At 56.7% G+C, this 57671-nt stretch carries 50 protein-coding genes (2 of these 50 only partly in view); 40 read left to right on the top strand and 10 right to left on the bottom strand.

Annotation, left to right across the window (positions count from 1 at the left end; genetic code table 11):
• Both ABUK12_RS13060 and nirB read left to right on the top strand, forming a co-directional pair.
• Nucleotides 1–1087 carry the 3' portion of a nitrate- and nitrite sensing domain-containing protein gene (locus ABUK12_RS13060; RefSeq protein WP_410016635.1) on the top strand. 185 nt of this gene lie to the left of the window's left edge, so 1087 of the gene's 1272 nt are visible here — the last part of the coding sequence; the start codon falls outside the window, past its left edge; the stop codon is at nucleotides 1085–1087.
• A gap of 144 nt (nucleotides 1088–1231) precedes the next feature.
• Nucleotides 1232–4234 carry a nitrite reductase large subunit NirB gene (gene nirB, locus ABUK12_RS13055; protein ID WP_410012245.1) on the top strand — a complete coding sequence of 1001 codons (3003 nt, stop codon included), beginning with the start codon at nucleotides 1232–1234 and terminating at the stop codon, nucleotides 4232–4234.
• A 19-nt stretch (nucleotides 4235–4253) separates the two neighbouring features.
• Here the strand turns inward: nirB and ABUK12_RS13050 are convergent, their stop codons facing one another.
• The 4 genes from ABUK12_RS13050 to ABUK12_RS13035 all read right to left on the bottom strand — a co-directional run bounded on the left by ABUK12_RS13050 (nucleotide 4254) and on the right by ABUK12_RS13035 (nucleotide 13230).
• Nucleotides 4254–5657 (bottom strand): efflux transporter outer membrane subunit, encoded by a 1404-nt coding sequence (locus ABUK12_RS13050; protein ID WP_410012244.1) that lies wholly within the window; start codon nucleotides 5655–5657, stop codon nucleotides 4254–4256.
• Nucleotides 5658–5720: 63 nt separating this feature from the next.
• Nucleotides 5721–8825 carry an efflux RND transporter permease subunit gene (locus ABUK12_RS13045; protein WP_410012243.1) on the bottom strand — a complete coding sequence of 1035 codons (3105 nt, stop codon included), beginning with the start codon at nucleotides 8823–8825 and terminating at the stop codon, nucleotides 5721–5723.
• A complete protein-coding gene (locus ABUK12_RS13040; RefSeq protein WP_410012242.1) occupies nucleotides 8825–12022 on the bottom strand; it encodes an efflux RND transporter permease subunit in 3198 nt (1065 codons plus the stop codon). The genes ABUK12_RS13045 and ABUK12_RS13040 overlap by 1 nt, the downstream gene beginning before the upstream one ends.
• Nucleotides 12019–13230 (bottom strand): MdtA/MuxA family multidrug efflux RND transporter periplasmic adaptor subunit, encoded by a 1212-nt coding sequence (locus tag ABUK12_RS13035; RefSeq protein ID WP_410012241.1) that lies wholly within the window; start codon nucleotides 13228–13230, stop codon nucleotides 12019–12021. Before ABUK12_RS13035 ends, ABUK12_RS13040 begins: the two co-directional genes overlap by 4 nt.
• A gap of 1168 nt (nucleotides 13231–14398) precedes the next feature.
• Between ABUK12_RS13035 and ABUK12_RS13030 the strand changes: the two genes are divergently transcribed.
• The 29 genes from ABUK12_RS13030 to ABUK12_RS12890 all read left to right on the top strand — a co-directional run bounded on the left by ABUK12_RS13030 (nucleotide 14399) and on the right by ABUK12_RS12890 (nucleotide 42207).
• Entirely contained in the window at nucleotides 14399–16147 is a 1749-nt protein-coding gene (locus ABUK12_RS13030) for a winged helix-turn-helix domain-containing protein (RefSeq protein WP_410012240.1), read from the top strand.
• A gap of 5 nt (nucleotides 16148–16152) precedes the next feature.
• Nucleotides 16153–16629, top strand: a complete 477-nt coding sequence (gene iagB, locus ABUK12_RS13025; protein WP_410012239.1) for a type III secretion system invasion protein IagB — start codon at nucleotides 16153–16155, stop codon at nucleotides 16627–16629.
• A 154-nt stretch (nucleotides 16630–16783) separates the two neighbouring features.
• A complete protein-coding gene (locus ABUK12_RS13020) occupies nucleotides 16784–17593 on the top strand; it encodes a helix-turn-helix domain-containing protein (protein WP_410012238.1) in 810 nt (269 codons plus the stop codon).
• The gene (sctC, locus tag ABUK12_RS13015; RefSeq protein WP_410012237.1) at nucleotides 17590–19290 is read left to right on the top strand and encodes a type III secretion system outer membrane ring subunit SctC; all 1701 of its coding nucleotides are present in this window, start codon (nucleotides 17590–17592) and stop codon (nucleotides 19288–19290) included. Before ABUK12_RS13020 ends, sctC begins: the two co-directional genes overlap by 4 nt.
• Nucleotides 19281–20384 carry a type III secretion system gatekeeper subunit SctW gene (gene sctW, locus ABUK12_RS13010; protein WP_410012236.1) on the top strand — a complete coding sequence of 368 codons (1104 nt, stop codon included), beginning with the start codon at nucleotides 19281–19283 and terminating at the stop codon, nucleotides 20382–20384. Before sctC ends, sctW begins: the two co-directional genes overlap by 10 nt.
• Nucleotides 20385–20444: 60 nt before the next feature.
• The gene (locus tag ABUK12_RS13005; protein ID WP_410016634.1) at nucleotides 20445–22478 is read left to right on the top strand and encodes an EscV/YscV/HrcV family type III secretion system export apparatus protein; all 2034 of its coding nucleotides are present in this window, start codon (nucleotides 20445–20447) and stop codon (nucleotides 22476–22478) included.
• 19 nt (nucleotides 22479–22497) lie between these two features.
• Nucleotides 22498–22899 carry an SPI-1 type III secretion system chaperone SpaK gene (gene spaK, locus ABUK12_RS13000; RefSeq protein WP_410012235.1) on the top strand — a complete coding sequence of 134 codons (402 nt, stop codon included), beginning with the start codon at nucleotides 22498–22500 and terminating at the stop codon, nucleotides 22897–22899.
• The gene (sctN, locus tag ABUK12_RS12995; RefSeq protein ID WP_410012234.1) at nucleotides 22899–24194 is read left to right on the top strand and encodes a type III secretion system ATPase SctN; all 1296 of its coding nucleotides are present in this window, start codon (nucleotides 22899–22901) and stop codon (nucleotides 24192–24194) included. Before spaK ends, sctN begins: the two co-directional genes overlap by 1 nt.
• Nucleotides 24178–24630, top strand: a complete 453-nt coding sequence (locus ABUK12_RS12990; protein ID WP_410012233.1) for a hypothetical protein — start codon at nucleotides 24178–24180, stop codon at nucleotides 24628–24630. Before sctN ends, ABUK12_RS12990 begins: the two co-directional genes overlap by 17 nt.
• Nucleotides 24618–25583: a hypothetical protein gene (locus tag ABUK12_RS12985; protein WP_410012232.1), complete on the top strand. Its 966-nt coding sequence runs from the start codon at nucleotides 24618–24620 to the stop codon at nucleotides 25581–25583. Before ABUK12_RS12990 ends, ABUK12_RS12985 begins: the two co-directional genes overlap by 13 nt.
• Nucleotides 25580–26524 (top strand): type III secretion system cytoplasmic ring protein SctQ, encoded by a 945-nt coding sequence (sctQ, locus tag ABUK12_RS12980; protein WP_410012231.1) that lies wholly within the window; start codon nucleotides 25580–25582, stop codon nucleotides 26522–26524. The genes ABUK12_RS12985 and sctQ overlap by 4 nt, the downstream gene beginning before the upstream one ends.
• Nucleotides 26517–27176: an EscR/YscR/HrcR family type III secretion system export apparatus protein gene (locus ABUK12_RS12975; protein WP_410012230.1), complete on the top strand. Its 660-nt coding sequence runs from the start codon at nucleotides 26517–26519 to the stop codon at nucleotides 27174–27176. Before sctQ ends, ABUK12_RS12975 begins: the two co-directional genes overlap by 8 nt.
• Before the next feature lie 23 nt (nucleotides 27177–27199).
• Nucleotides 27200–27457, top strand: a complete 258-nt coding sequence (locus ABUK12_RS12970; protein WP_410012229.1) for an EscS/YscS/HrcS family type III secretion system export apparatus protein — start codon at nucleotides 27200–27202, stop codon at nucleotides 27455–27457.
• Nucleotides 27458–27460: 3 nt separating this feature from the next.
• Nucleotides 27461–28231 (top strand): type III secretion system export apparatus subunit SctT, encoded by a 771-nt coding sequence (gene sctT, locus ABUK12_RS12965; RefSeq protein ID WP_410012228.1) that lies wholly within the window; start codon nucleotides 27461–27463, stop codon nucleotides 28229–28231.
• A gap of 2 nt (nucleotides 28232–28233) precedes the next feature.
• Complete coding sequence (locus ABUK12_RS12960; protein ID WP_410012227.1) at nucleotides 28234–29394, top strand: EscU/YscU/HrcU family type III secretion system export apparatus switch protein; 1161 nt, start codon at nucleotides 28234–28236, stop codon at nucleotides 29392–29394.
• A 183-nt stretch (nucleotides 29395–29577) separates the two neighbouring features.
• Nucleotides 29578–30084, top strand: coding sequence for a type III secretion system translocator chaperone SicA (gene sicA / locus ABUK12_RS12955; protein WP_410012226.1), 507 nt, complete (start codon nucleotides 29578–29580; stop codon nucleotides 30082–30084).
• Nucleotides 30081–31865, top strand: a complete 1785-nt coding sequence (sctE, locus tag ABUK12_RS12950; protein WP_410012225.1) for a type III secretion system translocon subunit SctE — start codon at nucleotides 30081–30083, stop codon at nucleotides 31863–31865. Before sicA ends, sctE begins: the two co-directional genes overlap by 4 nt.
• Nucleotides 31866–31882: 17 nt before the next feature.
• Nucleotides 31883–32956 carry a hypothetical protein gene (locus ABUK12_RS12945; RefSeq protein ID WP_410012224.1) on the top strand — a complete coding sequence of 358 codons (1074 nt, stop codon included), beginning with the start codon at nucleotides 31883–31885 and terminating at the stop codon, nucleotides 32954–32956.
• A gap of 49 nt (nucleotides 32957–33005) precedes the next feature.
• A complete protein-coding gene (locus ABUK12_RS12940; protein ID WP_410012223.1) occupies nucleotides 33006–34043 on the top strand; it encodes an IpaD/SipD/SspD family type III secretion system needle tip protein in 1038 nt (345 codons plus the stop codon).
• A 19-nt stretch (nucleotides 34044–34062) separates the two neighbouring features.
• Nucleotides 34063–36255, top strand: coding sequence for a hypothetical protein (locus tag ABUK12_RS12935; protein WP_410012222.1), 2193 nt, complete (start codon nucleotides 34063–34065; stop codon nucleotides 36253–36255).
• Nucleotides 36245–36526, top strand: coding sequence for an acyl carrier protein (locus tag ABUK12_RS12930; RefSeq protein ID WP_410012221.1), 282 nt, complete (start codon nucleotides 36245–36247; stop codon nucleotides 36524–36526). The genes ABUK12_RS12935 and ABUK12_RS12930 overlap by 11 nt, the downstream gene beginning before the upstream one ends.
• 376 nt (nucleotides 36527–36902) lie before the next feature.
• A complete protein-coding gene (locus ABUK12_RS12925; protein WP_410012220.1) occupies nucleotides 36903–38105 on the top strand; it encodes a PrgH/EprH family type III secretion apparatus protein in 1203 nt (400 codons plus the stop codon).
• A 13-nt stretch (nucleotides 38106–38118) separates the two neighbouring features.
• Nucleotides 38119–38346, top strand: coding sequence for a hypothetical protein (locus ABUK12_RS12920; protein WP_410012219.1), 228 nt, complete (start codon nucleotides 38119–38121; stop codon nucleotides 38344–38346).
• 170 nt (nucleotides 38347–38516) lie between these two features.
• Nucleotides 38517–38801: a hypothetical protein gene (locus ABUK12_RS12915; protein ID WP_410012218.1), complete on the top strand. Its 285-nt coding sequence runs from the start codon at nucleotides 38517–38519 to the stop codon at nucleotides 38799–38801.
• The gene (locus tag ABUK12_RS12910; protein ID WP_410012217.1) at nucleotides 38798–39556 is read left to right on the top strand and encodes an EscJ/YscJ/HrcJ family type III secretion inner membrane ring protein; all 759 of its coding nucleotides are present in this window, start codon (nucleotides 38798–38800) and stop codon (nucleotides 39554–39556) included. The genes ABUK12_RS12915 and ABUK12_RS12910 overlap by 4 nt, the downstream gene beginning before the upstream one ends.
• Nucleotides 39534–40160 (top strand): type III secretion apparatus protein OrgA/MxiK, encoded by a 627-nt coding sequence (locus ABUK12_RS12905; protein WP_410012216.1) that lies wholly within the window; start codon nucleotides 39534–39536, stop codon nucleotides 40158–40160. Before ABUK12_RS12910 ends, ABUK12_RS12905 begins: the two co-directional genes overlap by 23 nt.
• Nucleotides 40102–40764: a hypothetical protein gene (locus ABUK12_RS12900; protein WP_410012215.1), complete on the top strand. Its 663-nt coding sequence runs from the start codon at nucleotides 40102–40104 to the stop codon at nucleotides 40762–40764. Before ABUK12_RS12905 ends, ABUK12_RS12900 begins: the two co-directional genes overlap by 59 nt.
• 81 nt (nucleotides 40765–40845) lie before the next feature.
• On the top strand, nucleotides 40846–41427 hold the full coding sequence (locus ABUK12_RS12895) for a hypothetical protein (RefSeq protein WP_410012214.1): 582 nt from the start codon (nucleotides 40846–40848) through the stop codon (nucleotides 41425–41427).
• A 93-nt stretch (nucleotides 41428–41520) separates the two neighbouring features.
• The gene (locus ABUK12_RS12890; protein ID WP_410012213.1) at nucleotides 41521–42207 is read left to right on the top strand and encodes a GntR family transcriptional regulator; all 687 of its coding nucleotides are present in this window, start codon (nucleotides 41521–41523) and stop codon (nucleotides 42205–42207) included.
• Between the two features lie 10 nt (nucleotides 42208–42217).
• Here the strand turns inward: ABUK12_RS12890 and yajD are convergent, their stop codons facing one another.
• The gene (yajD, locus tag ABUK12_RS12885) at nucleotides 42218–42559 is read right to left on the bottom strand and encodes an HNH nuclease YajD (RefSeq protein WP_410012212.1); all 342 of its coding nucleotides are present in this window, start codon (nucleotides 42557–42559) and stop codon (nucleotides 42218–42220) included.
• 212 nt (nucleotides 42560–42771) lie between these two features.
• Here yajD and ABUK12_RS12880 point away from each other — a divergent pair, with 212 nt between their 5' ends.
• Complete coding sequence (locus ABUK12_RS12880; RefSeq protein WP_410012211.1) at nucleotides 42772–43341, top strand: DedA family protein; 570 nt, start codon at nucleotides 42772–42774, stop codon at nucleotides 43339–43341.
• A 171-nt stretch (nucleotides 43342–43512) separates the two neighbouring features.
• Nucleotides 43513–44607 carry a lactonase family protein gene (locus tag ABUK12_RS12875; RefSeq protein ID WP_410012210.1) on the top strand — a complete coding sequence of 365 codons (1095 nt, stop codon included), beginning with the start codon at nucleotides 43513–43515 and terminating at the stop codon, nucleotides 44605–44607.
• Nucleotides 44608–44703: 96 nt separating this feature from the next.
• Here ABUK12_RS12875 and ABUK12_RS12870 read toward each other — a convergent pair whose 3' ends face one another.
• Nucleotides 44704–45342 carry a TetR/AcrR family transcriptional regulator gene (locus tag ABUK12_RS12870; RefSeq protein WP_410012209.1) on the bottom strand — a complete coding sequence of 213 codons (639 nt, stop codon included), beginning with the start codon at nucleotides 45340–45342 and terminating at the stop codon, nucleotides 44704–44706.
• A gap of 236 nt (nucleotides 45343–45578) precedes the next feature.
• Between ABUK12_RS12870 and ABUK12_RS12865 the strand changes: the two genes are divergently transcribed.
• Complete coding sequence (locus tag ABUK12_RS12865; RefSeq protein ID WP_410012208.1) at nucleotides 45579–46241, top strand: DUF3313 domain-containing protein; 663 nt, start codon at nucleotides 45579–45581, stop codon at nucleotides 46239–46241.
• A 217-nt stretch (nucleotides 46242–46458) separates the two neighbouring features.
• Here ABUK12_RS12865 and ABUK12_RS12860 read toward each other — a convergent pair whose 3' ends face one another.
• Nucleotides 46459–47667, bottom strand: a complete 1209-nt coding sequence (locus ABUK12_RS12860; protein WP_410012207.1) for a conjugal transfer protein TraF — start codon at nucleotides 47665–47667, stop codon at nucleotides 46459–46461.
• A gap of 475 nt (nucleotides 47668–48142) precedes the next feature.
• On the opposite strand from ABUK12_RS12860, the gene alkB reads away from it, so the two are divergent.
• From alkB to ABUK12_RS12835, 5 genes are all read left to right on the top strand, one after another.
• Nucleotides 48143–48790, top strand: coding sequence for a DNA oxidative demethylase AlkB (alkB, locus tag ABUK12_RS12855; protein ID WP_410012206.1), 648 nt, complete (start codon nucleotides 48143–48145; stop codon nucleotides 48788–48790).
• 274 nt (nucleotides 48791–49064) lie between these two features.
• Nucleotides 49065–50510: an MFS transporter gene (locus ABUK12_RS12850; RefSeq protein ID WP_410012205.1), complete on the top strand. Its 1446-nt coding sequence runs from the start codon at nucleotides 49065–49067 to the stop codon at nucleotides 50508–50510.
• A 342-nt stretch (nucleotides 50511–50852) separates the two neighbouring features.
• Nucleotides 50853–51272: a DUF2382 domain-containing protein gene (locus ABUK12_RS12845; RefSeq protein ID WP_410012204.1), complete on the top strand. Its 420-nt coding sequence runs from the start codon at nucleotides 50853–50855 to the stop codon at nucleotides 51270–51272.
• Between the two features lie 31 nt (nucleotides 51273–51303).
• Nucleotides 51304–52167, top strand: coding sequence for a YsnF/AvaK domain-containing protein (locus ABUK12_RS12840; protein ID WP_410012203.1), 864 nt, complete (start codon nucleotides 51304–51306; stop codon nucleotides 52165–52167).
• A 525-nt stretch (nucleotides 52168–52692) separates the two neighbouring features.
• On the top strand, nucleotides 52693–53715 hold the full coding sequence (locus tag ABUK12_RS12835) for a hypothetical protein (protein WP_410012202.1): 1023 nt from the start codon (nucleotides 52693–52695) through the stop codon (nucleotides 53713–53715).
• Nucleotides 53716–53921: 206 nt separating this feature from the next.
• Here ABUK12_RS12835 and ABUK12_RS12830 read toward each other — a convergent pair whose 3' ends face one another.
• The gene (locus ABUK12_RS12830) at nucleotides 53922–54665 is read right to left on the bottom strand and encodes an SDR family oxidoreductase (RefSeq protein WP_410012201.1); all 744 of its coding nucleotides are present in this window, start codon (nucleotides 54663–54665) and stop codon (nucleotides 53922–53924) included.
• A gap of 100 nt (nucleotides 54666–54765) precedes the next feature.
• On the opposite strand from ABUK12_RS12830, the gene ABUK12_RS12825 reads away from it, so the two are divergent.
• On the top strand, nucleotides 54766–55704 hold the full coding sequence (locus ABUK12_RS12825; RefSeq protein WP_410012200.1) for an AraC family transcriptional regulator: 939 nt from the start codon (nucleotides 54766–54768) through the stop codon (nucleotides 55702–55704).
• Here ABUK12_RS12825 and ABUK12_RS12820 read toward each other — a convergent pair.
• On the bottom strand, nucleotides 55654–56868 hold the full coding sequence (locus ABUK12_RS12820) for an MFS transporter (RefSeq protein ID WP_410012199.1): 1215 nt from the start codon (nucleotides 56866–56868) through the stop codon (nucleotides 55654–55656). The two genes, ABUK12_RS12825 and ABUK12_RS12820, sit on opposite strands and share 51 nt — an antisense overlap.
• 202 nt (nucleotides 56869–57070) lie before the next feature.
• On the bottom strand, nucleotides 57071–57671 hold the 3' portion of the coding sequence (locus ABUK12_RS12815) for an AraC family transcriptional regulator N-terminal domain-containing protein (RefSeq protein WP_410012198.1). It continues 302 nt past the right edge of the window; 601 of the gene's 903 nt are visible here — the last part of the coding sequence; its start codon lies off the right edge, out of view; its stop codon occupies nucleotides 57071–57073.

Here is a 57671-nt window from a genome sequence, read left to right as displayed (position 1 = left end):
GCTTGAAAAACCGGCGCGCGATGCCGTTATTGCCGAGCGTGCCGTATTGCGGCTATTGGGCCGGGAGGAAGGCGTCAATCGGCCGGCGTCCGACAGCCAAAGGCTGGGGCGAATTGCCGCGGTATGTTATGCGCTGGGACGTTTGCCAGCGTTACGCCGCCGCATCCGGCGGGCCGGGATCGATCAGGCGCAGGCGGCGGCGGTATTCAACGCGGTGATCCGCAGCCTGCTGGCGCTGGTATTCGAGGCGGCGGATACGGCGGCGGAGCCGGCTGTTTCCCGGGCGTTGATCGCCATGTTCAGCTTTATGCAGGGCAAAGAGCTGGCGGGGCAGGAACGGGCGCAGGGCGCGGCGGTGTTTGCCGCGCGCGCATTTAGCGCCGCCGCCCGCCAACAGTTGCTGGACCTGATTGAAGGCCAGGAGCGGTGTTTCGCCACCTTCGGCGAATTCAGCGATCCCCTTAACCTGCAGCGCTGGGGCGAGATGGCGCGTGACGGCGATTGCGATGTCGAGCGGCTGCGCCGCATCGTTCTCACGGGTAACATCGCCGCGGATCACAGCCTGCGTTGGTATGAGGCGACGACCCGCCGTATCGACCTGATGAAGGGGGTCGAGGACGGACTGGCGGCGGTATTGATGCAATTATGCCGGGCCGGCATCGACGCCGCGCAAGACGCCGCGGGCGACTGGCCGGGAGATGCCGCGCTGGAAGCCCTGCTGGCGCGTCAGATGGACCAACCGGTGGAGTATAGCGTATTCGTTGCCGCCGCCGGACCGGACGACGCCGCTGAGCCGCTGGGCAATAACGGCCTCAGCCCGCAGCTGGGACGATCGGTATTATCTCTCGTCGGGCAACAATCGCGCCGGCTGCGGGAACTGGCCGATGAGCTGGCGCAACTGCGCGCCACCCTTAATGACCGGCGGCAAGTCGAAGACGCCAAGCTGCTGCTGATGCGTCATCAGCGGTTAAGCGAGGAAGAGGCCTATAACGCCCTGCGGCGTATGGCAATGAACCAAAATAAAAAGCTGACGGAAGTGGCCGCGGCCATCCTGGCGGTGGAAGAGATATTGACCGGCCGGCCATAACGGCGGGCCGGGGGTAAGCGACATCAGGATATGACTTCGTGTTAAGCCAATGGCGGCGTAGCGCGGGTCAAGGATAAAGGCGTCCAAAAGCATGCAGTCATTGCATGTTTTTGGACGCCTTTTTTTTATGTAAGGACTTTTGTTATGAACAAACCCGTATTAGCTGTCATCGGCCACGGCATGGTGGGCCAGTATTTTCTGGAACAGCTGGTGGCGCGCGAGCTGCACCGGCGTTACCGCATCATCGTCTTCGGCGCCGAGCGCCGCCCCGCTTACGATAGAGTACATTTGTCGGCGTATTTTTCCGGGCGCAGCGCGGGATCGCTGTCGCTGGTGCCCGACGGTTTTTTTGCGTTGCATGACATCGAATTGCGCGGCGCCACCACCGTTACCGCCATCGATCGTCAGCGGCAATGCCTGACGGATAACCACGGCGGAACAACGCCCTACGATCGGCTGGTGCTGGCCACCGGATCCTATGCCTTTGTGCCGCCGATTCCCGGCTGCGATCTACCCGGCTGCCTGACGTACCGAACCCTGGACGATCTTGACGCCATCGCCGCGCGGGCGCGCCAGTCACGGCGCGGCGCGGTGATCGGCGGCGGCCTGCTGGGGCTGGAAGCCGCCAATGCCCTGCGGCAGCTGGGACTGGAAACCCATGTGATCGAGTTTGCCCCGCGGCTGATGGCGGTGCAGCTTGATGAAGGCGGCGCGGCCATGCTGCGGCGGAAAATCGACGCTTTGCAGGTAACCGTGCACACCGGCAAAAACACCCGCCGTATCACCCCTGCCGGCCAAGACGGCCTGCGGCTGGAATTTGCCGACGGCGGGTCGCTTGATACCGATCTTATCCTGTTTTCCGCCGGTATCCGTCCCATGGACCGGTTGGGCCATCAGTGCGGACTGACGCTCGGCGCGCACGGAGGACTGGCTATCGACGATCGGTGCGTGACCTCGGATGCCCATATTTTCGCTATCGGCGAATGCGCCGCGTGGCGCGACGCCTTGTTTGGGCTGGTGGCGCCCGGTTATCAGATGGCGCGCGCGCTGGCGTCATGTCTTGCCGGGGAGGAGGCGGTATTTAGCGGGGCGGATCTCAGTACCCGGCTGAAACTGCTGGGCGTCGAAGTCGGCTCGCTGGGGGACGCCCAGGGCGCCGCCCCGGGCTGCCAAAGCTATCTATGGACCGACGGCCCGCGGCAGATCTATAAAAAAATCGTGGTTTCCGGGGATAAAACCCGCCTGCTGGGCGCGGTGCTGGTGGGCGACAGCGCGGAGTTCAGTACCCTGCAGCAGATGATACTCAATGGCATGCCCCTGCCGGAACGACCGGAAAGCCTGATCCTGCCGGCCGGCTCGGGGGACGCGCCGAAGGCCGCGGGCGTGGCCTCCCTGCCTGACAGCGCCCAGGTTTGCTCCTGCCATAACGTCAGCAAAGGAGATATCCGCGCGGCGGTGGCGGCGGGGGCGCGCGATCTGGCGGCGGTGAAAACCTGCACCCGCGCCGGCACCGGCTGCGGCGGCTGCGTACCGCTGGTCAGGCAGGTCATGGAATATGAGCTGTCGCAACAGGGCGTGGTGGTGAAAAAAGACGTGTGCGAACACTTTGCCTATTCACGCCAGGAGTTGTATCACCTGATTCGCGTCAACCGTATCCGTACCTTCAGCCAACTGCTGGCACAATATGGCCATGGCCTGGGATGTGAAATCTGCAAACCGCTGGCCGGTTCCCTGCTGGCTTCCTGCTGGAACGACTTTCTATTGCAACCCGAACATCTGCCGTTGCAGGATACCAACGATCGTTTTTTCGCCAATATCCAGAAGGACGGTACCTATTCCGTCGTGCCGCGCATGCCCGCCGGGGAAGTCACCCCTGCGGGGCTGATTGCCGTGGGCCAGGTGGCTGCCCGTTATAATTTATACACCAAGGTGACCGGCGGCCAGCGCATCGCGCTGTTCGGCGCCAGGATGGAACAGCTGCCGGCCATTTGGCGGGAACTGGTGGCCGCCGGTTTTGAAACCGGGCATGCCTACGGTAAATCGCTGCGCACGGTAAAATCCTGCGTCGGCTCAACCTGGTGCCGCTTCGGCGTGCAGGATTCCACCGGGCTGGCCATCAGACTGGAAAACCGCTACAAGGGCCTGCGCGCGCCGCATAAATTCAAGCTGGGTGTTTCCGGTTGTACGCGTGAATGCGCGGAAGCGCAGGGCAAGGATATCGGCATTATCGCCACCGACAAAGGCTGGAACCTGTATATTTGCGGCAATGGCGGCATGAAACCGCGCCACGCGGATTTATTTGCCACCGATCTGGATGCCGACGGCCTTATCGTCATGATCGACCGCCTGCTGATGTTTTATATCCGCACTGCCGATCGGCTGCAGCGCACCAGCACCTGGCTGGATAATCTGGAAGGCGGCGTAAACTATCTGCAGCGGGTGATCGTCGATGACGCGCTCGGCATCTGCGCCGAGCTTGAACAGGAAATGCAGTCGGTAGTGGCGAGTTACCAGTGCGAATGGCAAACCACCCTGGCGGATGCCGGCCGGCTGGCGTTGTTCCGGGGATTTATCAACAGCGACCGGCCGGATGAAGCGGTGGTCATGATGGCGCAGCGATCCCAGATCCGGCCCGCACGGCCGGAAGAAAAATCGCGGGCGGGCGTAAGCGCGCCGCCCGAGGGCGATGCGTGCTATGAGGTGTCCATGGGGGCGTTGCCAGCCGCGGCAGGAAATGGCCCCGGGCCGTCGTCCGCCGTTGAGGAAACCGGCTGGCGACCGGTGTGCATGCTCGGTGATATCCCGGCCCATGCCGGCATCGCCGCGCGTTTAGGGCAACGGCAGATAGCCCTGTTTTACCTGCCGTCGGCCGCGGGCCCGGCCGGCGGGGAAGGCCGGGTATATGCTTTATCCAATCATGAGGCGGGCAGCGGCGCCAACGTGTTGGCGCGCGGCTTGGTGGGCGATGTCGCAGGCGAGCCGGTGGTGATTTCGCCGCTGTATAAAAAACATTTCCGCCTGCGCGACGGTTGCTGCCTGGAGGATGCAGGCCTATCGGTCAGCGCCTGGCCGGTGGAAATCCGCCAGGGGCGCGTCTGGGTGGCGGCCTGCGCATTGACGGCGCGCGCGCCGGCGCCGGCGGAATAAGGGCGACGTCCGTGACGGCCTACCGACGGTCTTCGTCATGCCAGCCGCCGCCGAGGGCGACGATCAGCTGAACGCTGGCCACCCATTGGGTGCTGCGCAGCGACAGCAGGTTTTGCTGCTGCGACAGGCTGGTATTTTGGGTGGTGGCGACATCCAGGTAATCAATCATCCCCGCCCGGTACTGGTTAAGCGTAACGCGGGCCGACTCCTGCGCGGACTCGGCGGCGCGCTGCTGCGCGGCGGTTTCCGCCTCCAGGGTCGACAGCTCCACCAAATAATTTTCCACTTCCTCAAACGCCGACAGCACGCTCTGGCGATAGCTGGCGACGCTGGCGTCGTAAGCGGCCCGCGCCTGCTCAACGGATGCCTTGGTGGCGCCGAAGTCCAGCAGCGTTCCGCTCAGTTCCGGTCCCAGCGACCATACCCGGTTCGGCATGGAAATCAGATTATGCAGCACCGAACTTTGGAAACCGCCGCTGGCGCTCAGGGTCAGGTCGGGGTAATAGGCGGCCTGCGCCACGCCGACGGCGGCGTTGGCCGCGGCGACGCTGCGCTCCGCATAGGCGATATCCGGCCGGCGTTGCAGCAGTTGTGACGGCAGCGCCACCGGGATAACGGGCAGGGTGGCGGTGAGCCTGGCGGCGGGCAGGCTGAACTGCGCCGGCGACCGGCCGATCAGCACCGCAATGGCGTGTTCAAGCTGCGCGCGCTGCCACTGTAAATCCAGCGCGGAAGCGCGGGCGCTCTCCAATTGGGTTTGCGCCTGCGCCAGGGTGCCGCGGGACTCGCTCCCGGCGCGGTATTTATTCTCGATAATGTTCAGGTAGCGCTGGTAGGCCTCGACGCTCTCCTGATACAGCGCTATCTGCTCATCCATGACCCGCAGCTGGAAATAATCCTGCGCCAGCTCTGATTGGGCGCTCAGGGTAATATTGGCCAGTTCGGCGGCGCTGGCCTGGGCATTGGCCTGGTTTTCCTCCACCGTGCGTCTGAGCTTACCCCACAGGTCCAGCTCCCAGCTGGCGCTGACCTGCGCCTCATGCGTCGTGGCGGCGGCGGTCCGGGTGCCGCTGCGCGTGGTGTCGGCGGTGCCGGTGACCGTCGGGTACAGATTGGCGCGCGAGGCGGCCGTCAGCGCCCGCGCCTGGCGGTACAGCGCTTCATACTGCGCCACGTTCTGGTTGGAAATCCGCACCTGGCCCAATAAGCCGGAAAGCGTCGGATCCCGGTACACCGCCCACCATTCCCCCTTGCCCGCCTCATCCCGCGGCGCGGCCTGCGTCCAGCCCTTCGCCTGTTTAAATTCAAGCGGCACCGTCATCGCCGGCCGCCGGTAGTCCGGGCCCACCATACAGCCGGCCAGGATCAACGCCAGCGCCAGGGGCAGCAGCTTCAGGGCGGGATGTGGGAATATCGTTATCATAAAGTCACTGTTGTCCGAAATCATAAGTAAGAAGGGTGAGGCGCCATCGTCGGGTTACCGGCTTCAGGCCGCGCCGGTTTTGCCAAAACGCCGCCAGGCCCGCTTGCCGGAACGGCTTAGCCGGTCCATATACAGATACACCACCGGGGTGGTGAACAGGGTCAGCAGTTGGCTCAGCGCCAGGCCGCCGGCAATCGCCATGCCCAGCGGGCTGCGCAAATCCGCATCCCCGCCGCTGCCCAGCGCCAGCGGCAGGGCGCCAAAAAAGGCCGCCAGCGTGGTCATCATAATCGGCCGGAAACGCATCAGGCAGGCTTGGGTAATCGCCTGCTGCGGGCTGAGCCCCTGGGTCCGTTCCGCCGCCAGGGCAAAATCGATCATCATAATGGCGTTTTTCTTAACGATGCCTATCAATAACAAAATGCCGATCAGGGCGATCACCGTGAGCTGGGTGCCGGTGATAATCAACAGCAACAGGGCGCCAAGCCCGGCGGAGGGCAGAGTGGACAGGATGGTCAACGGATGGATATAACTCTCGTACAGCATGCCCAACACGATGTAGACCGCCGCCAGCGCGGCGAGTATCAGCCAGGGCATGCTGGAGGCCAGCGCCGTAAAGGCCTTGGCGGTGCCCTGGAAGCCGCCCTGGATGGTGGACGGCAGGCCAATCTGCGCCATGGCCGTCTTGATAAGCTGCTGCGCCTGCTCGAGGGACACGCCGTCCGCCAGGTTAAACGCCACGGTGCTGGTGGCGGATTGCCCTTGATGCGCCACGGATAACGAGGCGTTGGCGCCGCTGAAACTGGCAAAGGCGGCAATAGGGATTTGCTGGCCCTGGCCATTGACCACCATCAGCTCGTTCAGGACCGCCGGATCGACGGTGAACGCGGCGTCCAGGGTCATCACCACATGGTACTGGTTAAGGGTTTTATAACGCGTGGCGATCTGCCGCTGGCTGAAGGCGTTATTGAGCAGGGTATCGAGCATCTGCACGTTCACGCCCAGCCGGGTGGCCTTATCCCGGTCGATATTCAGCATCACCTCCTGGCCGCCGGTCTGGGAATCGGCGTCCACCCCGGTAAGCTGCGGGATCTTTTCCAGCGCCGCCTTGACCTTCGGCGTCCAGAGCCGCAGGGTATCGAGGTCGTCGGCCTGCAGGCTGTACTGGTAAAGGGCGTTGGCGCTGCGGCCGCCGATATGCAAATCCTGCGCCGGCATCAGGAACAGCTGGACGCCGGGCTGGTTAAGACCTTTGGCGGTCAGGCGGTTGGCTACCTCGGCGGCGCTGGCGTCCCGCTGGCTGAAATCCTTCAGGTGCACGAAAAAGTTGGCGCTGTTGCGCGAGCCGAAGCCGCCGCTGCCCATGGAGGAGAGCACGCCGTCCACCGCCGGATCCTGCTGGATGATGCGCGAAAATTCCTGCAGCTTGGGTTTCATGGCCTGGAACGAGACGTTCTGGTCGGCGCGCAGCATGCCCATCAGCAGGCCGGTATCCTGGTTGGGGAAAAAGCCTTTCTGCACCACGGTATAGAGAAAAATATTCAGCATCACGGTCAGCACCAGGCTGAACAGCGTCAGGCGCTGGTGGCGCATGACCCAGGCCAGGGCAACGGCGTAGGCCGCCAGCAGCCGGGCCAGCCCGCGCTCGATCAGCACATAGAGCCGCGGCGGCTTGCGGGTCACCGGCGGCTTGCGCTTGAGCAGCCGGGAACACAGCATCGGGGTGAGGCTCAGCGAGACCACCATCGAAATCAGCAGCGAGACGGTGAGCGTTATCGCGAACTCGCGAAACAACCGGCCGACGATACTGCCCATCAGCAGGATGGGGATAAACACCGCCACCAGGGACAATGTCATCGCCAGCACGGTGAAACTGACCTCCTGCGCGCCGCGGATTGAAGCGCGCACCGGCCCCAGGCCCTGTTCGATATAACGGGTGATGTTCTCCAATACCACGATGGCGTCGTCCACCACGAACCCGGTGCAGATAATCAGCGCCATCAGCGACAGGTTGTCCAGGCTATAGCCCAGCAGGTACATGACCGCGCAGGTGCCGATCAGGGATACCGGCAGCGCCAGGGCCGGGATAATCACCGCCTGCAGGTTGCGCAGGAAGACAAACACCACCGCGATCACCAGTATGACGGCGATCAGCAGCGTTTCTTCGGTATCGCGCAGCGAGGAACGCACGTTAGGCGAGCGATCCACCACCATATGCAAACCGACGTCGCCGGGCAGGGTGGCGGACAGCGCCGGCAGCCGCGCCTTGATGGCGTCGATGGTTTCCAGCATATTGGCGCCCGCCTGGCGGGTCACGCCAATCATCACCGACGGGGTCTGGTTGTAGTATCCGACGTTGTATTTATCCTCCACCGAGTCGTAGACCGTGGCCACATCCCCCAGCCGCACGGCGGTGCCGTTTTGATAGCTGACGATAAGCGCCCGGTAATCGCGCGCCAGATCCAGCTGGCCGTTGCCGTCCACCACCCAGGATTGCCTGTCCCCCTGCAATATCCCCTTGGGTAAATTGCTGGTGCTGTTGGCGATGGCGCTGCGCACCGTATCCAGGGATAAGCCGAAGTGGGTGATCATCTGCGGGCTCAGCTCAATGCGTATCGCCGGCAGCGAGCTGCCCAACAGCGATACCTGGCCGACGCCCTCGACCTGGGCGATTTTTTGCTGGATTTCGCTGGAGGCCAGATCGTATAACTCCCCGCTGGTGCGGGTGGGGGAGGTCAGGGCCAGCACGACGATCGGCGCGTCGGACGGGTTGGCTTTGCGGTAGGTGGGCAGCGAGGGCATGCTGGAAGGCAGCAGGCTGCGCGCGGCATTGATCGCCGCCTGCACATCGCGCGCCGCGCCGTTGATATCCCGGTCCAGGTCAAACTGCAATATCACGTTGGTGGAGCCCTGCCCGCTGCTGGACGTCATTTCGCTGATGCCGGCGATTTGTCCCAGGGCGCGTTCCAGCGGCGTGGCCACCGTCGCGGCCATGGTTTCCGGACTGGCGCCGGGCAGGCTGGCGCTGACCATGATGGTCGGAAAATCCACCTGCGGCAGCGGCGCCACCGGCAGCAGCCGGTAGCCCAGCAGGCCGAGCAGCACAATGGCCAGCGTCAGCAACAGTGTCGCCACCGGGCGAAAAATAAACACGCGCGAGATATTCATCAGCGCTCCTGGCGGCCGTAACGGCGCCATGTCCGCTGCGCGCGCTGCGACAGGCCGTCAAACCACAGGTAGATCACCGGCGTGGAAAACAGCGTCAGCACCTGGCTGAATATCAGGCCGCCGACGATCACCAGCCCCAGCGGCCGGCGCAGCTCGGCGCCGGATCCGTGCGCCAGCATTAGCGGCAGCGCGCCCAGCAACGCCGCCATGGTGGTCATCAGAATCGGCCGGAAGCGCAGCAGACAGGCCTGGTGGATGGCCTCACGCGGCGTAAGATGCTGGTGGTGCTCCGCCTCCAGCGCAAAGTCGATCATCATGATGGCGTTTTTCTTGACGATACCGATCAGCAGGATGACGCCGATAAGCGCTATCAGGCTGAACTCAGTATCGGCGAACAGCAGCGTCAGCAGGGCGCCCACCGCCGCCGAGGGCAGGGTGGACAAAATCGTCACCGGATGGATAAAACTTTCGTACAGGATGCCCAGCACCACATACATGGTTATCAGCGCCGCCAGGATAAGCCACAGGGTGTTATCGGTGGCGCTCTGGAACGCCGAGGTTTCGCCCTGGTAGCGCAGGGTAATACTGGACGGCAGTTTCAGCTCATCGGTCACGTTGGTTATCGCCTGCTGCGCGTCTTCCAGCGAATAGCCGGGTTGCAGGTTAAAGGAGAGGGTGACCGCCGGGAACTGATTGAGCCTGGCGTACAGCAGCGACCCGGTACGCAGGTGGATTGCGGCGATAGCGGTGAGTTTCACCATGCCGGCTGGGGAACTGGTGGTGGAACCGCTCGATGCGCTTGATGTCGTCGTGGCGCCGGACGAACCCGAACTGCCCGAGGTGCTGGCCGTACTCGTGCCGTCGGTAAGATTGGTGGCCAGGTAGATATCGTCCAGCGACGCCGGCGACTGCTGGTACTTCGGCAGCACCTCGAGCACCACGCGATATTGATTGGACTGGGTAAAGATCGTCGACACCAGGCGCTGCCCGAAGGCGTTATATAATGCGGTATCCACATCGGCGGCGGTAATGCCGTAGCGCGCCGCCGCGTCGCGGTTCAGTTCCACGTAGGCCACCTGGCCCTGATCCTGTAGATTGCTCACCACCTCGCTGAACTCCGGCCGCCCCGCGAGCGCCGCCACCACTTTCGGCGTCCAGGCGACCAGGTTTTCGCTGTCCGCGTCGTCGAGGGTGAACTGGTACTGGCTGGGCGTGACCTGATCGTTAACCGTCAGGTCCTGCGCGGATTGCAGATACAGCTGGATGCCGGCGATATCCGCGACGGCCTGCTTAAGCTGCGTGATAATCGCATCGGCGCGCAGGTCGCGATCCGCGAAGGGCTTAAGGTTTATCTGCAGCCGGCCGCTGTTCAGGCTGGTATTGTTGCCGTCGATGCCGATGGTCGAGGACACGCTCGCCACCGACGGGTTTTTGAGAATGACATCCGCCAGCCTTTGCTGTCGCGCCGCCATCTCGCTAAACGACACATCCTGCGAGGCCACGGTTACCCCCTGGATAAGGCCGGTATCCTGCGGCGGGAAAAAGCCTTTCGGCACCACCAGATACAGCAGTGCCGTAAGGGCCAGGGTCAATAGCGCCACCAACAGCATCAGGCGCTGGTGATCCAGCACCACCGTCAGCCAGCGATCGTAGCCGGCCACCAGCTTGTCGAACAGCTGCCCGCCCTTGCGGTTGAACCGGCTCTGTTGTTCCGCCGGGATATGGCGCAACAGGTAGGCGCACAGCATCGGCGTCAGCGTCAGGGACACCACCATCGACACCAGGATCGCCACCGCCAGGGTAATGGCGAACTCGCGGAACAGGCGCCCGACCACATCGCCCATAAACAGCAGCGGGATCAGTACCGCAATCAGCGAAAAGGTCAGCGAAATAATGGTAAACCCAATCTGCGCCGAGCCGTTAAGCGCCGCCTGCATCGGGGTTTCGCCGTTTTCCAGGCGGCGCGAGATGTTTTCCACCACCACGATGGCGTCGTCGATAACAAAACCGGTGGCCACCGTCAGGGCCATCAGCGACAGGTTGTTCAGGCTGAATCCGGCCAGGTACATCACGCCGAAGGTGCCCACCAGCGACAGCGGCACGGCGATGCTGGGGATTAATGTCGCGGCCAGGTTGCGCAGGAACAGAAACGTCACCATCACCACCAGCGCAATGGACAGCAGCAGCTCGAACTGCACGTCGCTGATGGATGAGCGGATGGTCTGGGTCCGGTCCGATAAAATCGCGATCTTAACCCCGTCGGGCAGCGCCGCCTGCAGGGTCGGCAGCTGGGCCTTGATATTATCCACCACCGAGATCACGTTGGCGCCGGGCTGGCGCTGGACGCTGATGACGATGGCGGGCATGCGATTGGCCCAGGCGGACTGGAACGCGTTTTCCTCCGCTTCGTCGATTTGCGCGATATCGCGCAGGCGCAGCGCGGCGCCGTTCTGGTAGGTAATGATCAGGTTGCCGTACTCGGCCGCCGTGCGCAACTGGTCGTTGGCATCAATGGTAATGGAGTGGTATTTGCCGTCGAACCCGCCCTTGGAGCCGTTGACATTGCTGTTGCCAATCAGCGTATCGACATCGGCCAGCGTCAGGTTATGCGCCGCCAGGGCGCGGGGATCCATGCGCACCCGTATCGCCGGCTGATGGCCGCCGGCCAGCGTCACCATACCCACGCCGGAAATCTGCGACAGCTTCAGGGCGATGCGGGTATTGACCAAATCCTGCACCTTGATAAGCGGCAGGGTATCGGAGGTGGCGGCCAGGGTAATGACCGCCGTATCCGCCGGATTGACCTTTTTATAGGTCGGCGGGTTGGGCAGGTCGGTGGGCAGCAGGCTGTCGGCGGCGTTGATGGCCGCCTGCACTTCCTGCTCGGCCACATCCAGCGACAGCTCCAGCGAAAATTTCAGGGTGATAATCGACGCGCCGCCGGAGCTGGTGGAATACATCTGGCTCAGGCCGGCCATCTGTCCCAACTGGCGCTCAAGCGGGGCGGTGATGGACGACGCCATTACGCTTGGACTGGCGCCGGGATAAAGCGTCGTCACCTGGATGGTGGGATAATCCACCTGCGGCAGGGCGGAGGTGGACAGCATCCGATAGGCGAAAATGCCGGCGACCAGCACGCCGATCATCAGCAAAATCGTGGCGACCGGACGTTGGATAAACAGTCGTGAGGGATTCATTGCGCCGTCACGTCCTTGGTTTGCGCCGTATTCACCACCGTCACCTTACTGCCGGTATTGAGACGGTCTATGCCTTCGGTGACCACCTGGTCCCCCGGGGCGACGCCGGACAACACGGCCTGCAAATCGCTGCCGAACGCCGGCCCGGTTTTAACCGCTTTTCGCTCAACGGTGTTGTCGGCCTTGATCACATAAACAAAATCGCCGTCGCTGCTTAACTGCAGCGCCTGGGCGGGAATCACGGTCGCGCCGGCCAGCGTCCCGGTTTGCAGCCGGATGTTGACAAACTGGTTGGGGTAAAGGCTTTCGTCATCATTGGCAAAAATCGCCTTTAGCTTGATACTGCCTGTATCGCTATCGATTTCATTGCTGATAAAATTCAGCTTGCCCTGGCCGAGAGGGGTAATGCCGTCCTGATCGATGGCCGTGGCCGGCAGGGAATTGCCCTGGTGCAGCGATTTCAGCAGCGTGGGTAAATTAACCTGGGGCAGGCTGAAGGTCACCGCAATCGGCTGGGTCTGGGTAATAGTGACAATGCCGGTGGTATCGCTGCTGTGGACCATATTGCCGGGGTCCACCAGCCGCAGCCCCACCCGGCCGGACACCGGCGCGGTAATGCGCGCGTACTCCAGATCCAGCTTGGCGGCATTGATTTGCGCCTGATCGGCTTTGATCGTGCCCAGGTACTGGCCGACCGTGGCGGTTTGGGTTTCCAAATCCTGCCGCGACAGCGAGTCCTGCGCAAACAGGGTCTTGTAGCGCGCCAGGGTCAGCTGGGCGCTTTTCAGCAACGCCTGGTTTTGCGCCAGTTCGCCCTGATATTGCTCCAGGGTGGCCTGGTAGCTCCTGGGGTCGATTTGCGCCAGCAGCTGGCCTTTGGCCACTTTCTGGCCTTCGACGAAATAGACCTGCATCAACTGGCCGTCCACCCGGCTGGTCACCGTGACGCTGGCGTTGGCCACCACGGTGCCGAGCGCGGAAAGATATACTGGCACATCCGCCTGTTTCGCCGTCCCGCTGTGCACCGGCGTGGCCAGGCCGCCCATGCCGGCGCCCGCCCTTCCCGGCCCTCCCGCCCGGGGATCGGCATTCGTGCCGCCGCTATGCCTTGGCAGAAAATAGAACAGGGCGGCTGCAATTAACAGCACGACGATTAACAACAACAGAATATTGCGCCATTTGATTTTACGTTGTGAGCGGATTTTCATGCGATACGGGCGGCCATCAGTGGTCAGGGAATTATCATCGTACTAGGATAAAGTAATTCAGGCCGCGTTATTGTAAAAGTTTCGTCAAAAAGCATTTCACTTATACGGGGAAACAGGCATAACGATAAAGATTCTCCCCGCCATCAGCGCTGCTTTAACCACGCTTTTACCCGAGATAAAGACTCTGCTGAGCAGCACAATGAAGGATGAGAGTGATTGATTTAAAATAACATTAGGTAACCAGGTGCATTAAATATGCAGGCAAATGGCGCGTTGTCACCCCCGGTGTTTGTAAACTTGATAATATAATTGTCGGGTTTTTGCCCTGTTGGCCAATGATGCCGGTAACCGCTGGGAATCGCTGGCTTTTTAATCGCTGCTCACGGATTTTGCGGCATATTGACGGTTGTTTACCCCGGGCTATCATGTTTCACTCTGGTTAAAAATGTTAACGTTATGTTTTTAATGGTGGCGAATCCCCATTTTTATTCGCTATTTTGTACTGCAATTCACGTTTGTTATTGTTATTCCCTACCGCTTATGGAGATAACTTTACTTTTCCCCCGCCGGCTTATTTGACAGTAAGCGTGCTCACTATATAATCCGTTTTAATTTTACAGGGCGTCCCAGCAAAAAATAATTTATGCCTTGGGTGCATGATTGAATATATTCATTTTTTTAATACACAATATATGAAATGGAATTAATATTTTTTCGGCAACGATGCTCACTGTATTGTTAAAATAAAGAATAATTTATTAATTTTTTGATCTGCCCTGCAAATATGGATACCGTATCCTTGTAAGCTGGCGTTAAATGAACCGGGCCTTAATCCTCCAGCATAAATCGTGGTTTGCGGCAGACTTTAACGCTGGGTTGACGCTGGGTTTAAGCATAATCGCCCGGCGATGCATATATAACACCAAGGTGGATTAATGTAATTAACATAAACCCCATCTGGTTACATAAATAATAACTTCTCTCATTGTTAAAGTGGATCATTAATTTTTGTATAGTAGTTTTAATGTAAGGCTATTGTGGGCGGCAAAAGGCTATATGAATAAGAAATGATCGGTGTATTGATGAAATGTGCACAGGTCATGCCCTAGGCTTATCCAGGGGCGAACCGCCATTTTAATCCGTCGTCATTCTCGGGTAGGAAGAAAATATGAGTAATGTATTTAATCGACCGCGTGCCATGAATATTCCACCGACGCCTCTGCCGATCAAAGGGATCAGGAAAGAGGTGGTGAACCATTTTAAAGTCCAGTACAGCTTTGGTGATTTTATCCTTCACTCTACCCGCGTTCTGTTTCATAAAGATCGGAAAATCAGCGTGTCGCCAAAAGAGCTGGGGGTGCTTATCCTGCTGCTGGAATCCGCCGGCGAGGTGGTCAGCAAGGACCGGCTGATCAATGAAGTCTGGTCCGGCGGCAATGTCGGTGAAGAATCCCTGACGCGGTGTATCTATGTCCTGCGCCGTATTTTGCAGGAAGGCAAGCATAACCGGTTTATCGATACCGTTTATGGTAAAGGCTACCGTTTTACCCTGCCTGTTACCCGCGTCACGCCCCGTGAACGCATGACCACGGCCAGCTGCATTTTTGCGGTGCTGCCATTTCACCTGGACGCGCATCTGGATACGCTGGAACTGCATGATGCAATAGTGCAGGAAATGACCGGCTACGCGGCGGCCGGGCTGCACGTTCTGCCTTCGTCGCTGACGCTTGGCTGCACATCACTGCAAACGACCCTGGAATTGATGGAAAAGATCAAGCCGGATTATTACCTGACCGGCTACCAGCTGAGCCAGACAAGCGGGCCGCTGATGCGTGTTGAACTGATGCGCGCGCAGGATCATCTGGTGCTGCACCGGGAGGCGATAAACCTTGACGGCCGGCTGACGGTGGCGTGCATAAACCGCCGTATCAAGCCGCTGCTGTTGAAGCATATTCCCTGTCTGCGCGAGGACGGTCAAACCCTAAACCCGCCTTCGTCCACGCTTGATGCGCGGGCCGTTCACCGTGCGGGGCGCGACGCCTTCCTGGCCTACACGCCGGAAAGCCTGGGCAAGGCCCTGGACCTGCTGCAACAGGGGCGCCGGCAGGCCCCGGATGATATCGACCTGCAATACCATCTGGCGGAATGTTATTTCGCCCTCGGGCAAATGGGCATGATGGATTTTGATCATGCGTTGCGCGAATGCGGCGCGCTGATCGACGGCGTACTGGCGCGCACGGCGGATCACCCCGAGGCGCTGGCGTTAAGCGGGGTGCTGCAGGGATTGAATCGCGCTTTCAGCGAGGCGGCCGAACGGTTTAAACAAGCGCTGGCGATGTCCGGGGATAATCCTTCGGTTAATTATTATTATGCATGGCATCTGCTTATTGTCGGCGACACCGGCAGAGCGCTGTATTTCGCGCGCCAGGCCCGGAAAATGCTGCCCGAGATGATGGCTGTTCAGGTATTGATGATGTGGCTGGAATATTGCGACGGTAATGCGCAGGCGGCGCTGGATATCGCCGGGGGCCAATCACCGGAGGAGCGCGCTCATCCGGTGCTGCTCAGCATGCGGGCGGTCATCCTGTGCAGCGAGGGGCAACCCGGCCGGGCCGCGGAGCTGATCCCCCATCTGATGAACGGCAGCGAACAGGACGGCATTGTCTACCTGAACGCGCTTTATACACGCATGTTCTCGCAGTCGGCGGCGGTCAACGGCGAGCAGGTCGCCACGTTGATGCGGCGGGCCACGCATATGATGCCGTCGGCGCTGCTGCCGGTTATCCTCCAGTGCCAGGGATACCGGGCGGCAAAAAAATGGTATGACCAGCTTTCCAGCACCTCCTCTCCCTGCCTGATGTTATGGCGCAACGACCCCCGGGTTAAACCCCTGCGGGCCGAGGTCCCGGAGTGTTGAGCACCATGCCCGCAGGTAAATATTTCATCGCGCTCGGTTTGCTGTTAAGCGCCACCGCCGTGTCGGCGGACTGCTGGTCGCAGGCGGAACGTCATTTTTCCATCGAATCCAGGCTGCTGCAGGCCATTGCGCTGACGGAATCGAATATGAACCCGCGCGCCACGGGCAAAAACGCCAACGGCACCCGCGATATCGGCCTGATGCAGATCAACAGCCTCCATTTGCCCCGGCTGAGGACGTTGGGCATTGATGAGCAACGGCTGTATGAAGATAGCTGCGTCTCGGTAATGGTGGGCGCCTCGGTGCTCGCGGACATGATGAAGCGCTACGGTTATTCCTGGGAAGCGGTGGGTGCTTATAACGCGGGAACCGCCGCGGGCCGCAAACACCTGCGCATGCGTTATGCCCAACGCGTTTGGGAACACTATAAACGCCTGGATACGAGCAACGCGCCGGTGATGGCGCGACCGGCTGCATCCTGAATATGTGATTAAACAATATATGCAAATGTATATTAGTCCTGGTTATTAATGTTTTGTTTAACGACTTTCGCTCTGGGCGGTTTTATACATCATTAAATTTAACTCGATGAATCAGATTCCCATCATGATTTATGGAAGACACAAAGGCATTATCATGAGTATCAAGGTTAATCAAAAACGCATGGGGTTAATAATGAACAAAGAGAATATCATATTGCCCCACAGGCCGCTCGCGGAAAATTATAAACAGGATATAACCGAACCCACATGCTGGCTGATGCAAACCCATAATCAGGCGTGCCGCATCCATTTCCAGTCGGGCCAGGAATCCTCCACCCTGAATCTGTCGCAGGATTGGCACGGTATTCTGGTCATGAATAAAATCAACCTGGAAATTATTTCCGGTGCGCCCATCCAGCAGGAGCTGCCTTTATTTGCGCTGGTGAAATTACAGGTATTTATTGATGAATCACGCCGGGTGTCATTGAAATACGATCCCTTGCAGCCTTGGGACAGCATTAAACTTAACAGCGATCCGCTTATTGCCAACTGCGGCGATGTCGAGCGCTGGCTGTTGACGCAAAGCAACCTGCTGCCCACCGAAATGGGCATGCTGGCATCTTTTCTGCGCCGGACGGAATGGTATTGGCTCATCCGCTTTTTATTAAATGAATCGGTCAGCCACGGCAAAATACATGAGCTGGGCGCGCGTTATGGTTTGTCCTATTCGCATTTCCGGCGGTTATGCCGTAATGCCTTGGGCAATTCAGCTAAAAACGAGCTGCGCGGCTGGCGTATCGCCAGGGCCTTGCTCGATGTGGTCGAAGAGGGGCAAAGCCTGACGGAGGTGGCGATGCGGTACGGTTACGCGTCCTCATCCCATTTATCCAATGATATCAGGGATGCTTTTGGCGTTTCCCCCCGGGGATTGTGGAACATCATCAACAAGAAACTGGAAAAATGAAAGCGCAAAAATTTATACAGCAAAGCCTGATATGTTGGTGCCTGATCGGCGGAATGGTTCCCCTGCTGGCGCAGGCCAATCCACTCACCGGGGGAGCTATCGCCGCCGAAGGTTATGTCGCCAATAAAGACGGCTTAAAAATGTTTTTCGACGCGCTGTCGTCGCGTCTGGGCAAGCCGGTCATTGTCAGCAAGCTGGCGGCGCGCAAGCAAATCAGCGGCGAGTTTGACTTCAGCAATCCCCAGGATCTGCTGGAGAAAATTTCCCAGCAGCTGGGCCTGATTTGGTATCACGACGGCCAGGCGATTTACGTTTACGACGCCAGTGAAATGCGTAATTCGATGATGTCGCTGAATAATACGTCCTTTACGGCGCTGGACAACTTCCTGCGCAAATCCAAGCTGCTCGACAGCCGCTATCCGCTGCGCGGCGATGACAGCAGCGGCACGTTTTATATTTCCGGGCCGCCGTTCTATGTCGATCTGGTGATGAATACCGCCAAAAATATGGACGAGCAGTCCGCCACCGGCATCGGATCCGGTGATGAGAAAACGGCGGTTATCCATCTCAGCAATACCTTCGTCACCGATCGGGTCTATGAGCAGCGCGGAGAAAAAATTACCATCCCCGGCGTGGCCACGGTGATTAACGAACTGCTGAAGGGCGGCACGAAAACGGCCGGCACGGCGGTGCACTCGCTGATGCCGGACGCCATGCCGGCGCCGAAAATGCCCGAGTTCAATCTTGAGGCGCTGGGTGCCGGGACCACGGTCTACCAGCCCCGGTCGAGCCTGGCGGAAGCGCTGCGCGTCGAATCCGCCGCCAGTCCGATCAACGTGATTGCCAATCCCAATACCAACAGCCTGCTGGTCAAGGGTACCGCCAAACAGGTGCAGCTGATCACCAATCTGGTGGCGGCGCTGGATACGACAAAGCGGCATGTCGAGCTCTCCTTATGGATTGTCGACATACAACGGGACGATCTGGATCAGCTTGGCGTCAATTGGCAGGGGAGCGTGAATATCGGCAACCAGTTAGGCGTGTCCTTTAACGGCGGTTCCTATTCCACCCTCGACGGCGCGCGTTTTGTCGCCTCCATCCAGGCGCTGTCGCAGAAAAACCGCGCCAATATCGTCTCGCGTCCGGTGGTGCTGACCCAGGAAAATATCCCGGCGATCTTTGACAATAACCGCACTTTTTATACCCAGCTTATCGGCGAGCGTAACGTCGAGCTGCAGCATGTTACTTACGGCACCATGGTGAACGTCCTGCCGCGCTTTACCGCCGACGGGCAAATTGAAATGGTGCTCAATATCGAGGACGGCAACGAACTCAATGAGACCACGGTATCCGCCGGCAATATTCTTCCCAAGGTCGGGCGCACCAATATCAGCACCGTGGCCCGGGTGCCCCAGGGAAAAAGCCTGCTGATCGGCGGTTATACCCGTGATGAAATCTCCGGGCGTGAGGGCAGGATCCCGGGGTTGGGCAGCATCCCCCTTATCGGCGGCCTGTTTAACTATAAGCAGAATACCCAGTCCAATATGGTGCGTATTTTCCTCATAGAGCCGCGGGAAATCACCGAGCCCCTGCAATCCGACGCCAGCAACGTGGCGGACAGCCTGATTGCAGGCCGCCGATCCGCCCCCTTGCCGGACTGGTCGCGCAACCTGCTGGATAGCCAGAAATGGCGATAAACGCCACCGGCGGCATCGGCAACGCCGGCGCGTTCAGCCTGCCTGACGCCAGGTTGACCGGCCGGCAGCCCGGGCAGGATGTCGCCACCAAGGTTAAGGTAAAACGCAGCGCCGCCAGCCTGGTCAAACTGGCGGAACAATCCGGCAAAAGCGCGTCGTCGGCGGCGGCCCAATTCGCCAGCAGGCGGCAGTACGAGAAATACGCGCGGGATACGGAGATGAATTTCGCCCGTATCCTGGAAAACGATGCCATCCCCAAGGTGGATCAGCTGCTGCGTATGCTTAACAGCGGCAATCTGTTCCAGAAGAACGCGTTTTTGCTTTTTGCCCGCTCCCTGTTTCCTGATGATAGTGATTTGGTGGTGGTGCTGCGCGAACTGCTGCGGCGCCGTAAGCTGAACGAAACGGTGGGAAAAGAACTTGCGCAACTACTGGACGAGGTGGAGGCGCAGGCCGACCCCCGGCTTGTCAACGCCGGCATTAACTGTGCGCTCAAGGCCAGGTTATTCGGGCAGGCCCATCTGGAACTGAATCCGGCGATGTTGCGGGGAAGCTACCGGCTGTTTTTACAACAGGAACGCCGGGCGCTGGAGGAGTACCAGGACTGGATCGCCTGTTATGGACACCAGTATCGCAACGTGATACTGGCGTTTATCGAGGCCGCCCTGATGGCCGATGTGTATGCGGTAACGCCCAGCTCGGCATCGGTATACGGCGATTTTATCGGTAAATTGGGCCAGCTCAGGTTGATACGCTCCGGGGATGATCTGTTTATGAAACAGCTATTATCAAATAAAGTGATTAATGGTTTAAATAAAAGTGAAACGGATTGGCTGATATTTTTATTCTCGCTATTGCAGTTCCCTGAAGATATAGATGATCATCTTCATTATTTAATTGGGGAAACGTTTTTATTGCGCCGCCATGACGAACGCTCCGCTATTTTGCAGCCTCTGTTTCGTGCATGTAAATTATTGCCACATGAATTATTTGTCTGCAATGAATCTGCGCAGCGTATGTTTATTGAGTTCGAATATCTTGCCGGCCTGGCGTATAAGCGCGAAGTCATTGAAAACAGATTAAATCGAAAATGACGGTGAAAGTTCATCGTCTTTGCATGGGATAACGACGTGTTGACAAAATTTCTGCATAATATGCATTCCCGCCCGGAGCTGCTTATCCTGGCGCTGGTGATCATGATCATCAGTATGTTGATTATTCCTTTGCCGACATACTTATTGGATTTTCTTATCGGGCTGAATATCGTTATCGCCGTGCTGGTGTTCATGGGCGCGTTTTACATTGATCGCATCCTGAGCTTTTCCACTTTTCCCTCCGTGCTGCTGATCACCACGTTGTTCCGGCTGGCCTTGACCATCAGCACCGCCCGTCTGATCCTGACCGACGCCGACGCCGGTGACATCATCGCCTCCTTCGGCCAGTTTGTTATCGGCGATAACCTGGTGGTGGGCTTTGTCATCTTCGCCATCGTCACGGTAGTGCAGTTTATTGTCATCACCAAGGGGTCGGAACGCGTGGCGGAGGTCGCGGCCCGTTTCTCACTTGACGGCATGCCCGGCAAGCAGATGAGCATCGACGCCGATCTGAAGGCCGGCACGATCGACGCGGACGGCGCGCGCGAACGGCGCAGCGTGCTGGAGCGGGAAAGCCAGCTGTACGGCTCGTTCGACGGCGCCATGAAATTTATCAAGGGCGACGCCATCGCCAGCATCCTGGTGACGTTCGTCAATCTTATCGGCGGCATGGCCGTAGGCATAAGCCAGCATCAGATGGATATGTCCACGGCGCTGGATACCTACACCATGCTGACCATTGGCGACGGGCTGGTCGGCCAGATCCCCGCCTTGCTTATTTCCATCAGCGCCGGGCTTATCGTTACGCGCGTCAACGGCGACGGCGACAACATGGGCCGCACGATCATGGAACAAATCATGGGCAACCCGTTTGCACTGATGATTACCGCGTTCCTGGCCCTATCGATCGGCCTGCTGCCGGGGTTCCCCTTGCCGGTGTTTATCCTGCTGGCCGGCGCGCTGGCGGCCGTGTTCTATTTCCGCCATCGCAGGCAGCGCAGGGCGCAGGCGGCCGACGTGGATGGCCGTGCCGGAACACTCCCTCACCAGGATGCGCAAGGCGAGAGCGGCATGGACACCCGGCTGAACATTATCGACGATCTTGACAAGGTGGCCGCCGAGACCGTGGCGCTGATACTGGTGGTATCGCGCGCCAATTTTGCCTTATTGCAACAGGAGCGGCTGTGCGAACGCCTGCGCAGCCAGTTTTTTGTCGATTTCGGCGTAAAACTGCCGGAACCGATTCTGCGCGCCGCCGAAAATGTCGATGAATCCACCGTCATGGTCTTGATCAACGAAATTCGCGCCGACGCCTTCACCATTCATTTCGATATGCTGCGCGTGGTCAATGCCTCCGATGAGATTCAACATCTCGATATCGACATGCGCGTCGACAAAGATTGTATCTGGGTGGCGCGCGAGGCCAGGGAAACCCTGCTGCAGCTGGGCTTCCAGCTGCGTCCCGCCGTGGATGAGGTATACCATTGCTTTGCGGTATTGATGTCCCATCACGTCAGCGAGTTCCTCGGCGTACAGGAAACCAAACATATGCTGGACCTGATGGAGAATAAATATCCGGACTTATTGAAGGAGGTGCTGCGCCATGCCACGGTGCAACGTATTGCCGAGGTGTTGCAGCGCTTATTAATGGAGCGCATATCTACCCGCAATATGAAATTGATCATGGAGTCGCTGGCGCTGTGGGCGCCCAGGGAGAAAGACGTCATTACCCTGGTGGAGCATGTCAGGGGCGCGCTGGCGCGTTATATATGCCATAAATTCGCTATTAATAATGAGCTAAGAGTAATTATTCTGTCGGCGGAGGTGGAGGAAACGATCCGCGGCGGTATCAGAAATACGTCGTCCGGGGCATTTTTACACCTGGACCCGTCGGTCTCGGATGAATTAATGGATTTGTTTACCGTAGGTTTAGAAAGCATATTGATTGCTCAAAAAGATATGGTTTTATTAACCTCGGTGGATATCAGACGCTTCGTCAAAAAACTCATCGAGTCGCGTTTTCGCGATCTCGAGGTCATGTCTTTTGGGGAATTAACTGAAGCTGTAAATGTTAATGTTATTAAAAGTATCTAATTAACCTGGAGTATAATACATGTATGTTGATATTGCCGCTTTAGTGCGCGAAGCCTTATTGGGAAATGGTTGTGATCCCAAACTGTTGGCTAATTTTGATAGCCATTCAACTATTGCGCTCGATTTTCATGATTTGCCAAGTATCTACATCAGCAGCCAGGATGAGGATATCTGGTTTTGGTCGCGCATTGCCGAATACGATGAGGCGGCCTTGCAAAAATGCGGATATTCCTTATTGAAGGAACATATGGAAGGCGAAGCGTTTATCCGCAGCCAGCAGTTTCAGTTCGCCCAGAATGAAGGCTATCTGGAATTTAAAGCATTATTACATCCGGACTCTCTGCAAAGCGCGGAAAACTTTAGCAAGGCGTTGGAAGGTTATTTTGAGCGTCTGGAACGTATCATCGAGGTTATGCATTAATGACCGCCCGGATGAGGCTGCTGCGGCGCCAGGCCCAGCCTCTGCGTTTAGCGGGGCCGATTATCGAGGCGGAGCTGCCGGGCGTCGCGGTGGGCGAGATGTGCGAAGTGCGCCGCGACTGGCGCACGGCGGAGATTGTCGCTCGCGCCCAGGTACTGGGCTTTCAGGGCAATCGCACGGTGCTGAGCCTGATAGGCCATGGCCGTGGTTTATGCCGGGATGTGGTTTTGCATCCCACCGGCGCCCAGTTGGGCATTACCGTCGGCATGGACCTGCTGGGCACGGTCATTGATCCCATGGGGAATGTGGTCGAACGGCTGCATTCCCCGGCGCCCGGCCCGCAGCCGGAAATCCGCCCCATCGATATCGACGCGCCCCCGTATCTGGATCGCGCCGTTATCGACACGCCCTTTATTTCCGGGATCCGCGCCATCGACGGCCTGCTGACCTGCGGCACCGGGCAGCGGGTCGGCATATTCGCCTCGGCGGGATGCGGCAAGACGGTGTTGATGCATATGCTGATCGACCGGTCCGAGGCGGATGTATTTGTTATCGGACTGATAGGCGAACGCGGGCGGGAAGTGACTGAATTCACCGAATCCCTGCGCCGCTCAGGCCGGCAGGATAAATGCGTGCTGGTGTACGCCACCTCGGATTTCTCCTCCCTGGATCGCTGTAATGCGGCCAGGGTGGCCACCACGGTGGCGGAGTATTTCCGCGATCGCGGGAAAAAAGTGGTGCTGTTTTTAGATTCCATTACCCGCTATGCGCGCGCGTTGCGGGATGTGGCGCTGGCCTCGGGAGAACCCCCGGCCAGACGCGGCTACCCGGCCTCGGTGTTCGACGCCATGCCGCGTATTCTCGAGCGGCCCGGGAACACCCGTCACGGCAGTATTACCGCGTTTTATACCATCTTGCTGGAAAGCGACGACGAGCCGGACCCGATTGCCGACGAAATACGCTCCATTCTGGACGGACATTTTTACCTGAGCCGCAAGCTGGCGGCGCAAAATCATTATCCCGCCATCGATATATTGCGCAGCATCAGCCGGGTCGCCGGCCAGGTGACCGATGGGCAGCACCAATCCCTGGCGGGCGAAGTGCGCCGCCTGATGGCCCGGCTTGAGGAATTACAGATATTCCTGGATATGGGCGAGTACCGCCCCGGCGAGAACGCTGAAAACGATCGCGCCATGAATAAGCAGCAGGCACTCATGGCCTTGCTGCGTCAGTCCACGCAGGAAAGCACCGACTTCGCCACCACGCTGCGGATGATGCATGCCGTCGTTGCGTAATATCAAAGTCCTCATCGGCCGCTGCGACGCCGGCCTGCGGCGCTGTGATATGCGGCGCATCGCCGCCGAGCGCCAATTGCGGGAGAACGAGGCGCAAGCCGATGCGCTGGGCCAACAAAAAAGCGGCTTGCGGCAATTGATTGAGCAGGAGCGCCCCAGCGGCAGGCTGGACAAAGCCCGGATTTTTTTGTGTCAGCACCGTATCGCGGTATTCCGGCAAAAAATTAAAGAGCTGGAAGCACAGGAACACACATTGCTGCATAAGCGCGAGGAATTCACGCGGCAGCTCTCCGACCTCAAGGCGGAAAAGCAGCATTGGCAGCGTAAACATGAAAAGTACCTGACATGGGCCGAAAAGCAGAAAAAAGCGCTCAGGCTTGCCGGCTTACGTCAGGATGAAAATGAAACGCAGGAGATTATTACATGGTCGCCGTAACTAACTTCGGCCGCGGGCATAATTACCCGGTCAAATTCGTGCAGGATATCAAGGATATTGCCCGCCAGCGGCAAAGCGATGTGAATGAGCGCCAGCGTCTTAAGAAACCATTCTCGCCAACTGAGCACCAGCACCCCGCCGGCGCCTTCATCGCGCAGATGATAGCGCGCGAAGACGGTGTCTTTTCCAGCCTGGGCGCATTATCGGCGGTGGAAACAATGATGGGCATGCATTCGGCCCTGGTGTCTGATCAAGCCCATGCCGAGGGGGCGAATGCCGGCGCGGCCAGTGCCCGCCCGGCCCACGTCTCTGCGTTTCTGGCGCAGCGGAATCTGGGTTCGGCGCCATCAAACCTCATCGCCGGCGGCAGCGAATTACTGCCAGGCCAGGTGGAAGAACCTGGCGCCGCGCCTGCGGGCGATGTGAATAACAGCGCTCAGCCCGGAAAGGGGACGCGCGCCCTGGCTGCACACACGCCGGCGGTGTTAGCGGAGGGGAATAAAATAATTGCGCCTGACGCGCACGTCGCAGGCAACCTTGCACCGACCGATGGCACCTTGGGCGAAGCCGCCGATGCGCGCCTGTTAGCCGATTTGCTATCAAGCGCGGCCGCGGGCGCGACAATCCCGGCGAATAATCATGCCGCCGAGGTTAGGGCCGGCCAGCCGGCCGTGGATCGGCCGGCGAACCACGGCCACGAGGCAACGATGCCTCAGCCAAACCAGGCTGCCAACACCGACCGCACCCTGATCTATGCCTTCAGTTCGGTGCCGGGCCATCATCACGTACAGGTATCGGCCGGTCAGAACATCACGCTGTTGCCGTCGAGTCAGGAAGTGATTAAGCAAATGGCTACTCATCCTATGCCGGAAAATTACCAGCTGTTGCCCGTGCGGGATGAGCAACACGGGCAACAGCCGAACCAGGATCCGGAGCAGGAGGAGGACGAGTGAGTACACTTTCGCTGCGCAAGCTGCCAAAGGCGCAGGCGTCCTGGCACCCGGCTCTGGCGGGATGGCGGGCGGGCGGCGTCGCTGTCGCTCTGGCATTACCTCCGGCGGCGGGACCACTGATGATGGTCATCGCCGACGATGGCGAGTGGCGGGCGCTGCTGGATCCCCGTGAATGGCTGGCGCAGACCGCGCCGGCGCTGGCCGCCATGGCTGTCGCCGCCTGCGACGACCGGCAAATCATGGCGTTGTTTAACGCCATGCCCCGGCCGCTGACATTTGCCGACGGCGCGCTGGACTACCGACATATACAGGCGTGGGAGCCTGCTGCGTCTAGCCAGGGCCGCGACCTGGCATTGCCCCGGCTCAGCGCCCGGGAATGCCCGGTCTGGGTGACGGCGCTGGATCGCAGCCGGATCAGGCTGCCGGATCCATCTTGCCACGGCCTGCAGGACCTGCCGCTGGCGGTGGAATTTATTCTTGGCGCCAGCCGGCTGCCGGCGGCAATAGCGCGCGATGTGGCGGTTGGCGATGTGGTATTGATTGCCGCGCTTTCGCGCTATGTGAAATGCCAGGGACGGCGGATAGGACATTTTTGCCAACGAGAGGACATGATAATGATCGATGAAAGCCAAGATGGAATGTATGAAGAATATCCTTTGACGGAGAGTGACCCTGCGCCCTCATTGGATAACACGGCCTTGCCCGGCGTACTGACCGAACTGCCGCTGAATGTGGAGTTTATTTTGCAGCGGCGCTTCCTGTCGATAGGCGAGGTCAACGCGCTGTTTGCCGGCAAAATTCTGGAGTTAGACCCGGCGTGCGAGCACAGGATCGAGCTGCGAAGCAACGGCCATTTGCTGGCGCGGGGCGAATTAGTGCAATTGGACGATCGCCTGGGGGTCGAAATAATGCAACTTTACCCGGATGATCCCCATGCCTAATGAAATCGGGATAATTGCCTCACTGGCGTTTTTATCATTATTGCCGTTTTTGATTGCCGCCGGTACCTGTTACGTTAAGTTTTCCATTGTATTCGTCATCGTGCGTAATGCCTTGGGGCTGCAACAGGTGCCTTCGAATATGACCTTAAACGGGGTGGCGCTGATATTGGCCATGTTTGTGATGTCCCCGGTGGCGCGGGATGCTTATAACGCTTTTACTGAAGAAAAAGTCCAGTTCAACAGCGTGGAGACGGTGGTCGACTTTGTCGAAAACGGCATGAGCGGCTATAAAGCCTATTTGCAGAAATATGCCGATCCCGACCTGGCGCAATTTTTTGAAAAAGCGCAGTCCCGGCAGGGCAGAGACGACCCCTCCTATGAAGATGAGGAAACAACGCCTTCAATGCTGGCTTTGCTGCCGGCCTACGCGTTAAGTGAAATCAAAAATGCCTTCAAAATCGGCTTTTATCTGTATCTGCCGTTTGTGGTGGTGGACTTGCTGATTTCCAGTATTTTGCTCTCATTGGGCATGATGATGATGAGTCCCATAACCATATCCGTACCTATTAAGCTCATTCTTTTTGTGGTGCTTGACGGCTGGACATTACTCTCCAAGGGATTGATTCTGCAATATATCGATCTCGCTACCTGAAAAAGTATTAATAGGGTATAAAAATGAATGACGTGGTATTTGCCGGTAATAAAGCCTTGTACCTGGTGCTTATTCTCTCCGCGGGGCCGGTATTGGTGGCAACGGTGGTAGGGCTAATGGTCGGGTTATTACAAACCGTATTACAGCTCCAGGAACAGACATTGCCCTTTGGTATCAAGTTACTGTCCGTTACGCTATGTCTTTTTATTTTGTCAGGCTGGTATGGCGAGACATTGCTCGGTTTTGGCCAAGAAGTGATCAGAATGGCGATGAGCCGCTAGCCTATGAACGATTTGTCTGCATGGCTTGATGTCCAGCATTGGCTCAGTGTCATGATTTTAACCTCCGCCAGGATTATGCCGGTGTTTCTATTATTGCCCTTTTTAACCGGCAATATCGTCAGCGTTAATATCCGCATGCCGGTGGCTATCTTTATCGGCGCTTCGCTGTGGCCTTATTCCCTTGAGCGGATGCCGGTGGAAGAAATCAATTTTTGGGGCGTGCTGGCGCAGGAACTGTTTATTGGTTTGATCCTGGGCGTCCTGTTCGCCCTGCCGTTCTGGATTATGCACGGCGTCGGCTGCGTGATTGACCATCAGCGCGGGGCCACCGTCAGCAGCACCTTTGATCCCATGAGCGGGGTGGATACCTCTGAACTGGCGAATCTGTTTAATCTCTTCGCCGGCGCCCTGTTCCTGGCCGGCGGCGGCATGCTGCTGCTGATGGAAACATTCCAGCAAAGCTATCGGCTCTGCGATCCGCTGCAAACCTGCACCCCGGCGCTAAAACCGGTGCTTGGGATCCTGGGCCATTTAATGACCAGGATTATCATATTGGCGAGCCCGGTGCTGGTCTGCCTGCTGTTATCGGAGGTAATTTTGGGGTTGCTATCGCGTTTTGCGCCGCAAATGAACGCATTTTCCATTTCATTGACGATAAAAAGCCTTATCGCATTTGTGGTGCTGATTCTCTATTTCTCACCCTATTTACCCGACGCTTTCAAAACGCTGGCGCCGCATCCCGGCGTATTGGACATATGGCTGAAACCTGATTAACCATGGCAAACAAAACGGAAAAACCAACGCCGAAAAAGAAAAAAGACGCGGCGAAAAAAGGGCAGACCTTTAAATGCCGCGAGTTGATTATCGCTTGTCTGCTGTTAAGCGGTATCGTCTTCCTTACCAAGACCACCACGCTGGCGCCGTTGCTTGAGGCCTACAGAAATATCATTGCCGGCAACTTCCACATGGATATCAAGGCTTATAGTGCGGCCATTATGCTGCTGGGGCTAAAAATAACCCTGCCTATCGTGCTGGTCTGTCTGCTGGCGTCCGCGCTGCCCACTTTGCTGCAAACCGGATTTATGCTGGCCACCAAGGCGCTGAAAATCAATTTCGGCGCGTTAAATCCCATCAAAGGATTTAAAAAAATCTTCAGCATCAGGACTATTAAAGACGGCATAAAAGCCATCCTGCATCTGGGCTGTTTCATTGCGGCGGCCATCATCTTCTGGCACAACAATAAGCTGCTGATCTTCGCCCAGTTGCACGGCACCGTGGGCGCTATGATCACTATCTGGCGGGAACTGCTGCTGTCGCTGGTCATCACCTGCCTGCTGTGCATTATCCTGGTGTCGATATTGGATGCCCTTGCGGACTATTTCCTGCATATCAAAGAATTAAAAATGGAAAAACACGAGGTTAAACGCGAGTACAAGGAGCAGGAGGGAAATCCGGAGATGAAGCACCGCCGCCGCCAATTGCACCGGGAAATCCTCTCGGAGCAAACCAAGGCCAATATCAAGGATTCCCAGTTTATCCTGGTGAATCCGACGCATATCGCCATCGGCGTGTATTACGATCCGGATGTGGTGCCAGCACCATTTATTTCGATTAAGGAGTCTAATCAGCGGGCATTGGCGGTGCGGGCTTATGCGGAAAAAATCGGCGTGCCGGTGGTGACGGACATCAAGCTGGCAAGGAAGATTTATAAGAGCAACAAGTTGTATTCCTATGTTCATCCAGAAGATTTTGAGAAATTTATCGATATCCTTGTTTGGCTGAAAGAAGTTGAGAACGCTTGGCGCGATGAAACCTTAGCGGTAGGCGCGGAACCTCTTCCCGGCGATATGGTGCCGCCATCCGCCACACCTGCGGCCGCAGTGCCAGGGATTGAGCGGCAACTTAACGAATCGGCGGCGAAAGGAACGGATCAATAAAGAACGCCATGGCACTGGCCCGTCAAGGATCGAACTGATTTGTGCATGGGGTTTTTCCGGTGGCGGAAATGCCACCGCGGCCAAAGCAATATTAATTAAGCGATAATTGAAAGTTTTCCATTCCCCTTAATGTTTCAATCAAATCACCATCATTGTCGGTGATAACAAATTCAGGAGTTATATATGAGTGTTGTTGATAACGTCAGTGAAGACCGCATCGCAGAATTGCTGTGGAATGCGGTAAATAGCGGTATTACGTTAAAAGAAGTGCATGATATACCTCAGGTAATGATGGAGGGTTTATACACGCATGCCTATGATTTTTACAACAAAGGGCAGTTGGATGAAGCGGCTACCTTCTTCCGTTTCCTGTGTATCTATGATTTCTATAATCCGGATTATTACATGGGGCTCGGCGCGGTATATCAGCTTAAAAAAGAATTTCAAAAAGCAGCGGATATTTATGCCGTGGCTTTTTCACTGGCGGAAAATGATTATCGCCCGGTGTTTTACAGTGGACAGTGTCAATTAATGTTGAGCAAGGCCAACAAAGCCAGGCAATGCTTTGAACTTGTTATTGAACAATCCCACGACGCGATGTTAAAAAAACGCGCCGAGGTTTATATAAATAACTTGAAATGCCCCATGGACGAACAAAAAGACCCCTCTCAAAGCGAGGATATAACATGACGCAATTCCACGGAATTTTAAATGGATTAAGTGCCATGCCTAATGTCAATAATCGTCTTGACGCCATCGAGAATACCGGTGCTCAAGATAATAATATTAATACACCCTTATCGCGGGAACAGACTCTGACGCTGAATGCTCAGTCACGCCAGGCGACGGAAGCGCTGTTAGCGACCATCAGCGCCAGCAGCGATTTGCAAGCGAATATGCCCGCCGCACAGGCGACCGCGGCTGACCTTCCATTAGCGGCCCCATCCGGTAACGTGCAAACCTCGAACAATAACCGGATATCTTTGCAAGAGATATTCAATACCGTTAAGGAATTATTGGTCGATGTATCGCTGGGGAAACTGGCCGATCGACTGACGCTATTGCTATCGCAAAAAGCGGCATTTGACCTTTTCAATTCTGCTCTGTCAGCGGAATATCAACAGGCAATTGAAGCGAGTCAAATTGCGCTGGATACTGCCGAAGCGGATAGGATTGCGCTGCAAAATGCTGAAAATGAACTGGCGGAAAAGCAACGGGCGCTAGATCGGGCAAACGTGGCGCTGAGTCAATTGTCACCTGAGGATGAAGGCTTCGCGACGGCACAGCAATCCGTGCGCGAGGCGCAGGATGAACTTAACCAGGCCTCTGCGCAACGGGACTTGGCGCAAAGTAAGATGGCTTCGTCTTATCAGGCCGCCAGGGAAAGCATTACAAAGCTGGACGATATATATAACCAAGGCAAAAACGCGAATGCGCTTCCATTGGATGCGACTGAAGTGGATAGCGCTATAAACCGCTTATTAGCGTTAATGAACACATTTAACAAGTTGGTGCAAAAGAACCGCCAGCGGGCATTGGAGGAGGATTCCGCGCTATTCAGGCGCATGCAGGAAAGCCTGCATGTCGAAATGAAACATAAAGCCGCTAAAGCCGCCGAGGATATGCGTAAGTCCGAAGCATTGAATAAGACCATGGGGTGCGTAGGTAAAATTCTCGGCGCGCTTATTACCGCCATCAGCGTAGTGGCGGCGGTTTTCACCGGCGGCGCCAGCCTGGCCCTGGCGGCGGTGGGATTGGCTTTGATAGCGGCGGACGCGATAGGCAAGGCTATCACCGGCGTATCCTTCCTGGAACAGGCTATGCGACCGCTGATGGAAGGGATTATCCAGCCGTTGATAAGCATGCTGTCCAAGGCTATTACCAACCTGCTCGCAAAGCTGGGCGTCGATGCCAACACCGCGGCCATGGTGGGAGCGATTGTCGGCGCTTTGGTTGCTGCGGCGCTCATCGTAGCCGTTATGGTGCTGGGTAAATCCGCCGGCGGTAAAATCGCCTCTTCCGCGCTGGGTAAAATGATAGCCGAAGCCATCAAGAAATTGGTGCCCGATGTGTTGAAAAATCTGGGCAGGCAAACCAGTGCCGCCATTACCGATAGCTTTAAGCGATTGATGGATAAGCTGTCTTTAAAAACCGATCGGCTGTCGAAGGCGACCTTCGCCAATCGGCTGGAAAAGCTTAACAATACCGTGACCTATGGTTCAAGCATGTTTCAATCGGTCGGCTCGATACGCCAGGGCGTCATTCAAAAAAGATTGGCGGAAACATTGGCTGCCTACGGTCTGTTACTTGCGGAAGATAAGCAATGGAAAAAAATGCTGCTGGAAGCCATAGATTATTTTAAAGGGGATATGGAATTAGTCCAGCAACAATTCAGAGAGATGTCCAGCCGCCAGGCTCAAACATATTCAAATACCTTGAGTTTGTTTAGTAATAACAGTCTTTCGGCTTAATTAACAGGAGTAATGCCATGAACGATATAACCCATAACAGCGGAATCAATTTCCATCAGGAAAATATACTGAACACCTCGACGGTAACAGAGCCTGTTGAAGACCGTCGAAAAAACTCATCCGTCTCTTTGACGCCAGAGGCATTGGATATTGCCGCGAGTATTTTCGGTAATAAACTATTATCAGACGGATCACAAATTGTGAATTTACGCCGCCCCGATTCAACGGTCGAACCCGTGACCATCGCAACAATGGAAAAGATGATTAAGACCGGATTAAATCTGATGCCCGCGACGCCGGAGAAAATAATCGCGTCAAGTCATGAGGGTAACAATGATGTCACTATCCATAAGCTGAGTGGTCAAAAACGGATTGAGGCATTACTCGTGGCTTTCAAAGCCCTAAGTGAAGGGAAAGCCGTTAGTAATGGTGAGGTGGCGAGATTGGCGCTACTGGAAAATGAATCGGTAAAAAGCGCCGCCGCAGCGAAGATTAAACAGGGTATGGACGCGTTTACAGGAGGGATGAGCCAAGGCGTAATCGGCGGCGTGATGGCGACAGGCGTGTATAGGAAACAAACCAAAGCGAATAATATGGATCTCGCGACCATAAAACATGATAAAACCGCCCTTATCAAAAAACAGGGAGACCTGAATATTGCCACGATGAAAAGCACGCAGGGCAATATCGATTTGCAGCAGAGGCAGGCAGGACAAATCAGCTCCCAGCATCAATCGCATTTAGATGAGGCGGCTAAGCGGCGTTTAGAACGCGATATTGCAGCCACACAGCATGATATCGAGCTTAAGGACAATAAGACCGCCGCCATCCGGAATGAAGCAAATATGGCTATGGCGGCAGGCCAGCAGTTGCCGGGCTTTATCAATGGCATGACCCAAATGAATCAAGCACACCATGGCGCCGAGGAGTTCCTCAACACGCACTATGCCCAATCGTTCTCCTCTATGTCTGAAACGGCCAGGGCCAATGTTAAAGAACTGGCGGATGCCATGCAGTCGATTCTGGAACAGGTCAAAAAAGTACTGCAAGACAATGTCGCCACACTTGGCCAATTGGCCAGCCGCGCTTAATCTTTCACAGGCGCCGTCTGTAAATTCAGCACGGCGCGAGGCAATCTCTATGACTAGCATCTCTCAATATACTTTACCTCCCCACGGTTTAAATAAGCCTGACTTATCGCCCGCCTCTTTAGATACCTCTCGGGAACACCTCATGAGGACCCAGGCAATAAATGACGGCGAAAGAAGCTCTGGCCCGCCACGAAGTTTAATGAATGTATTTCATTGTCTCGACAAAGTAACAGATAATACGGAGCAGCTGGCAAAGCTCCTTGACGCGCCGAATGCACCAGCACACCAAACGTTGGCTGAGCAATTACCCGCCGCGATGCTGCTTATGCGTGATGCCATGGCTAATATCAAGAGTAGCAGCGCCTTATTCGACAATGATCCGGAACTCAACACTCTTAAGAGAAACACTCCTGAACTGGCTGATTTATTGGATAAAGGCCACACGTTAACGTCTACCGAGGACAAGACCAATCCCTGGCTAAGCGGTATGGGGCTGGTGGAAGACTATGTTGCTTATTATCGTACCTATGAAACCGGGACAACGCGCAACACTAATTTTTTTAGCGCCTTCAATGAATTTTTGAAAGTGAAGAGCAAATACCTGGATGTCCGCACGGATGATAAAGGCAATCAATTCATGTACTTCAAACCTGGAATTGAAGCTGAATTGACAGCATTAATCGAAAAATATACCAAAACGGAAGCTGGGATTCTATTTCCTGTTTCCGGGGTCGCCAGTGAAGCGGAGGCGAAATCATGGGCGGAGGAATGGGGATTGGATCCCACATGCGTAAAGCCTAGCGGTAGCGGTTATGTCGTTAGGGTCGATATCTCGCCCCTGCAGTCCATACTTGCGCTTTTCAAAGAAAAAATAGACGAGGGCGGGGGTAAATTTAAAGAGTTGAACTCTATAGAATATAATGCATTTGACAGCGCTTTTAATGGGCTGGCGGAAAAATTAAAAAACCAGGTGCAAATATTCATGACCAAACTGAGTGATACCCTCGGGAGGGTTGAAACTTGGACAAAACAGGTCAATACCTGGATTGAACAGAAAAAAGATCTTCTGATGCGCCTTTTTTCATAATAATAGAGGGATAACATTGATGATAACGAATTCAATAATTCATATCCCTAATGTGGGAATTATACAGCCAGGACCTGCGGGCAATAAAACGGCTAAACACCAACGTGTCCCGGTAAATTTACGGAATGTTCCTTTACGGGTTAATTCCGCCGGCAGGCGGCGTAGCGGGTCTGGGCAGAACACTGCGCCGGAAGAGGCCACGGTCGAGAACTGCCTGAGTGCGCACGAGCGGGCATCGGTAAAGCCGTGTATCAATATTAACGATTTTGAGCGGCAATACCGGCAAAATAGTATGAATGCCCTATTTACCTGCGCCGGGGACCAACGTGAAACATTGGCGCAGCTGTTTCAGAATTCGCGTAGTTTACTGGTCCTAAGCCATCTGGAGCATATTGCCAACGCCCATTTTCTTGCCAGGCAGCTCGGCCCTACCGAAGAATCGGCCGCGAAACTGGACGGCATCATGCATGAATTGACCGACATGATGTTAAAAGATGGACTGGGTGAAAAGTCGGTATTCGGCGGCTACCGTCCTGAGCGGGAAGCGGCCTGCTTACGCCGCCAGAGCCTTGAGGAAGAGCTGGCCTCATTGCTCAACGCAATTCAGGGCGAAGGCGGCGCCGAAGCGGGGGCGCGGTTCATCAATGAAAAAATCAAGCCGTTTGTGGTCGACTATATCGTACAAGAAACGGGGAGCGATGGCGACGTGGTGCAAAAAGAACACATTGCGCAGCTCGTCGAGAAAAACGCCTATCAATGTTTTCAGGATATCCGCGCAGGTATTCAGACTTATCAGGCTTCATCGCTGGAAAAAATCTTTCGTGATACGGATATGATATTAAAGCTGCCCAATTTACTGGCCGCTTTAAATCTCTATAAGGATCATCCGCCGCCATTAAGGACAGGACTGCGAAGCGATGCGGAACAGCAGACAGAAGCCACTCAGCAAAATGATCAGTCCGACAGTACCGATAAGACCGGCGCTACGCAAAAAAACCGGTTAATGCCCAGCGTCGAATTTAACATTAAATATGCGCCGAGAATAACTATTGACGCGTCGGTAAAAATAAACTGGCCGCCAGGAACAGAAAAGAAAGAGGCTGGTAAAACGCAGTCGGTTGATGTGCGGGACAACTTGCAGGATATTTTCGAGCAGCTTAATCAAGCGCCCGATGCCGAAACGCGGGCCGACGTCGGCAGCCCGCCCTCTTTCGCCAAAACACATAGGCCCGCAGCCCGGGGCAGTCATTACGCGCAGGCGGCATTACACGCCGAACTTATCAGCAGCCGAATCCACCCACCTGAGCATAAGCAGAGTATTTTTTCCCAGCCGTTATCGCCCGGCGTAGGACAAAATAACGATCGCTCGCCCGCGAAAAGGGGTGTGACCGTGCAGGAGCCTGCCAACGTCCTGATGAATCCGGGTGCCGAAAAGATATCTTTTACGGCGACGACAATCCAGACCCCGCCCAAGGGGACGGCGCATGGCATTTTCCCGGTCCAGGATAGGGCGCAAGCCGATAAATCCGGCGCGCTATATGCTGCGGCGAAAGAGGTGGCCGAAGCGTTGGGGAATCTTTGGGAGTCTATCCCTGAGTCCGCGTCTTCCTTGTATGCCAATCCGGCACCGGGGAATGGCCGGCCTGATGAGGGCGCCATTTCTGACCTTTATGATAGGGCTCGCAAAAGGGGCGCGGCGCAAAAGGTAACCACTCATGCTGTTTTCGCCGGCCAGGATGCGCCGCAATCCGCTGAGTCCTCCGCGAATAACCTGACCGCGGAAATTCTGCGCCATGCACGGGAAAATCTCACCCCCATTCCGGCCCCAGCCGCTCAATCCACTAAGTCTAGCCCTATGGCGGCCTACCTGATTGAGGCGCGCAACCAACTGAAAGCCACGGTAACCCGGTCCGCCTCCGCCTCCGCCTCCGTGCCGGCGCCGGAGAATGGCCGGATGAAAACAGACGCCCCATCGGTTATCCTGTCCCATCAGGGTGCCCGGCAAGCCAATCATCCCAAGAACGATCATCAGGCGGCGCAGTTTGCTCCGTTAAACCACGATCGCGTAAACCTGGCCGCCGCAAGGGCCGGTTTGAGCAGCACAGGTTATATGCCTCCTTTACGTCAGGCGCAAGTCAATGCTGGCCCCGGCTCATCCACCCCTGTCCCGGCGACCCGAATTAACAAGGGGAAATTTGCTGATGACGAATAATTTGATAACGGGTGTAGCCGTTCCCACCGGCGGTGAATCGCTGCAGCGCGAGCTTTACGCCATGCTGGCCTACCGTTTGGGCCGCAAAGAGTCTGACATTGCCGGCCACCTTAATTTGGCGGCGGAGCTGTATGTCGATTCGCTTGATCTCATGGAAATTGAGATTGGGATAGCGGAAACCTTCGGCGTTGAACTTACAGAAACTGAGTTATTATCAATACGGACGGTTGACGATCTTCAGCGTATCGTCGTCGCAGCGCTTTATGCGTAGCCTCTCACTAAAAACCCCGCGTTAATAAATGATTCATTAACGGGGGTATTTCCAGTAAATAAGACATGTTAACGGCCCTATTCTAATCCGGCGAGTAAAGACTGCTGGCGTTGTTGCGCGTGTAATGTAAATACTGTAAAGTTCTATTTTCGCCATGCCGTGAAATAAGCCATGCTTTTCCATCCCACAGTGTGATCGTAAATAATCAGGGATGGAATTATTTGAAATAATATAGTTAAATAATTCGTTAGGGAATAAATGATTAAATATCTCAGTTTTGATGGATAATTTATCATTTTTTCATCATGAAGTCACCGGCCGCGAGGCGGTAGACTCTTTAGCATGACGAACCCTAGAGTATAAAGAATATTTTACCATGCAAACAGAACAAGGTAAAACAGACCGCCCGGAGAGTGTGGCCATTGTCAGGCTGCTCAATGGTAGTTTGAAGGGTTGCGAATATCCTTTATCCGCGCGGAAAACATTATTTATCGCAGCGGACTGCGGCGCGCTGGAATACGCCGGCGCGTCCCCCTCATTCCCTGAAGACTGCGTGCTGGTCCCCACCGAAGGCGGCGGGGTGAATTTTGAAATTATCCGCACCGACGGCCCGGAACATGGCATTTTGCTGCGCAGGCTGGACAACGACGGCGCGGATGATGTTCCGCTGGCATCCAATCACCCCGTTACCGTGGGCGCGCTGGCGCTGGCGGTAAGGACCGCCGGTGAAACCTGGTCGGAAGACGTCCTGAACTACCGGGCGGGCACGCCGGACATGCCGTCCGCGGTCCCGGCGACAATAAGCAGCAGGCCCGGCAAGCGGGGCATGGCCCTTCTGGCCATCGCGGTTGCCGCCGCCCTGGCGCTGGCGTACCTCTTAACGACGCCGGATGCGCAGCAGCGTGAAATTATCGCCCTGACACAGCAATTTGGCGCTGAACCCGGCAAGTATCAAATATTCCCGGGCCGCGACGGCGTGATGTATGTGCTGGCGGATAATGAGCGCGATGCGGCCTGGGGACGTCAATCCCTGGTGCGTATAAAATCGTCGCAGGCGATAAAAATCAATAGTGAGGATGAGGAAAAACAGCGTATCGAGCGCTGGCTGGGGCAAAATTTCCCCGCTTTAAATCTTCATCAATTGCAATTTGACCGACCGGCGGCGCCGGTACTGTTAGTAAGCAAACAGCGCGGTCAATTGACTGAAACGCAGCGCGACGCTATCAGCAAGGGGTTAATGCGTCTTCTGCCCTATGCTGAAGCTGTCCATTTTGCCGACGTAGACGATGACACCGTGGCACGGCAGGCCGAGGAGGGGATAAAAAAACTGGCGGTGAACTACACCAGAATCGATAACCAGGATAGCGTAATCTTTGTTATTAATGGCGCCATCGACGACGGTGAGCTGCAACGCATCCGTTTCTTTGTCGAGCAATATGCCAGGCAATGGAATGGCAACTATGTCCAATTCGCCATTGAGCTAAAAGACGATTGGCTTAAGGGTAAATCATTCAAATACGGCCATCAGGGCTTTGTGAAAATGACACCCGGACACTGGTATTTCCCTAACATTAAATGAAGAGGATTTTTTTATGAGTACAATCACTGATATTTATTCACGTAATTCAACGGGAGTGAGTGACAAAATGTCAGCCGCGGCAACGGCTCAGCAAGACCTTGAAGCGAATCCCACTGACGAAGCGTTGATATTAAGAGCCAATGGCACCAAGGCGGATTTGTCGACCTTTGTGACCATGTTAAATCAAGCCATGACCCAAAAAAGGGATCTTATTATGGGATTATTAAATGGCGCCAAATAATCGCCGTCTGCATAACGGATTTTATGACCGGCCGGCCATTCTGGCTTGAAAAAGGGTAAGCAGGGACGCTTAGCATGTGAATTTTATTCTTATGCTGCACGATTTTCCGGATTCACACGAAGCCTCATTGTATTTATTAAGCGTAATTATCAAATTAACCAAGGTGCAACATGAACGAAATTGCCAAAATCGGCCCGCCTCACAGCGTTATTCCGGTCATGCATGACGATGCGGTGGAATCCCTCTCTTTCCTGGCATCGAAAGCGGCCGCCACGGCGGTTGACGCCACACAGGCCCGCAACGAGCTGGATAAACCTTTTACCAAGGACATATCGGCGGAGGCGATGCTGCGAAGAAATGCGCTGAGCTCAGATTTTCAGTTGACGATGAACTGGGTCAGTTCACTGGTAAATAAAGGCGTCAACGTCGTGCGCAGCGTGTTGAGTGGACAATGATGTTAAGACCGATATTTTGTGCCGCCCTGCTGGCGCTCTCACTTACCGCCTGCAACGACGAGCCATTGCTTAAAGGCCTGGATCAACAGCAGGCCAATGAAGTGATAGCCACTTTGCAGCGCAATAATATCCAGGCCTCCAAGGCCGATAAAGGCAAGACCGGCTATAGCGTCGGCGTGGGCAAAGCCGATATTCCGGCGGCGGTGGATTTGCTGCGCAGGCATGATTTGCCGTCGCAGCCGCGCATGGAAATTTCCCGGCTGTTCCCCAGCGACTCGCTGGTGTCGTCGCCGCGGGCGGAAAAGGCGCGGCTTTACTCGGCCATCGAACAGCGTCTGGAACAATCATTGCAGACCATGGACGGCGTGCTGTCGGCCCGGGTGCATGTCAGTTACGACATCGACTCGGGCGACACCGGCAGGGCGCCGGCGCCGATGCACATTTCAACCCTGGTGGCCTATCAAAGCGACGTCGACCCAACCCTGATGATAAGCGATATCAAGCGGTTTTTGAAAAACAGCTTCAACCAGGTGGATTACGACAATATTTCCGTGGTGCTCTCCAAACAGGGGCCGCTGCAGCATTATGCGCCGGTAGCGGTCCAGGCGGACGGTTCCGGTCATTTTCTCCGCTTTGCTCCCGCCGCCGGCGTGGCGCTGGCGGTCGCCGTGGCGGGACTGGCCTGGTACCGGCGCCGTGAAAAAGCCTCAGTGAAGCAGGAGACAGACGCTCATGAAGAGCATCGCGCCGCTTGATGCCATACTCTACGATCCGCTGTCATGGCTGCATCCGCGGCGCCTGCCGCTGCCGCCGGCGTTAAACGGCGCCAGGGCGCGCTCGATAATCAACGGCATCCTTATCCAGGCCCATGATTGGTCGGTGGATTGCCCGCCGGCCGCCGTTGACGGACCGGCGGCGTTGTTTATCCGCCACTGGCGCCTTATGCCGCAGGCGGCATTGTTGATAGCCGCGCAGCGCCATCGGGCCTCCCTCGCCCGGCAGGGGGGGCTGTTACAGCTGCCGTCCTGGGTGCGGCAATTCGCCGGACTGGCGATTGTCGATTCTTATGGCGACGATATGCCGGTGGCGATACCGGCCGCCTTAATCGCGCGGGGAAGAGGCGAACTGCTGGCGTTCGGCGCGCAATTGCCGCTAGCCATCCGGCAGCGCATCTCCCTGTTATTCTCACCCGAGCTGGATCGGGAAACGGGCGGTGAACCCCGCCCCGCCCCGAGCCCGCTTTTGATAAAACTGGCTTTCCAACATGCCGAAAAATATTCCACTACGCCGGATGCCGCCGATGTCGGGCGGTGTATTGATCAAGAGCCGGCAGCTGGCGCGCCAACGCGAGGCGCTTGATATCGTCAGTGAAGCGCGCCGTCAGGCGCGCACTCTGGTTAAGCAGGCGCAGGCCGAGGCCGGACAGCTGCGCCAGCAGGGATTCCGGGAAGGGTACCAGGACGGCATGGCGACCTCGGCCGCCGCGGTGGCCGACTATTTATCGCAGGCGCAACGTCTCGAGGCCGAATTGCAATGTCAGGTTAACGCGCGCGCGCGCCAGTTATTGTCCATGGCGCTGGATCACCCGGATACCGTGCTGGCGCTGGTGGATGAATGGCTGGCGTCATTGCCCGAGGCGACAGCGGCCGAACCGATGATCTTGCTGCTGCCGGAAGCGGCGCGAAGATCCCATGCCCTGCTTAGGCAGCGCATCGACGCGGCAGTTCCGGGTGCCGGCCAGATTGAATATCATCGGGAGAACCGCGTCGTGATGAAGTATGGCCATCAGGTAGCCGAGTTCGCCCCCGAAGCGTTTTTAACCGAGGGCGTGCGGCGACTGGGCGGTTTTAACGCTATGGCGCAAGAGTGCCGCCGCCTTACCCAGGCCGGCCTGCGGCGCCTGCATGAGGTATTTTTGCAGCATCATGCCGTGGGCGGCGCGCACCCGGAGAAAAGTGGCTGAACTGTGATCGGCGCGCTAAAGGTATTTGGCCGTTAGGTTACAATTTACCCTGTTTCGCTATCATCAAATAATGAGCATAAGATGAAACCAACAATAATGATAACGATGGTGCTGGCGCTGCTGGCCTCCGGCTGCGCCACCTCCCCCCGCCCAGGCGCGCCGGGCAAGTCGGCGCAGAGCGCCTATCTGGCGCAGGTAGCCAGCCCGGGCTGCCTGGGTGCCTCCGCCATCAATCCCACCCTTACGCCGCCGGTTTTGTATCAGGGGATGGTCAGCTGTATTAAAACGGGACGACAAGCCGACGCGGTATTTTTATTCGCCATGGCCGGCACCTACTCCTATTTCGACGCGCTGCGCCTCGACACCGACGCCGCCAGGCAGGCGCACTCCTCCATGCTGGGCGAGGCGTTGAAAATGATCAACGCCAACCAGCAGCAGCTGTTTTGGCAATCCGCCAACGGCACATTAGGCAACAGACAGCAGCTTGCCGCCCTGTGCCGGCAGGTCGACGCCATCGGCAAGCCGGTGTATTTCCCGCAGTACGTTATGCAGCCCACGGGCGCGGGAGCGGGGGCGGCGATGCCGACCAACACCGACCCCTTATGGAAAACCGCCATGAACGGTTATCTGCACTGCGCGACGGATGTGATGAGTATCCGTTAAGTGGCGGCCCCTGGCGCAGGCGCCTATGGCTATTGCCATGGCGGAGCATGTACTATATCCGCCATGATAAATAAACAGGGTTAATTTCCCCGCATGGATACACCGTTACCGTTTAATAACAACGAGCCGGTAAATCAACAAATTTATCGCCTGCTGCGCAAGGATATCGTCGAGTGTGTCATTGAGCCGGGCAAGCTGTTATCGGAAAAGGACATCGCCGCCCGTTTCACCGTGTCGCGCCAGCCGGTAAGGGAAGCGTTTATTAAACTGGCCGAAGCGGGGCTGGTGCAGATCCTGCCCCAGCGCGGCACTTTTGTGATGCGGATTTCCGCCAAACGGGTGGCGGACGCGCGTTTTCTCCGCCAGGCCATGGAATGCGCCATCGTACGCCGCGCCGCGCTTAATATTACCGAACGTCAAATCATGCTGCTTGAGCATAATTTGCATCGTCAGGAATTGGCGGCGCAAAATCAGCAGGCGCGGGAATTTTTCGGCCTCGACGATGATTTCCACCGGTTGCTGACGGAAATAGCCGATTGTCCGCTGGCCTGGGATATTATTGAATCCATTAAGGCCACCATGGATCGGGTGCGTTTTCTCAGCCTGGGCCAGGTCTCGCCGCCGCAGGGGTTAATCAGCCAGCATTACAAAATCTTCAACGGCGTCAAGGCGCGCGATGCCGATGCCGCCGAGCAGGCTATGCGCGATCATCTCCAGGAGCTGATCTTTTCCATTACGCCGATTTCGCGGCAGAACCGCGATTGGTTCGATGAGAAATGAGCATCAGAGATTATTTTTTCATCAAGGACTTTAAATTGGCAAAAGGATTGTGGGTTGCCACGCCCATGTCTTTTTGCGCATCCTCGCCCGCGATCACCGTCGAGCCATACAGATCCGCTTCGGTATATTTGGAATGCTCATGATCGTGGCAATACAGGCAGAGCATTTCCCAATTGCTGCCGTCCTCGGGATTATTGCTGTGATCGTGATCGATATGATGCACCGTCAGCTCGCGCAGGTTGGAATAGACAAACTCCCGCGAGCAGCGGCCGCAGACCCAGGGAAATAGCTTCAGCGCTTTTTCGCGATAGCCGGTTTCAAGCCTGGCGTAGTTTTTTGGAATAAAAGCCATAAGGAACCTGTTTTTATCGGGATAGGGGACACAGGCTATTTTAAACCCAAAACGGTCTCCCGGGCTACGTATTAACCTACGGCGCGCCAAGAGGGCGGACGGGTCCCGTCAATCCTGGTCGTGGCAGGCGGCGATAAGGTCTATGCTTAAGAAACGTTACCTGAATCGACAGGATCGCCTGACATTTTTAAGCTGAAGGGACGCTGACGCCAATGGATATCACGCATTTTATTTCCGTCTACGGTTATTGGGCGCTGTTTATCGGCTGCCTGGCGGAGGGCGAAACGGTCACGTTGCTGGGCGGCGTGGCGGCGCATGAGGGCCTGTTGCATTATCCGGCGGCGGTGGCGGTGGCCGCCCTGGGCGGCAGCGTGGGTGATCTGGCGTTGTATTTTATCGGTCGCCGGTTCGGTAAGCGGGTATTGCGCCGGTTTAAAAAAGCCCAGCCGAATATCGCCCGGGCCAATCAGTTAATTTTGAAATATCCGCTGTGGTTTGTGGTGGGCGTGCGTTTTATGTATGGCTTTCGCCTGATCGGACCGCTGATGATTGGGGCCAGCAGGCTCGATCCGAAAAAATTTATTCCCCTCAATATCCTCGGCTCTGTTCTCTGGGCGCTGATTTTTGTCAGCCTGGGTTATGCGGGCGGCAGGATTATCGCGCCATGGTTGCAGAAGGTGGATCATCACCTGAAATACCTGTTTTTGCTGGCGGCGCTGCTGGCGCTGTTTTGGCTGCTGCCGCGGTTGATTCGTTACCTGCGCCGGCGCCGGGGAGCCTAGCGCCGGACCGGCGGTGGGCGATTATGTGATTCATTTCTCATCAGGTTATTCACCTGCCCAAAAATTCCGCCGCGCCGTGGATAAATCCTGTGCGGCCGACAGCTGTCGCCGGAATAGGGGTTATTTATACTTATTTTCCATAAATAAAATAATCAATGGATTAATATAATAATGAAAATAACCTGTAACCGACGTACCCCATTCAGCCTGCTGCTGCTGGCGGCATTAACGACCACCTTGGCCGGCGCCGCCCATGCCGCGACCTATGCCTATGTTTCCAACGCCGACAGCGCCGATATCTCCGTCTTTAGCCTGAACGAGGCCGACGGCGCGCTCACGCCGGTGCAAACCCTGGCGGTGGGCGGCACCGTAATGCCCCTGGCATTGTCCCCCGATAAACAGCATCTGTATGCCGGGCTGCGCTCCAAACCCTATCAGGTACTGAGCCTGGCCATTAATCCGGCCGACGGCCGCCTGACCCAGCGCCAGGCGGCGCCGCTGGCGGAAAGCATGGCTTATATTGCCACCGACCGCACCGGCCGCTGGCTGTTTTCCGCGTCTTATGGCGGCAACCTGCTGGCGGTTAACGCCATCAATCAGGACGGCCTGGCGGGGGATGTCCGGCAGATTATCAAGACCGGTCCCATGGCGCACGCCATCAGGAGCGCGCCGGATAATCGCTATGTATTCGCCTCGGTGCTGGGCGCCGACGCCTGGCTGCGCCTGCGGCTGGACGCCAAGACCGGGCAGCTGACCCAGGACCAGGCGCCCGCCTATACGCTGCCGGCCAAATCCGGTCCCCGCCATTTTGTCTTTTCACCGGATAAACGGTTTACCTATCTTATCGATGAACTGGACGGCAAACTGCATGTGCTGGCGTTCAACCAGAACAACGACCGGGTGAAACCGGTGCAGACGATATCGATCCTGCCGGCGGATTTCAGCGGCGATAAACCCTGGGGCGCGGACCTGCATTTAACCCCCGACGGCCATTTCCTGTTTGCCTCCGAGCGGACGTCAAGCACCCTGGCGGCTTACCGCGTGGATAAAAAATCAGGCCGGCTCACCCGCATAGGAACCTGGCCTACCGAAAAGCAGCCGCGCGGGTTCAATATCGATCCCTCGGGTCAGTATTTGCTGGCGGTGGGGCAGTTGTCGCCGCAGATGAGCGTCTATCGCATTGATAAAGCGAGCGGCGCGCTGGAAAGCCTTGGCCGGTACCCGGTGGGCAAAGGGGCCAACTGGATTGAAATGGTGAAATACTGATCGGCGGGACATGACGCCGCCTGGGGGAACTCTCCCCCGGCAGGCGCGATAATAAAGAAGTGCGCCGGCCCCACCCCTGGCCGGCGCATTTCCCGCTCACTTGCCGCCTTTTGGCGCCGGAAACGTCCCGGCGCCGGTAAGGAACATATTGACCGCGCAGCCAACCATTTGCTGGATGCGGGTCAGGCTTACCGGCTGTAAATGGCGTTGAAAGATGCGGTGCTGGATCTCGGCGGTAAGCAATGAAGTGAATTGCAGCGCTTTCACATAGGCGTCCCCGGGACGCAGCTCGCCCCGGTCCATGGCGGTGGACAGCAGGCCCGATAATTTTTCGATGCTCTCCCTCGGTCCGGAATCATTAAACAGCATACCGATATCGGAATGTCCCGCTTCGCCCACCACCATACGATACACCGCGATCGCGCTGCCGTCGTTGGTTAGCACGGCCAGCATTCGTTCGCCGAATCGCGTCAGTTTGGCTTTGAGCGGCTCATCGGGCCGTTCTTCCAGCATCAATGCTACGGTGGCATCGGACAGGTGCTGGGTGGCATAGGCGCGCACGACGGCGGTAAATAATTCCTCTTTAGAAGAAAAATACCCATAGAGCGTCGCTTTCGAACCGCCCAGGCGTTTTGCCAGTTCGTTCATTGATGCGCGCTCATAGCCCATCTCCTGAAAAAGCTGCGCGGCAGCCTCGACAATCGCTTCGCGGCGCTCGTTAGTGCGTACTTTCATTGTGACTCCCGCAATATAAATAAACCCGGTTGTACATTTTCTTGACAGATAAATGCTAATGATGCAAAACTGAACCGTACGGTACTCTTTAGGAGAGTGTCAGTACCGTACCTCCCAGGGCCGGCGTTGTAAAGCCCCGGCCGGTGGCACGCCAAACCGTACCCGTAAGGATCATACGGCCTATTAACCGCGCCTTCAGTCCGATTATCGGTGGCATTTTATACAGGATTACTGACATGTACACATTTTACCAGGCCTATCGTCCGGCAATGCTGACGCTAACCATGCTATTAGCCGGCTGCGCGGGAAACCCGCCTGTGCAGTACGCCGGTATCGATTCCTCATCACAGCTGCGGCCCAACACCGACGACAAGGCATACCGCATCCCTTACCGGTATTCGGTTCCGGTCGATTGGAATAAATATACCAATATCATTATCGAACCGGTGGTTGTCTACCAGGGCGCGGACGGCCAGTTTGACGATATGCCGCAGAAAGACCGTCTGGCGCTGGCCAACTATATGCAAGATAAATTCAGCGCAGCGCTCAGGCCGCGGTTTAGGGAAGTTATCACCCCGGCGGCCAATACCCTCAGGTTAAAACTGACGTTAACCGGGGCGGATACCACGACGCCGTTTATCGGCACCTTCACCAAATTCGATATCGGCGGAGGCCCCTATAACATAGTGCAGTCCATCCGGGGTAAGGAAGGCTTAATGAACGGTTCCGTGAATTACGCGGTGGAAATTTATGACGCCAACACCCATCAACTGCTGAACGCCTTTGTCGCCAGGCAATACCCGAACGCCATGAACGTCAGCGCCAGCATCGGGGCGCTGAGCGCCGCCGAAGTGGGGATTGATAAAGGCGCGGACGAACTGGCCGCCATGCTGCAATAAGCATGATCCAGGCATAAGGGCCGGCCCGGATCTGCGTTGCGACCGGGCACGGCCTTTATTTTTAGACTACCGGAGAAACGTTATGAACAACCTATTCTTGCTGGGCTTAATTGCCGCCACTTTTCTGTTGAGCGGCTGCATTTGCCTGGGATGATCTGGGCTGCGTCCTTGCCTGATAATGCGCCCGTAATGCCATGCGTTTGATGACAGGCTGGTATCAGAAGGTATAACTCAATTGCGCGACCGCGCCATAGGTGCGGTCTTCACCTACCAGGCCGGTCACATCCAGATGAACCACATTAAAGGGCGACAGGCCAAAGCCGGTGGTAAAGACATTATTATCGCTATGACGCATATCCGCGCGATAGCCGGCACGCAATTGCACCCATGTCCAGGCGTTGATTTCGGCGCCGACGCCGGCGTATTGGTTTTTCTCCCGCGCCGAGAAACCACTGGCAGGGGTCAGGTCGATATCAATGGCGCTGGTGAAAAAACCGTTGCTCCAGGAGGTGCCGGCGGTGATCTGCGGGCGTATGTTAAAACTGTCCCGCACTCCGTCTACCTCTTTGGTCTCGACGCTGCGCGCCACAAGGTTCTGCGCGGCCAGGCCGGCAATCCAGTCCGGTGTGATATTGGCGGACAATCCCAGGTCGATATTGGCCCCGTTTTCCGTGCGCCGGAACTCCTCGTTGCGAAAATCCGCTTTATCGTAGTGGTTGATGGCGACATTGTAATTATAGGTGGCGACGCGCTGCAGCTTCGGCGTAATGCCTACCGAGAAAGCGTGATCGTTCAGGGTGAATGGCAGGGCCATGGCCACGCCGTATTCCGTCACCAGCGCGCCCATCCCTTCGGCGCGTGACGTCAGCTTGTCCAGATCCGCCGGCACCGGCCTGATCAAGCCCGCCTGGACGGCGTCAAGGTACGCCAGGTCGCGATTGCTGACATCGGCTTTGACGTTGGCCGTTGCCCAATCCCTGGCGACCAGGGCGAAGGGCAGGATCGGGTTGGGTACGGCAATCACGCCATTCACTCCGGCTTCGGCCTTGCCTTTATCGCCGGAGACCTCGCGCAGGGCGTTCTCAAATCTTTTTATCGAGGCGGGCGAGCCCGTGCCTTTGTTGGCGTCGTCTTTTAATCTATCCCAAGAGGACTGTACGTTATCGAACCCATCCTGCAGGTTATCCGGATCCGACACCCTGACGCCCACGGCCGGGAGGATGATACTGATAGCATCATCCTCGCCGTAGCCGGTCAACAGCGCCGGATTCACCAGCGCCGCCGCGCCGTAATGAGACGATGCCACTCCGGTGCCGCCCATGGCGTCATTACGCGCCTCGCTCCAGGTGCCGGCGGCCAGCGCCGGGGAAATGGACGCCAGCAGGCCGGCGGACAGCAATATATGGGTAATACCGTTACGACTCATCGTGATATGACCTTATCTATCAGAAAAATAAACTGCGGTAAAAGCCATCAATTCATTTCTCCCTTAAATAAATTTCCAGCCGGGTATTTTTTTATCGGCAGCGGAAGGGAATTCATTAATCGTTTGAAACAATCGCGGGCATTCTGACGAATATCAGGCAGGGTAATATATCTACTTAAGCAAAATAGGATGAGATGACGCGGGGGAATATTGCGCTTTGTTCAAGCAGAAGTAGGGCGGGTGGTTTGGAATGCGGCGTAAAACGTTTTTTGCAAGGGGTAATAAATGATTATTTATTCACAGATGAAATTTTTTTTTTATTATATTAATCATTGATAGGATATTGAAAGAACCCGAGGGTGATAAAAAGGCGGATCATCAAGACGCTTGCTGCGCGCAGATCGCTGACAATGATACTGGACAATTGGCGTCCGGCGGCTAGAATAAATACTGGGTATACATACAGGGTAAGCCGATGACAATCGATCTGTTCGAGGATGCGCCGCCGCCGCCGTGGCACGAAACAATCGCCCCCGGCGCGGTGGTACTGCACGGATTTGTCCGCGACCACGGCCCGGCGCTGCTGGCGGCGGTCAATAGCGTGGTGGCGCAGGTGCCGTGGCGGCATATGACCACGCCGGGCGGCCATGTGATGTCGGTGGCGATGAGCTGGTGCGGCAATGGCTGGACCAGCGACAGGCGCGGCTACCGTTATTCAGAGCGGGATTCCCGGACCGGCAAGCCCTGGCCGCCCATCCCGGCTATCTTGATGGCGCTGGCGGATGAAGCCGCCGTAGCGGCCGGTTTTGGCCGTTACGTGCCGGATTCCTGCCTGATGAACCGCTACGATCCGGGCAGCAAGCTCTCCCTGCACCAGGATAAAGACGAACATGACTTTGGCGCGCCCATCGTCTCGGTTTCGCTCGGCCTGCCCGCCGTCTTTCAATTCGGCGGCCTGCAGCGCAGCGACCGCGCCCAGCGTATCCCGCTGGCCCATGGCGATGTGGTGGTATGGGGCGGGCCGTCCCGGCTGAATTATCACGGCATCCTGCCGGTTAAGGAAGGTTTTCATCCGCTGGTGGGATCCCACCGCATCAATATTACGCTGCGCAAGGCGCTGTAATGCTAATTTCAGGCCGCGCGTTTGCCGCTTTTTTTTATCTTTGCAACGCGCGTGCCTGGGGAGTTCTCCGCCTGTATTTTTCGCCATTACCCACATTGATTGCCATGCGTTATATTCACTTTCCGGTCGGGTCGATCGTATTTTTGTTTTAACCCCCTATGAAAATTAGCTGACAAAACCGCTCGAATATTCAGGCGGTCTGGTATAACATCTTTTCAGAGTTATCATACCTTTATAGTGGCTACATTGTTTCCGTTAAGGCAAAGGGCGTTTTATGGCTTTATCTGATTCAAATTCTGAAGATACGCCCAAACAGGACGCCGGTTCGTCACGTATCTCAGGAATGGCGCTCTTGGTTGCCAGCGCCTTTTTTATGGAATTTCTTGACGGAACCGTGATTGCAACCGCATTACCCGATATGGCGCAGGCATTCGGCGTATCGGCCATCGATCTTAATATCGGCATCAGTGCCTATCTCCTGACGCTGGCCGTGTTGATCCCCGCCAGCGGCTGGGTAGCCGAGCGCTTTGGCGCACGGAATGTTTTCAGCCTGGCGTTGCTTATCTTCACTGTCTCGTCGCTATTGTGCGGATTAACGCATACCGTCACGCAATTTGTGCTGATGCGTATTTTACAGGGTATCGGCGGCGCCATGATGGTGCCTGTGGGGCGTCTGGTGGTATTGCGCACCACGCCCAAAGATCAGCTTATCAAAGCCATCGCCACCCTGACCTGGCCGGCGTTGGTGGCCCCCATCATCGGCCCGCCGCTCGGGGGATTTATCACCACCTATGCAAGCTGGCACTGGATCTTTTTCCTCAATGTGCCTCTGGGCGCCATCGCGATCACCCTGGCGTGGATCATGATGCCGAACAAGACGCCGGAAGAAAAGCAGCCTTTTGATGTTATAGGTTTTTTTTCATTAGGCATTACCATGCTGTGCCTGGTGGCCGGGCTGGAAATGTTCAGCCAGGAAAACATTAGCCCCGTTAATGCCGTTGCTTTAATCGTGACCGGCCTGTTAACGCTGGCCTGGGCTATCAGGCACCTGCTGCGCGCCAGGGCGCCTTTGATCCGGCTGCGGCCGCTGTCGGTGCCGACGTTTCGCATTACCATGCGGGGCGGCTTCGTGTTACGCGCCACTATCAGCTCGGCGCCCTTTATGCTGCCGCTGATGTTCCAGGTCGGCTTTGGCCTGGACGCGTTCCATGCCGGCTCGCTGGTACTGGCGGTATTTGCCGGCAACCTGGCGATGAAACCGGCCACCACGCCCCTGATTCGCTACTTCGGTTTCAAAAAACTGCTGCTGGGCAATGGCGTGATGTGCGTGCTGTCGCTACTGTTTTGCGCGTTCCTGACGCCCGAGTCGCCAAAGATGATGACCCTGGTTCTCTTGTTCTGGGGCGGGCTGAGCCGCTCAATGCAATTTACCGGCATCAGCTCGCTGGCTTTTGCGGATGTTCCGCCGCAGGAAATGAGCTCCGCCAATACGCTGTTCAGCACGTCGCTGCAGTTGGCAAGCGGTCTTGGCGTGACCCTCGGGGCGTTGAGTATCCGGGTTGGCGCATGGTTAACGGAGATTCTGGCGTTACCGCCCGCGCCGGGCATGGCTTTCCGGCTGGGATTTGTGGTTATCGCGTTGATTACCGCCCTGGCATTATGGGATATCGCCAAACTCGAACCCCATGCGGGCAGGAATGTCTCCCAAAAGGCACGGTAGGCCGCATAACCCCCTCCTCCGGTCTCTCAACGGTTGCCCGTTTTAGAGGCCACCGCTTAACGGCCCGATCGCTCCCCCGTCCCTTGCCGCCGGCGTAGAAAACCTGCTGCTTTTTTATCCTGGAGAGGCTGCTTAATAGTTTAAATCACAGGAGTTTAATACTTTTTTACAATTGTACCCGCTGCGTTCCTTTATTTTTTAAATAATAAACTATGCTTATAACTGTCACATTAATGATTTTAATCATTCAGTAAAATAGCAATAATGCTTTTATAATCTCATGCTAATTAATAAATTCCAAGTATGTTGAAGTTAAACTTCGGCGCCGCCTCAGGAGCAGATATGGATAACAAAAATGCCCCGGACTCTGACCGCCAGGATAATGATAATAAGATTATTCCGCTGGCGGAAGAACATGCCGAATTAAACATTGCCAGAGTGGTGGACCGCCGGTTGCGCGTGACGCGCACCACCCACTCGGAAGAACAACTGCTGGCAGCGGAATTATATCAGGAACAAATAGATATAGAGCATATTGCTAAAAATGAAGAACTGGAAGAAGGCAGGTTCCCGCCGATCCGGCAGGAAGGCGATGTCATGATTATTCCTGTTATTGAGGAGCGGGTTGAAATTATCCGCCGCTATATTCTTAAAGAGGAAGTGCATATACGGAAACTGAAAAAGGAGACGCCTTTTCAGGAAAAGGTAAATGTACGCCGTCAGGAAATAAATATTATCAAAGATGATGAAGAAGAACGATAACCGTAAACCCAAGCAAGAGGAGGATTCTACTATGGCCCATGAAAAAATAGTGACCGCTTTTAAGGCGTTACAGCAGGCGCAAGTGGCGAAAGAGAAACTGATCGCAGAAGGTATTGCGGAACATAATATCGATATCATTTCTGGTGAAAGACTGCGGGTAAAAGACAAGGAAATTCGCCATCCCAGCTTCTGGCAGCGATTGTTTGGCGATGATGTCGATGATGATTATGCCACTGAATATACCCGGGCCGTGCAAACCGGCGGGGTTCTGCTGACGGTGCGTGTGCCGAAAGAAGATGCCGACCGGATAGAAACGCTGCTGGATCAGTTGGCGGATGATTACGTTTCTTCCGGCAACACGGATACCCCGGCCTACAATCGCGGGCTGCCAGGCGATACCGGCGCGGTTTATGGCCGTACGGCGAGCGCCGGCGTGGACACGGGCGCGGCCGGCACCATCCCCCCGGTGGCGACCGGCGGGGCGCTGGAAACGGAAAACCGCGAGTCCCTGAAGCTGGCCGAGGAGCAGGTGGAGATCGGTAAGCATCAGGTCAGCGACGGTACGGTACGCGTGCGCCGTTATACCATTGAAGATGAAGTGGCCGAGGATATCTCGTTATATGACCAGCATGCGGATGTTGTCCTGCGCGCGGTGGACGAACCGGTGTATCTGAGCGATGTCGACTGGTCGGAAAAAACCATTGATATCGAGGAATCCCATGAGGAGCCTGTGGTGAATAAAACGGCGCGGGTCAGGGAAGAGGCGGCGATTCGCAGCGAAGTGAACGAGCGCGTGGAAACGGTAAGGGATACGGTGCGCCGCCAGGAAGTCGATGTAGAAAAAAATGACGCGAACCGTTTTGCCAGCGATAAATCCCCCGGCTTGCATAAGTAAATTCCCATCAGCGGCGCTTCGCTGCCCGCGGCTGAGTCATCGGTCTGGCCCGGGTAGTTTGGCGCCCTGACGCCGAACCCGCCGCCCTGGCGGGGCGGCGTTAAAAACTTATGTATCCGCCGTCTGTAAACCTGGCGGCATTGTCCTTCATTACTGCCGGACGGGCTTAAAAATCAGCGCTATGGCTAACAAACCCGCGGTGTCGTCAGGCTGGATTATTTGGCCACATCGGCAACCGGTTCGTGTAATTCAAAGTAATCAATTGATTAATAACATGTATCCTGCACAAGGGGCGTGCGGCCATTTGACCGTGGACAGTAATTAACGCTGTTTTTATCAACAATTCCTGCTTTGGCTAAGTTATGTAAAGATTTGTTGGTGCATTTGCCATTATATGACTAACATTAAAAAAGCTAATGTTAGGTTGTCAAAAAAAGGCAATCATTGGCGGGCGAACGCAGGATTCTGCTCAATCTGAACTGCGATTACACCATGAGAAGTTTAGCGATAAAGGGAGATTTTCACATGAGCGAAAGACCAATCACTACATCCGATAATTACCATGAGACATGGGTTGAGCCGGTAACCGGTGTCCCGTTGAAACGTATTTCGTGGAGTGCCATTTTCGCTGGTGTCATTATTTCGATGGTGGTCTATTTACTGTTGGCCATACTGGGTACGGCCGTCGGCGCCAGCACCATAGATCCCTTGAAAGAAAATAACCCCTTTGACGGCCTGGGCACCGGCGCGGCCATCTGGACCGGAGCCAGCATGCTTATTGCTATCGCGGCGGGCGCCTATGCCAGCGGGCGTCTGGCCCAGCGCGAAGGGGCGCTGCATGGTTTATTGATGTTCGGTGTGAATACCTTGATTTGCGCCTGGTTCCTTCTGGTCGTGTTGAATAACGCCATGAGCGGCGCCATGAGTATTGCCGGCACCGGTTTGCAAACCATCGGCAGTGGAATATCCGCCGCCGCGCCTTCGGTAACACAAATGGCGAAAGATAAGCTGGCGGAAAATAATATTAATCTCGACAGCGTGCAAAATGAACTTGAAACGACACTGCGCCAGACGGGTAAACCGGAGCTTCAGCCGGAGAATCTGCAAAATAAAGCCCAGGGCGAGGCTAATAATGCCCAAAATCAGGCGTCTGATACCGCTAATCATCCGCAGACAGCCGATACGGATGTCGCTCAATTTATTCAGGGGCTGATCCAGCGCAATGAAACCACCTTCCAGGCCGCCGATCGCGATGCGCTGAAAAACATCATTAAAGCGCGAACCGGTAAAAGCGATCAAGAAGCGGAGCAGATTGTCGATCAGACGGAAAAAAGTTATCAGCAAGCCCGCGCAAAATATGAAGAGCTGAAACAGCAGGCGGAGCAAAAAGCCCGTGAAGCGGGTGATAAAGCGGCGGCCGCTACCGCTAAAGCCAGCTGGTTCACCTTCTTTATGTTAATTGTCGAAGCGGTTCTGGCCGGGGTCATGGGCATGGTAGGGCGCCGCACGCAGCCCCGCCCGGTGACCGAGCGTCAGCGTCCGCTGTAAAGGACCCATAGCGTAACGGCGGGTGAACGTTCTGCCCGCCGTTGATAATCTATAACATGCCCGGCCGTTGTTTTCGTGCAAGCTGGGCTCGCCACAGAAAATCCTTATCATCCGGGCGGCCTGTTCATTTTTCTGCGCTGCCAAAGCCTCAGATACTGCAACCTATGGCCGGATGGCGCCAACGCGCTTTCGTTTCGGCCATCTGGTTACTGTTCAGCGGCCCAGAGTATGGCATCGGCGCCTGCCGGGATACGCATTGGGCTGGCGGGGTCGGTCGCCGCGCGCCATACCGCCTGCGCCACATCCTGTGCATAGGTGATTGGGCCGGACTCGCCGAACGACGCGAACAGGTTTTTCACCAGCTCGGCATAGGCCTCGTGGTCAAGGCCCTCCGTATGGGGCTGCGCGTTATCGGCGAAACGGGTTTCGGGCGATCGGCCCGGCAGCACCAGATGGGCGCGCACGCCAAATTGTTCGACCTCCGCGGCCAGCGACTCGGTGAACGCATTTACCGCCGCCTTGCTCGCCCGGTAAGCGCTGAGCAGCGGCAGCGCCTTATAAGTGACGCTCGACGTAACGTTGACGACGACGCCGCTCTTGCGTTGTCTGAATTGCGGCAGCACCGCCTGGGTCAAGGCCATCGTGCCGAAAGTGTTGGTCTCGAAGATTTCACGCACCGTCGCCATCGGCATGCTTTCCAGGGGCGCCGCCGCGCCGACGCCCGCATTATTGACCAGTACGTCAATCGGCCCGGCAGTCGCCACGGCCCCGCGAATACTCTCTGGATCGGTGACGTCAAGGGCAAGTACGCGCAGGTGTTCGGAAGGCGGCAGGATATCTTCGCGCGGTGTGCGCATGGTGGCGATAACCCGCCAGCCCTGGTCGAGGAAATGGCGGGCGATTTCGAGGCCGAAACCGGACGAACAACCGGTGATCAGGACTGTCTTCATAAAAACTCCTTACTGAGTGGGTGGCGATGTCCCGATAATAGACGCTGGGGATCGTACTCGCTACAATCAAAAGTCCATATTTCATTTGCAGGAGTCCGATATGATCGATCCGCTCGCCGAGGTCGTGACCTTGCTGCAGCCGGGCGCCGGGTTCGCGAAGGTGGTCGCCGGCGCCGGATCCTGGGCCATCAGTCGTACAGCCGCCGGAGAGCCGTTCTATTGCGTGATCCTTGAGGGCGCGTGCCGCCTCGCGGTGGACGGGCATGCGCCGATCGCGCTGCAATCGGGCGACTTCGCCCTCATCCCCTCGGCCTATGGCGTGGCGATGTCCAGCGCCGTGCCGCCACCGGCCGGCACCGAGACGCTGCCCGTCGAGCTGGGCGCGGGCCGGTTCAGGATTGGCCGCCAGGAAGGCCCGGCCGACCTGCGCATGCTGGCGGGCCATTGCAGCTTTGGCTCGCCGGACGCGGCCTTGCTGGTTTCGCTGCTGCCGCAGCTGATGCACGTGCGCGGCGAGCCGCGGTTGGCCACCCTCGTGCAACTCGTGAGCGAGGAAACGCGCGAGCAGCGCCCGGCGCGCGAGGTGGTGCTGGCGCGCCTGATCGAGGTGCTGCTTATTGAAGCGCTGCGATCGACCGCGGGCACGGCGGCGTCTCCCGGCCTGGTGCATGGCCTGACCGACTGCCGCCTCGCGGTCTCGATCCGGGCGATGCATGAGCGCCCGACTTATCCCTGGACGGTGGCGGAGCTGGCGAAGGCGGCGGCGCTTTCGCGCTCGGCGTTCTTTGAGCGGTTCAGCCGCGCCGTGGGCGTGACGCCGATGGAATATCTGCTTAACTGGCGCATGGCGATCGCCAAGGATCTGTTGCGCCGTGAGCAGGGCAGCATTGCCCAGATTGCGGAGCGCGTCGGCTACAGCTCCGCAAGTACTTTCAGCGTGGCGTTCACGCGCCACGTCGGGATGGCGCCGACACGCTATGCGCGGCTGTCATCCGCAGGGGAAGGTCAGCCTGGCATGCGTGGCGGAGGCGGCACGTAGCGTGCCCAGGCCGGACAGCACGACGACCACCATAACCAGCCCCGCGGCAACGGCCACGCTGAATACTGCCCGCGCGCCATAGGCGTCGATGATCTGGCCGGCCAGCGCGCCGCCGAGCGCGACGCCGACGCTGATGCCCGTCGTCATCCAGGTCAGGCCTTCGGTGAGCCTGGACGGCGGCAAAATAATGGTGCCGAGATTCAGGACGATGACCATCGTCGGCGCGAAGGACATGCCCGCCACAAAGATCATTGCCATCATGATATAGACATCCGGGGAAAGAATGGGCAATACGGCCGTGAGCGCCGTCGCCAGTATTCCAATAAGGAATTGCCTGTCAATCGCTATGGCAGTCCTTAACGCGCCGAACGCCAGGCCGGCGGTCATCGATCCGAATGCGTAGGCCGCGAGGATGAAACTGGCGGCCGTCGGCCAGCCTTGCGCGTTGGCGAAGGCAACGACGGCCACATCGATGGAGCCGCCAATCACGCCCATCGCCAGCAGCGCCAGCACGATGATACGCAGGCCGGGGAAGCGCAGTGTCGAGATCCCGCTCTTGCCGTCGCTCATCGTCGCCTTCGGCTCCGTGCGCCGCTGCAAAAGAAAGGCCGTCATGCCCACCGCCAACAGCAAGACGGCGGCAAGAGGTCCGGCTTCGGCGAAAAGGCCGGTGCTCAGGCCGATGGCCAACGGCGGGCCGACAATATAGGCCAGTTCCGTTAGCACCGAATCAAGGGAAAAGGCGGTGTGTAATTGCGGTTTGCCGCGAAACAGCCCCGTCCAGCGCGCCCTTATCATGGCGGGCATGTTCGGCATCGTACCGGCCAGCGCGGCAAGGATAAACAGCAACGGAGCGGGCGCCACCATATGGGCGGCAATCATCAGCGCCAGCAGCATAGTAATACTGAAGGCGGTAACAATGGGCAGTACCCGGCTTTGGCCGTGTTGATCAATGCGTTTCGATACCTGGGGGCCGATAAGCGCGTTCGCCAGCGTAAAGGTGGCCGCCACCGAGCCGGCCAGCCAGTAAAGCCCCCGCTGCTGCACCAACATCGTAATGATACCGATGCCTACCATCGCCTGCGGCAGGCGGACAATGGAACCCGCGACGGCCAAGCCCACGACGCCGGGGGTGGCCAAAATGTCGCGATAGTGATTTGCCATGATTTCTCCAAAACGTCATCCAGCGCCGATTAGAATCCCGTAGTGCCGTTGAAAATGCAAGCAGGCGAATCAGGCCCTGCCTGATTCGCCGTTGCCGGGGTCACTTTCATAGAAGGGCTGGCTATTGATGGTTTTTATTTGCCGAGGGCATTGTTGCTCTTTTGCCGCTATTCGGGGCGCTATTGCAGAATGTCTGTTTTCCCTAATGGTTCTCGCGCACATGGATAACCTTGCGCAACTGGGCCACATCCTTCAGGGGCGGCAGGCCGAAGATGCGGGCGTAATCCCTGTTGAACTGGGGAACGCTTTTGTAGCCCACTTCCTGCGCAACAAAGGTGACGCTCTGTTGCCTGCCTAATAACATCGTCCTGGCATGAAGCAGCCGCACGCGCTTTTGATACTGTAACGGACTCATGGCCGTGACGGCTTTAAAATGGCGATGAAAAGCCGAGACGCTCATCGCCTCCCGCTCGGCTAATGACGCAACGATAAACTCTTCGGCGAAATTATGCCTTAACCAGCGGATGGCATTGCCGATACGGGCCAGCATGGTGCCCGGCGAGGCGATGTCCCTCAGCATCCAGCCATGCGGTCCCTTAAGCACATGGTAAAGAATTTCCCGTTCATAGCCCGGGGCCAGCGCGGCAATGTCGTCAGGGGTGGTCATCAGGCGCAGCATTCTGACCCAGGCATCAAGAAGTTCCGCCGTCACGGAGGCGACGGAAAAACCGCCTTCCGGCCTGTTTTTCAGGGCCGAGGGCGGTAAATCATCCAGCAAGGCGGCGACACGCTGCGGTTCTATG

Source organism: Sodalis sp. C49 (assembly GCF_046352915.1).
GTDB lineage: Bacteria > Pseudomonadota > Gammaproteobacteria > Enterobacterales > Enterobacteriaceae > Acerihabitans.
This window is presented reverse-complemented; position numbering and strand designations above follow the sequence as displayed.

What these genes read in the sequence shown, in the direction of transcription:
- nirB (WP_410012245.1), top strand. Translation starts at nt 1,232, where the DNA reads ATGAACAAACCCGTATTAGCTGTCATCGGCCACGGCATGGTGGGCCAG.
- ABUK12_RS13050 (WP_410012244.1), bottom strand. Translation starts at nt 5,657, where the DNA reads ATGATAACGATATTCCCACATCCCGCCCTGAAGCTGCTGCCCCTGGCG.
- ABUK12_RS13045 (WP_410012243.1), bottom strand. Translation starts at nt 8,825, where the DNA reads ATGAATATCTCGCGCGTGTTTATTTTTCGCCCGGTGGCGACACTGTTG.
- ABUK12_RS13040 (WP_410012242.1), bottom strand. Translation starts at nt 12,022, where the DNA reads ATGAATCCCTCACGACTGTTTATCCAACGTCCGGTCGCCACGATTTTG.
- ABUK12_RS13035 (WP_410012241.1), bottom strand. Translation starts at nt 13,230, where the DNA reads ATGAAAATCCGCTCACAACGTAAAATCAAATGGCGCAATATTCTGTTG.
- ABUK12_RS13030 (WP_410012240.1), top strand. Translation starts at nt 14,399, where the DNA reads ATGAGTAATGTATTTAATCGACCGCGTGCCATGAATATTCCACCGACG.
- iagB (WP_410012239.1), top strand. Translation starts at nt 16,153, where the DNA reads ATGCCCGCAGGTAAATATTTCATCGCGCTCGGTTTGCTGTTAAGCGCC.
- ABUK12_RS13020 (WP_410012238.1), top strand. Translation starts at nt 16,784, where the DNA reads ATGAGTATCAAGGTTAATCAAAAACGCATGGGGTTAATAATGAACAAA.
- sctC (WP_410012237.1), top strand. Translation starts at nt 17,590, where the DNA reads ATGAAAGCGCAAAAATTTATACAGCAAAGCCTGATATGTTGGTGCCTG.
- sctW (WP_410012236.1), top strand. Translation starts at nt 19,281, where the DNA reads ATGGCGATAAACGCCACCGGCGGCATCGGCAACGCCGGCGCGTTCAGC.
- ABUK12_RS13005 (WP_410016634.1), top strand. Translation starts at nt 20,445, where the DNA reads ATGCATTCCCGCCCGGAGCTGCTTATCCTGGCGCTGGTGATCATGATC.
- spaK (WP_410012235.1), top strand. Translation starts at nt 22,498, where the DNA reads ATGTATGTTGATATTGCCGCTTTAGTGCGCGAAGCCTTATTGGGAAAT.
- sctN (WP_410012234.1), top strand. Translation starts at nt 22,899, where the DNA reads ATGACCGCCCGGATGAGGCTGCTGCGGCGCCAGGCCCAGCCTCTGCGT.
- ABUK12_RS12990 (WP_410012233.1), top strand. Translation starts at nt 24,178, where the DNA reads ATGCCGTCGTTGCGTAATATCAAAGTCCTCATCGGCCGCTGCGACGCC.
- ABUK12_RS12985 (WP_410012232.1), top strand. Translation starts at nt 24,618, where the DNA reads ATGGTCGCCGTAACTAACTTCGGCCGCGGGCATAATTACCCGGTCAAA.
- ABUK12_RS12975 (WP_410012230.1), top strand. Translation starts at nt 26,517, where the DNA reads ATGCCTAATGAAATCGGGATAATTGCCTCACTGGCGTTTTTATCATTA.
- ABUK12_RS12970 (WP_410012229.1), top strand. Translation starts at nt 27,200, where the DNA reads ATGAATGACGTGGTATTTGCCGGTAATAAAGCCTTGTACCTGGTGCTT.
- sctT (WP_410012228.1), top strand. Translation starts at nt 27,461, where the DNA reads ATGAACGATTTGTCTGCATGGCTTGATGTCCAGCATTGGCTCAGTGTC.
- ABUK12_RS12960 (WP_410012227.1), top strand. Translation starts at nt 28,234, where the DNA reads ATGGCAAACAAAACGGAAAAACCAACGCCGAAAAAGAAAAAAGACGCG.
- sicA (WP_410012226.1), top strand. Translation starts at nt 29,578, where the DNA reads ATGAGTGTTGTTGATAACGTCAGTGAAGACCGCATCGCAGAATTGCTG.
- sctE (WP_410012225.1), top strand. Translation starts at nt 30,081, where the DNA reads ATGACGCAATTCCACGGAATTTTAAATGGATTAAGTGCCATGCCTAAT.
- ABUK12_RS12945 (WP_410012224.1), top strand. Translation starts at nt 31,883, where the DNA reads ATGAACGATATAACCCATAACAGCGGAATCAATTTCCATCAGGAAAAT.
- ABUK12_RS12940 (WP_410012223.1), top strand. Translation starts at nt 33,006, where the DNA reads ATGACTAGCATCTCTCAATATACTTTACCTCCCCACGGTTTAAATAAG.
- ABUK12_RS12935 (WP_410012222.1), top strand. Translation starts at nt 34,063, where the DNA reads ATGATAACGAATTCAATAATTCATATCCCTAATGTGGGAATTATACAG.
- ABUK12_RS12930 (WP_410012221.1), top strand. Translation starts at nt 36,245, where the DNA reads ATGACGAATAATTTGATAACGGGTGTAGCCGTTCCCACCGGCGGTGAA.
- ABUK12_RS12925 (WP_410012220.1), top strand. Translation starts at nt 36,903, where the DNA reads ATGCAAACAGAACAAGGTAAAACAGACCGCCCGGAGAGTGTGGCCATT.
- ABUK12_RS12920 (WP_410012219.1), top strand. Translation starts at nt 38,119, where the DNA reads ATGAGTACAATCACTGATATTTATTCACGTAATTCAACGGGAGTGAGT.
- ABUK12_RS12915 (WP_410012218.1), top strand. Translation starts at nt 38,517, where the DNA reads ATGAACGAAATTGCCAAAATCGGCCCGCCTCACAGCGTTATTCCGGTC.
- ABUK12_RS12910 (WP_410012217.1), top strand. Translation starts at nt 38,798, where the DNA reads ATGATGTTAAGACCGATATTTTGTGCCGCCCTGCTGGCGCTCTCACTT.
- ABUK12_RS12905 (WP_410012216.1), top strand. Translation starts at nt 39,534, where the DNA reads ATGAAGAGCATCGCGCCGCTTGATGCCATACTCTACGATCCGCTGTCA.
- ABUK12_RS12900 (WP_410012215.1), top strand. Translation starts at nt 40,102, where the DNA reads ATGTCGGGCGGTGTATTGATCAAGAGCCGGCAGCTGGCGCGCCAACGC.
- ABUK12_RS12895 (WP_410012214.1), top strand. Translation starts at nt 40,846, where the DNA reads ATGAAACCAACAATAATGATAACGATGGTGCTGGCGCTGCTGGCCTCC.
- ABUK12_RS12890 (WP_410012213.1), top strand. Translation starts at nt 41,521, where the DNA reads ATGGATACACCGTTACCGTTTAATAACAACGAGCCGGTAAATCAACAA.
- yajD (WP_410012212.1), bottom strand. Translation starts at nt 42,559, where the DNA reads ATGGCTTTTATTCCAAAAAACTACGCCAGGCTTGAAACCGGCTATCGC.
- ABUK12_RS12880 (WP_410012211.1), top strand. Translation starts at nt 42,772, where the DNA reads ATGGATATCACGCATTTTATTTCCGTCTACGGTTATTGGGCGCTGTTT.
- ABUK12_RS12875 (WP_410012210.1), top strand. Translation starts at nt 43,513, where the DNA reads ATGAAAATAACCTGTAACCGACGTACCCCATTCAGCCTGCTGCTGCTG.
- ABUK12_RS12870 (WP_410012209.1), bottom strand. Translation starts at nt 45,342, where the DNA reads ATGAAAGTACGCACTAACGAGCGCCGCGAAGCGATTGTCGAGGCTGCC.
- ABUK12_RS12865 (WP_410012208.1), top strand. Translation starts at nt 45,579, where the DNA reads ATGTACACATTTTACCAGGCCTATCGTCCGGCAATGCTGACGCTAACC.
- ABUK12_RS12860 (WP_410012207.1), bottom strand. Translation starts at nt 47,667, where the DNA reads ATGAGTCGTAACGGTATTACCCATATATTGCTGTCCGCCGGCCTGCTG.
- alkB (WP_410012206.1), top strand. Translation starts at nt 48,143, where the DNA reads ATGACAATCGATCTGTTCGAGGATGCGCCGCCGCCGCCGTGGCACGAA.
- ABUK12_RS12850 (WP_410012205.1), top strand. Translation starts at nt 49,065, where the DNA reads ATGGCTTTATCTGATTCAAATTCTGAAGATACGCCCAAACAGGACGCC.
- ABUK12_RS12845 (WP_410012204.1), top strand. Translation starts at nt 50,853, where the DNA reads ATGGATAACAAAAATGCCCCGGACTCTGACCGCCAGGATAATGATAAT.
- ABUK12_RS12840 (WP_410012203.1), top strand. Translation starts at nt 51,304, where the DNA reads ATGGCCCATGAAAAAATAGTGACCGCTTTTAAGGCGTTACAGCAGGCG.
- ABUK12_RS12835 (WP_410012202.1), top strand. Translation starts at nt 52,693, where the DNA reads ATGAGCGAAAGACCAATCACTACATCCGATAATTACCATGAGACATGG.
- ABUK12_RS12830 (WP_410012201.1), bottom strand. Translation starts at nt 54,665, where the DNA reads ATGAAGACAGTCCTGATCACCGGTTGTTCGTCCGGTTTCGGCCTCGAA.
- ABUK12_RS12825 (WP_410012200.1), top strand. Translation starts at nt 54,766, where the DNA reads ATGATCGATCCGCTCGCCGAGGTCGTGACCTTGCTGCAGCCGGGCGCC.
- ABUK12_RS12820 (WP_410012199.1), bottom strand. Translation starts at nt 56,868, where the DNA reads ATGGCAAATCACTATCGCGACATTTTGGCCACCCCCGGCGTCGTGGGC.